At 61.6% G+C, this 57,671-nt stretch carries 44 protein-coding genes (2 of these 44 only partly in view); 24 read left to right on the top strand and 20 right to left on the bottom strand.

Going from position 1 to position 57,671, the window contains the following annotated elements:
* A protein-coding gene (locus ACIGHL_RS02820; protein WP_128119254.1) for an NAD-glutamate dehydrogenase crosses the window boundary here: on the bottom strand, positions 1–4,388 show its 5' portion. It extends 460 nt beyond the left edge of the window; the window shows 4,388 of its 4,848 coding nt (coding positions 1–4,388); its start codon is at positions 4,386–4,388; its stop codon lies off the left edge, out of view.
* Between the two features lie 321 nt (positions 4,389–4,709).
* On the opposite strand from ACIGHL_RS02820, the gene ACIGHL_RS02815 reads away from it, so the two are divergent.
* From ACIGHL_RS02815 to ACIGHL_RS02750, 14 genes are all read left to right on the top strand, one after another.
* On the top strand, positions 4,710–5,669 hold the full coding sequence (locus tag ACIGHL_RS02815) for an AAA family ATPase (RefSeq protein ID WP_046162160.1): 960 nt from the start codon (positions 4,710–4,712) through the stop codon (positions 5,667–5,669).
* Positions 5,669–6,640, top strand: a complete 972-nt coding sequence (locus tag ACIGHL_RS02810; RefSeq protein WP_128119253.1) for a DUF58 domain-containing protein — start codon at positions 5,669–5,671, stop codon at positions 6,638–6,640. Before ACIGHL_RS02815 ends, ACIGHL_RS02810 begins: the two co-directional genes overlap by 1 nt.
* Complete coding sequence (locus ACIGHL_RS02805; protein WP_128119252.1) at positions 6,637–7,137, top strand: DUF4381 domain-containing protein; 501 nt, start codon at positions 6,637–6,639, stop codon at positions 7,135–7,137. The genes ACIGHL_RS02810 and ACIGHL_RS02805 overlap by 4 nt, the downstream gene beginning before the upstream one ends.
* Positions 7,130–8,143, top strand: coding sequence for a VWA domain-containing protein (locus ACIGHL_RS02800; protein ID WP_128119251.1), 1,014 nt, complete (start codon positions 7,130–7,132; stop codon positions 8,141–8,143). Before ACIGHL_RS02805 ends, ACIGHL_RS02800 begins: the two co-directional genes overlap by 8 nt.
* Entirely contained in the window at positions 8,140–9,867 is a 1,728-nt protein-coding gene (locus ACIGHL_RS02795) for a VWA domain-containing protein (protein WP_128119250.1), read from the top strand. Before ACIGHL_RS02800 ends, ACIGHL_RS02795 begins: the two co-directional genes overlap by 4 nt.
* Positions 9,864–11,486, top strand: a complete 1,623-nt coding sequence (locus ACIGHL_RS02790) for a BatD family protein (protein ID WP_128119249.1) — start codon at positions 9,864–9,866, stop codon at positions 11,484–11,486. Before ACIGHL_RS02795 ends, ACIGHL_RS02790 begins: the two co-directional genes overlap by 4 nt.
* Positions 11,487–11,674: 188 nt before the next feature.
* Entirely contained in the window at positions 11,675–12,895 is a 1,221-nt protein-coding gene (locus ACIGHL_RS02785) for a CmpA/NrtA family ABC transporter substrate-binding protein (RefSeq protein ID WP_128119248.1), read from the top strand.
* 14 nt (positions 12,896–12,909) lie between these two features.
* Positions 12,910–13,488, top strand: a complete 579-nt coding sequence (locus ACIGHL_RS02780; RefSeq protein ID WP_128119247.1) for an ANTAR domain-containing response regulator — start codon at positions 12,910–12,912, stop codon at positions 13,486–13,488.
* Between the two features lie 582 nt (positions 13,489–14,070).
* On the top strand, positions 14,071–15,444 hold the full coding sequence (locus ACIGHL_RS02775) for a CmpA/NrtA family ABC transporter substrate-binding protein (protein ID WP_128119246.1): 1,374 nt from the start codon (positions 14,071–14,073) through the stop codon (positions 15,442–15,444).
* 52 nt (positions 15,445–15,496) lie between these two features.
* Positions 15,497–16,486, top strand: a complete 990-nt coding sequence (locus tag ACIGHL_RS02770) for an ABC transporter permease (protein WP_128119245.1) — start codon at positions 15,497–15,499, stop codon at positions 16,484–16,486.
* 9 nt (positions 16,487–16,495) lie between these two features.
* A complete protein-coding gene (locus ACIGHL_RS02765; protein ID WP_128119244.1) occupies positions 16,496–17,290 on the top strand; it encodes an ABC transporter ATP-binding protein in 795 nt (264 codons plus the stop codon).
* Positions 17,291–17,420: 130 nt separating this feature from the next.
* Complete coding sequence (locus ACIGHL_RS02760) at positions 17,421–18,542, top strand: methyl-accepting chemotaxis protein (protein WP_216706779.1); 1,122 nt, start codon at positions 17,421–17,423, stop codon at positions 18,540–18,542.
* Between the two features lie 2 nt (positions 18,543–18,544).
* Positions 18,545–19,240, top strand: coding sequence for a hypothetical protein (locus ACIGHL_RS02755; protein WP_064482533.1), 696 nt, complete (start codon positions 18,545–18,547; stop codon positions 19,238–19,240).
* 130 nt (positions 19,241–19,370) lie between these two features.
* Complete coding sequence (locus ACIGHL_RS02750) at positions 19,371–19,814, top strand: thioesterase family protein (protein WP_128119241.1); 444 nt, start codon at positions 19,371–19,373, stop codon at positions 19,812–19,814.
* On the opposite strand, the gene ACIGHL_RS02745 is transcribed toward ACIGHL_RS02750, so the two are convergent.
* Positions 19,807–20,754, bottom strand: a complete 948-nt coding sequence (locus tag ACIGHL_RS02745) for a 1-phosphofructokinase family hexose kinase (protein ID WP_128119240.1) — start codon at positions 20,752–20,754, stop codon at positions 19,807–19,809. The genes ACIGHL_RS02750 and ACIGHL_RS02745 overlap by 8 nt on opposite strands.
* A 344-nt stretch (positions 20,755–21,098) precedes the next feature.
* On the opposite strand from ACIGHL_RS02745, the gene ACIGHL_RS02740 reads away from it, so the two are divergent.
* Positions 21,099–22,310, top strand: coding sequence for a nitrate/nitrite transporter (locus tag ACIGHL_RS02740; RefSeq protein WP_128119239.1), 1,212 nt, complete (start codon positions 21,099–21,101; stop codon positions 22,308–22,310).
* 118 nt (positions 22,311–22,428) lie between these two features.
* The gene (locus ACIGHL_RS02735) at positions 22,429–24,102 is read left to right on the top strand and encodes a bifunctional protein-serine/threonine kinase/phosphatase (protein WP_128119238.1); all 1,674 of its coding nucleotides are present in this window, start codon (positions 22,429–22,431) and stop codon (positions 24,100–24,102) included.
* A 15-nt stretch (positions 24,103–24,117) separates the two neighbouring features.
* On the opposite strand, the gene ACIGHL_RS02730 is transcribed toward ACIGHL_RS02735, so the two are convergent.
* Positions 24,118–24,438, bottom strand: coding sequence for a hypothetical protein (locus tag ACIGHL_RS02730; RefSeq protein WP_045426181.1), 321 nt, complete (start codon positions 24,436–24,438; stop codon positions 24,118–24,120).
* Between the two features lie 730 nt (positions 24,439–25,168).
* Here ACIGHL_RS02730 and nirB point away from each other — a divergent pair.
* From nirB to cobA, 4 genes are all read left to right on the top strand, one after another.
* The gene (gene nirB, locus ACIGHL_RS02725) at positions 25,169–27,619 is read left to right on the top strand and encodes a nitrite reductase large subunit NirB (protein WP_128119237.1); all 2,451 of its coding nucleotides are present in this window, start codon (positions 25,169–25,171) and stop codon (positions 27,617–27,619) included.
* A gap of 54 nt (positions 27,620–27,673) precedes the next feature.
* Positions 27,674–27,997: a nitrite reductase small subunit NirD gene (nirD, locus tag ACIGHL_RS02720; RefSeq protein WP_128119236.1), complete on the top strand. Its 324-nt coding sequence runs from the start codon at positions 27,674–27,676 to the stop codon at positions 27,995–27,997.
* 203 nt (positions 27,998–28,200) lie between these two features.
* Complete coding sequence (locus ACIGHL_RS02715; protein ID WP_216706778.1) at positions 28,201–30,897, top strand: nitrate reductase; 2,697 nt, start codon at positions 28,201–28,203, stop codon at positions 30,895–30,897.
* Positions 30,898–30,972: 75 nt separating this feature from the next.
* A complete protein-coding gene (gene cobA, locus ACIGHL_RS02710; RefSeq protein WP_128119235.1) occupies positions 30,973–31,710 on the top strand; it encodes a uroporphyrinogen-III C-methyltransferase in 738 nt (245 codons plus the stop codon).
* Positions 31,711–32,467: 757 nt separating this feature from the next.
* Here cobA and ACIGHL_RS02705 read toward each other — a convergent pair.
* From ACIGHL_RS02705 to ACIGHL_RS02670, 8 genes are all read right to left on the bottom strand, one after another.
* Positions 32,468–34,822 (bottom strand): efflux RND transporter permease subunit, encoded by a 2,355-nt coding sequence (locus ACIGHL_RS02705; protein ID WP_128119234.1) that lies wholly within the window; start codon positions 34,820–34,822, stop codon positions 32,468–32,470.
* Between the two features lie 12 nt (positions 34,823–34,834).
* Positions 34,835–35,926, bottom strand: coding sequence for a YCF48-related protein (locus ACIGHL_RS02700; protein WP_128119233.1), 1,092 nt, complete (start codon positions 35,924–35,926; stop codon positions 34,835–34,837).
* Positions 35,927–36,208: 282 nt separating this feature from the next.
* A complete protein-coding gene (gene pepN / locus ACIGHL_RS02695; protein WP_128119232.1) occupies positions 36,209–38,866 on the bottom strand; it encodes an aminopeptidase N in 2,658 nt (885 codons plus the stop codon).
* 257 nt (positions 38,867–39,123) lie between these two features.
* Positions 39,124–39,957 carry a DUF2797 domain-containing protein gene (locus ACIGHL_RS02690; RefSeq protein WP_128119231.1) on the bottom strand — a complete coding sequence of 278 codons (834 nt, stop codon included), beginning with the start codon at positions 39,955–39,957 and terminating at the stop codon, positions 39,124–39,126.
* On the bottom strand, positions 39,957–40,232 hold the full coding sequence (locus ACIGHL_RS02685; protein ID WP_045426161.1) for a YeaC family protein: 276 nt from the start codon (positions 40,230–40,232) through the stop codon (positions 39,957–39,959). The genes ACIGHL_RS02690 and ACIGHL_RS02685 overlap by 1 nt, the downstream gene beginning before the upstream one ends.
* A gap of 71 nt (positions 40,233–40,303) precedes the next feature.
* A complete protein-coding gene (locus tag ACIGHL_RS02680) occupies positions 40,304–41,179 on the bottom strand; it encodes a rhomboid family intramembrane serine protease (RefSeq protein WP_128119230.1) in 876 nt (291 codons plus the stop codon).
* The gene (locus ACIGHL_RS02675) at positions 41,180–42,139 is read right to left on the bottom strand and encodes a metallophosphoesterase (RefSeq protein ID WP_128119229.1); all 960 of its coding nucleotides are present in this window, start codon (positions 42,137–42,139) and stop codon (positions 41,180–41,182) included.
* Positions 42,139–43,026, bottom strand: coding sequence for an NAD(+) kinase (locus ACIGHL_RS02670; protein ID WP_045426155.1), 888 nt, complete (start codon positions 43,024–43,026; stop codon positions 42,139–42,141). Before ACIGHL_RS02670 ends, ACIGHL_RS02675 begins: the two co-directional genes overlap by 1 nt.
* A 210-nt stretch (positions 43,027–43,236) precedes the next feature.
* Between ACIGHL_RS02670 and ACIGHL_RS02665 the strand changes: the two genes are divergently transcribed.
* Positions 43,237–44,169: a DUF1853 family protein gene (locus tag ACIGHL_RS02665; protein WP_128119228.1), complete on the top strand. Its 933-nt coding sequence runs from the start codon at positions 43,237–43,239 to the stop codon at positions 44,167–44,169.
* A gap of 84 nt (positions 44,170–44,253) precedes the next feature.
* Positions 44,254–45,474, top strand: coding sequence for a chromate efflux transporter (chrA, locus tag ACIGHL_RS02660; protein ID WP_128119227.1), 1,221 nt, complete (start codon positions 44,254–44,256; stop codon positions 45,472–45,474).
* Positions 45,475–45,485: 11 nt separating this feature from the next.
* Here the strand turns inward: chrA and ACIGHL_RS02655 are convergent, their stop codons facing one another.
* The 5 genes from ACIGHL_RS02655 to ACIGHL_RS02635 form a co-directional block, all read right to left on the bottom strand.
* The gene (locus tag ACIGHL_RS02655) at positions 45,486–46,589 is read right to left on the bottom strand and encodes a cyclic nucleotide-binding domain-containing protein (RefSeq protein ID WP_128119226.1); all 1,104 of its coding nucleotides are present in this window, start codon (positions 46,587–46,589) and stop codon (positions 45,486–45,488) included.
* Positions 46,590–46,614: 25 nt separating this feature from the next.
* Positions 46,615–47,529: a 1-aminocyclopropane-1-carboxylate deaminase/D-cysteine desulfhydrase gene (locus ACIGHL_RS02650; RefSeq protein ID WP_241508991.1), complete on the bottom strand. Its 915-nt coding sequence runs from the start codon at positions 47,527–47,529 to the stop codon at positions 46,615–46,617.
* Positions 47,530–47,572: 43 nt separating this feature from the next.
* Entirely contained in the window at positions 47,573–48,934 is a 1,362-nt protein-coding gene (locus tag ACIGHL_RS02645; RefSeq protein ID WP_128119224.1) for a chromosome partitioning protein ParA, read from the bottom strand.
* Positions 48,935–49,121: 187 nt separating this feature from the next.
* Positions 49,122–49,502: a nuclear transport factor 2 family protein gene (locus ACIGHL_RS02640; RefSeq protein ID WP_128119299.1), complete on the bottom strand. Its 381-nt coding sequence runs from the start codon at positions 49,500–49,502 to the stop codon at positions 49,122–49,124.
* Between the two features lie 108 nt (positions 49,503–49,610).
* On the bottom strand, positions 49,611–51,641 hold the full coding sequence (locus tag ACIGHL_RS02635; RefSeq protein ID WP_128119223.1) for an NADPH-dependent 2,4-dienoyl-CoA reductase: 2,031 nt from the start codon (positions 51,639–51,641) through the stop codon (positions 49,611–49,613).
* A gap of 217 nt (positions 51,642–51,858) precedes the next feature.
* Here ACIGHL_RS02635 and ACIGHL_RS02630 point away from each other — a divergent pair, with 217 nt between their 5' ends.
* Both ACIGHL_RS02630 and ACIGHL_RS02625 read left to right on the top strand, forming a co-directional pair.
* Positions 51,859–52,869 carry a carbon-nitrogen hydrolase family protein gene (locus ACIGHL_RS02630; RefSeq protein ID WP_128119222.1) on the top strand — a complete coding sequence of 337 codons (1,011 nt, stop codon included), beginning with the start codon at positions 51,859–51,861 and terminating at the stop codon, positions 52,867–52,869.
* Positions 52,866–53,903 carry an AraC family transcriptional regulator gene (locus tag ACIGHL_RS02625; protein WP_216706777.1) on the top strand — a complete coding sequence of 346 codons (1,038 nt, stop codon included), beginning with the start codon at positions 52,866–52,868 and terminating at the stop codon, positions 53,901–53,903. The genes ACIGHL_RS02630 and ACIGHL_RS02625 overlap by 4 nt, the downstream gene beginning before the upstream one ends.
* Before the next feature lie 278 nt (positions 53,904–54,181).
* Here ACIGHL_RS02625 and ACIGHL_RS02620 read toward each other — a convergent pair whose 3' ends face one another.
* The 4 genes from ACIGHL_RS02620 to ACIGHL_RS02605 all read right to left on the bottom strand — a co-directional run.
* Positions 54,182–54,340 (bottom strand): DUF2474 domain-containing protein, encoded by a 159-nt coding sequence (locus ACIGHL_RS02620; RefSeq protein ID WP_045426130.1) that lies wholly within the window; start codon positions 54,338–54,340, stop codon positions 54,182–54,184.
* 23 nt (positions 54,341–54,363) lie between these two features.
* Complete coding sequence (cydB, locus tag ACIGHL_RS02615; RefSeq protein WP_128119221.1) at positions 54,364–55,371, bottom strand: cytochrome d ubiquinol oxidase subunit II; 1,008 nt, start codon at positions 55,369–55,371, stop codon at positions 54,364–54,366.
* A 3-nt stretch (positions 55,372–55,374) separates the two neighbouring features.
* The gene (locus ACIGHL_RS02610) at positions 55,375–56,814 is read right to left on the bottom strand and encodes a cytochrome ubiquinol oxidase subunit I (protein WP_045426124.1); all 1,440 of its coding nucleotides are present in this window, start codon (positions 56,812–56,814) and stop codon (positions 55,375–55,377) included.
* A 260-nt stretch (positions 56,815–57,074) separates the two neighbouring features.
* Positions 57,075–57,671, bottom strand: partial view of a methyl-accepting chemotaxis protein gene (locus ACIGHL_RS02605; protein ID WP_499143849.1) — the 3' portion only. The gene runs 60 nt beyond the window's last position; the window shows 597 of its 657 coding nt (coding positions 61–657); the start codon falls outside the window, past its right edge; it ends in the stop codon at positions 57,075–57,077.

The following is a 57,671-nucleotide window of genomic DNA, read 5'->3' as shown; positions in this document are numbered from 1 at the left end:
TCGGTGTACCGCTCGTAACGCGCCTGCCAGAGCTCGCGTGTTCCGCCCTGCAACAGCGCATCGAGCTTCAACCCGAGCGCCGCGACCCGCGGCCCGAAGTGCCCAACGTCACGTGCAGCGTCCAGCTCGCTTCGACGGTTGCGCAGGAACCAGCGGGTCGCTCGCCGCCCCAGCCGCATCAGTTCATCCATGAGGTTGAGCTGCAATTCGGACGGGACCTTGTAATCGAGCGCTTCGATCTGGCGGAACCAATGGGGTAGATGGAAGATGTCCCGCACAATTACATAAGCACCCGCAACGTTGGCGGCACTCAGGCCAGTCGCCTCTCTGAGCCGCTGAACGAAGGTGATCCCCATGTTATTGATCAGGTCGTTGGCGATCTGCGTGCTGACAATCTCGCGCTTGAGACGGTGTTGCAGCATCGCCGGGCGATACTGCTCGGCTAGCAGCTGCGGGAATGCGCTTTCCATCTCCCGAGCAAGATAGGCATCGTCCGGCACGCGAGACTGCAGAAGCGCCTCCTTCAGTTCGATCTTGCTGTATGAAATCAGCACCGACAGCTCAGGTCGCGTCAATCCCTTGCCCAGGTTTGCGCGCTCGGCCAGCACCTCGTCGCTCGGCAAAAACTCAAGCGCGCGATCCAGCAAACCGTCAGCTTCAAGGGAACTGATCAGTCGCTTGTATTCACTGCCGCTCTCATGGGCGCGACGTTCGGCCTGCGATAGTGCCTGGGTCTGCTTGTAGTTGTCGTGCAGCACCAGTTCGGCCACGGCGTCGGTCATCTCGAACAGCAACTGGTCGCGCTGCTTGCCGGTCATGTCTCCAGCACTGACGATCTCGTTGAGGAGAATCTTGATATTGACCTCGTGGTCGGAGCAGTTCACCCCACCGGCATTGTCAATGAAGTCCGTATTTGCCGCGCCGCCCTGCAAGCAGTACTCGACGCGCCCCAACTGGGTGATGCCCAGGTTGCCGCCTTCGCCGATGACCTTGGCACGCAGCTCGTTCCCGTTGACCCGCAAGATGTCGTTGGCCTTGTCCCCAACGTCTGCATGGGTCTCCGCGGTGCTCTTCACATAGGTGCCAATGCCGCCGTTCCATAGCAAATCGACCGGCGCCTTGAGCAATGCGTGGATCAGTTCGGCCGGGGTCAGCTGATCCGCCTCGATCTCGAACCGCGCCTTCATCTGTGGCGTGATCGCGATGCGCTTGGCTGAACGGGGAAACACGCCACCGCCAGCGGAAATCAATGAAGAATCGTAATCGGTCCAGGATGAGCGCGGCATATCGAACAGGCGCTGCCGCTCGACAAAGCTGCGCGCAGCGTCCGGGTCGGGATCGATGAAGATATGTAGATGGTTGAAAGCGGCTACCAGCTGCAAGGTGTCGGACATCAGCAAGCCGTTGCCGAACACATCGCCAGCCATGTCTCCAATGCCAATCACGCTGACGTTGTCGCGCTGGACATCGATGCCCCGCTCGCGGAAGTGCCGCTGCACCGAGACCCAGGCGCCCTTAGCGGTGATGCCCATCTTTTTATGGTCGTAGCCAGCAGAACCACCCGATGCGAAGGCGTCGCCCAACCAGAAGTCGTACTCCGCAGCGATGCCATTGGCAATGTCGGAAAAGGTTGCGGTGCCCTTGTCAGCGGCAACCACTAGGTAAGGATCATCCTCGTCGTAGCGCAGTACGTTGACAGGCAGTACGACGATGCCTTCTTTGAGGTTATCGGTGATGTCCAGCAGGCCGCTGATAAAGATTCGATAGCAAGCGATGCCCTCGGCCAGCACCTCATCGCGCGAGCCGTTGGTAGGCAGACGACGTGGCACGAAACCACCCTTGGCGCCCCCCGGCACGATGATGGCGTTCTTCACCTGCTGCGCCTTAACCAGTCCTAGCACCTCGGTGCGGTAGTCCTCTTCCCGATCGGACCAGCGCAAGCCGCCTCGCGCGACTTTGCCGCCTCGCAGGTGTACGCCTTCCACACGTGGTGAATAGACGAATATTTCGAATTTCGGCGCCGGGCGCGGCATCTCTGGAATCGACCGCGAGTCTAGCTTGAAGCTGAAATAGCTCTTCGGTTTGCCGCTGGCATCGGCCTGATAGAAGTTGGTTCGCAGCGTTGCCTTGATCAGCGCCAGATAGCGCCGCAGGATGCGGTCCTCGTTGAGCACCGCCACATCATCCAAAGCCGTGATGATGGCCTGCTCCAGCCGCGCCTGTTTATCAGCGAGGTCCTCTTCGCCGAGTTTGCGCGCCAGGTAGAACCGCATCTTGAACAGCCGCACCAGTTCGCGTGCGATGTCGGTGTGGTTGAGCAAAGCGCTGGCGATATAGCCCAGATCGAAGCCCATGCGAATCTGCTTGAGGTACCGGCCGTAGGCGCGCAACAGCGCGACTTCGCGCCAGGTGAGCCCTGCGGTCAGTACCAGCCTGTTGAACGCGTCATTTTCCGCCTGGCCGTTATTGATGGCAATAAACGCGTCCTGCAGCGGCTCGTTGATCTCCATCAGATCGATCTCGAGCCCTTCTGCATAGGTGAACGCGAAATCGTGGATCCAGTATTCACGGCCATCTTTGCGCCGTAGATGGAAGGGAAACTCACCCAGAACTCGTAGCCCCAGGTTCTCCAGGATCGGCAACATGTCGGACAACGGCAGCGGTGTATCCAGGTGATAGAGCTTGCAGTGCAGGCGGTTTTCCATCGCCGTGATCGGCTGATAGAAGCTCATCACCAACGGCCGTTGCCCGCTGAGGCTAAGCACGTGCTGCATATCAACAGCCGCCGATTGCGGCGCGAAACGCTCCCGATATCCAGCCGGGAAGCCTTTAGGGAAGTCGGCGAGAATGCCGGTACCCTGGGCTTCGCCAAAACGCTCGATGACCACGTTCGAGTAGTCGTCTTGCCAGGTTCGGCAGGCCTGAACCACCTCGTTTTCCAACTGGACCGGATCGAACTGCACCTGCTTGTTCGGATCCAGACGCAGCAGGAACTGCACGCGGATCAAAACGGACTCGGAGAAGTAGGTGGAAAATTCACAGCCGCTGGCTTCCAGGCGGTCCACCAGCACCTGCTGGATACGCAGGCGCGTCTCGGTCGAATAACTGTCGCGGGGGACATAGGCCAGGCAGTAGCAGAAGCGCCCATACGGATCGATGCGCAGGAACAGGCGCAGCTTGTTGCGCTCCTGAATTTGCACAATGGCGATAGCGGTGCTGAACAGCTGATCGAGCGTCATCTGGAACAACTCGTCGCGCGGCAGCACTTCCAATACCTGAGTCAGCTCCTTGGCCAGATGCGCCGAATCATCGAATTGCGACCGCTCGATCACCTCCGCTACCTTGCTCCGAATATAAGGGATTCGCCGCACGCTCTGTGTGTAGACCGAGGACGTGAACAGCCCGAGGAAGCGGCACTCACGGGTAACCCGCCCTTGCTCGTCGAACTCACGAATGGAGACGAAATCCGGATAAGCCGGCCGGTGCACCCGGCTCGGAGTAGCCGCCTTGGCGAATGACAGCAGCAGCGGCTCGCGCAGATAGGCCAAGGCCGGCGGCATGATCAGTTGATCATCTGCTTCAAGGCCTGTGCGTAGATGGCGCGACAGACCTAGCAGCGACGCCTCGTCATATATAATGCGGCCGCCCTCGCCCTGGTCGACAACCGTGAACTCTTCGTATCCGAGGAAGGTGAAATGATCGTCAGCCAGCCAGCGCATGAATTCCATGCTTTCAGCCAGTTGCGCATCATCAGCCGTTTGCAGCATCGCCAGGCGGGAATGGTGCTCTTCGGCCTTCGCCTTCATCGCCGGAAAATCGGTGACGGCCAGGCGTACTTCAGCTAGCACGCCATGCAGCGACTGCTCCAATTCATGCAGAGCCGCAGCACTGGCGCAGCGATCGATTTCGACGAAGATCAGCGACTCAGCTTCGCTGTCTTCACCTGAGTTGCCCTTTGGCAGTAATTCGACCAGGCTGCCGTCTCCGTCACGGCGGACCTGCAGCACACTGTTCTGCAGGGTGTGAATGGCATAACCACGACGGGTCAGTTCCATGCGCACCGAGTCGACCAGAAATGGCATATCCGGGTGCAGCACCTCGACCACGCTGTGGGTCGACTGCCAACCGTGCTTTTCATAATCGGGGTTGAATACCTGAACGACAGGGCTGCTCGGGTCGAAGCGCTCCAGCAGACGCCAACTGGCCAGCGTCGAGCCAACCAGGTCGGTCATGCGCCGCTGAGTCAGCTCGGGCAATGCGACGATTCCGAAAAACTGTTCGGCGAAGAGCCCCACTTGTGGCAGGAGTTTCTCGTCGACATGCTGTGCCAGGGCCACTTTCAGTTGTTGCTGAAAATCGGCTTTGCTGGCAGCTGTAAAGAACGCCATTTTTTCGCTCCATTCTGGCTTGGAATTCGACTTGGGCAGTCGCGGGACCTGACCGGCAACGCAACCTGTAAGTTCAACGTTAGTTCAGCGGACCGGGAATGCACCCCACGCTGGTCTCCTTTGTCTGGCGACGCCAGCGACCCAGCAGTCACATTTAATTCAGGCGCATGACGAACAATGCGCGGCGCCGGCCAGTACAGACCATCGGCTGATCTGGCGTGACGAACTTGCCGAGCCGCGCATAGCCGGCCCCTCGGTAATGAATTAAAGTCGTGCCGGTCGAGCGCCCGCCCCGACACGCCCCTGCAGAAGAGCCAAGCGATGGATCACCGTGAAGCCATAGTCGCATTGCGACACTTTCTTTCAACTCAGATCCTTGGTCAGGAACGGCTAATCGAGCGTCTGCTGATCGCCTTGCTGGCTGATGGCCATATGCTCGTCGAAGGCGCCCCAGGACTGGCTAAAACGCGGGCGATCAAAGAGCTTGCAGGTGGCCTCGAAGCGGAATTCCATCGCATCCAGTTCACGCCCGATCTGCTCCCTGCCGACATCACCGGTACCGAGATCTACCGGCCGGAAACCGGCAGTTTCGTATTCCAGCAGGGCCCCATCTTTCACAACCTGGTGCTGGCGGACGAAATCAACCGAGCGCCTGCGAAGGTCCAGTCGGCGCTGCTCGAAGCCATGGCCGAGCGGCAGGTCAGCGTCGGCCGCAGCACCTACGACCTGTCGCCACTCTTTCTGGTCATGGCCACTCAGAACCCCATCGAACAGGAAGGCACCTATCCTCTGCCCGAAGCGCAGCTGGACCGCTTCCTGCTCCACGTTAAGTTGGGCTTTCCCGACGCTTCGGTGGAACGACGCATCCTCCAACAGGCGCGCGGTGAAGCAATCAATGGCGAAACCGCGCCCGAGCATCGAGTTTCTCAGCAGGCAATTTTTGCCGCACGCAAGGAAATCCTTGGCCTGTACATGGCCGACGCGGTGGAGGAATACCTGGTACAGCTGGTCATGGCGACGCGCACCCCCGCTAAGTTCGACGCAGAGCTGGCAGGCTGGATTGCTTACGGCTCCAGCCCGCGCGGCTCGATCTCGCTGGATCGCTGTGCCCGCGCCCATGCCTGGCTGGCTGGCCGGGACTTTGTCAGCCCTGAAGACATTCAGGCCGTGCTGTTCGATGTGTTGCGCCATCGCTTGATCCTTTCGTTCGAAGCGGAAGCCGCCGGTATCGATCAGGATCGCGTCCTGCAGCGCATCCTCGACGTGGTCGCGGTGGCCTGATGCAACCCTCGCGGTCCGCCGACGACAGGTCGCCGCCTACGAAGCCCGACGATGGGATCCGGGTGAGCCTTGCCGAGCTGATCGACATGCGTCATCGCGTCCGTGAAGTGCCCTTGTTTACCAGCCCGCATCGGCGCAGCCAGTTGGTCGGCTTGCACCACTCGAAGCTGCGCGGGCGTGGGGTGGATTTCGATCAGGTGCGCATCTACCAGGCCGGTGATGATGTCCGCACCATTGACTGGCGAGTCACTGCGCGCACGCAGGAGCCGCATACCAAGCTGTTTCATGAAGAACGCGAACGACCCATCTATTTGCTCGTAGAACAAAGTCCACGGCTGTTCTTCGGTAGCGAGCGGGCCTTCAAATCAGTGGTGGTTGCCCAGGCCGCCAGCCTGGTGGGTTGGGCCGCGCTAAGTCACAACGACCGCGTCGGCGGTCTCGTCTTCGGGCGCGGCGAACAGCAAGAAATCAAACCCCGGCGCAGCAAGCAGAGCCTGCTGCAACTGTTGGACCGCCTGGCCCGCGCCAATGCCAGTCTAGAAGCCGACCAGCCCGATGACCCCGAGGCCTTTGGCCTGGCCCTCAGGCGTGCACGCGAAGTGCTACGTCCGGGTAGCCTGGCGGTCATCATCTGCGACGAACGCGCCCTGAGCGATGCCGCGGAACAGCAGATGACCCTGCTTGCGCGGCATGTCGACCTGCTGCTGATCCCGGTCTGTGACCCACTCGATCGTGCACTACCGGCAGCCGGACTGTTGCGTTTTGCGCAGTTCGGCGCACGGCTGGAGCTGGACACCCATGACGCCGCGCTGCGACACACCTACCGACTGCAAGGCGAAGCGCGCAGCGCACGCTGGAAACGTCTGGCTGACCGTTTACGCCTGCCGTTAATGCCGCTGAATACCACGCGTGAACTAGTGGAACAGATGCGCGAGCACCTCATCGGGCAGCATAAAGGCGCGCCCCGATGAACGCTCTTGAGCTTGAACCCCTCATTACCCCAGCGGCTGTAAGCTGGTGGCCGCTGGCGGCCGGCTGGTGGTTCCTCGCCGCCCTGCTGCTCAGCGTTGTTCTTCTGCTGAAATTCCGACCCTGGAAGCGACTCCAGCGCGGGAAGCGAGGCGATTTGAGCCAACACGAACAACCCCTTGACCCGCAGCGCCAGACCGCACTGCTGGAACTTGCCCAGTTGGACAAGCCCTACAACGGCCAGCCGGCCAGCCACTGGCTGCAACAGCTCAATGCGTTGCTCAAACGCCTGTGTCGGATACGCTACCCGGACGATCACCCACATACGTTGAGCGGGCGTGCCTGGCTCGCATTTCTTGACAGTCGGTGTCCGGCGGCCGGATTGACTCGCTGGATGGTGTTGGTTGAAGGCACTTACCGCGCCGAGTGCCGGCTGGACGACAAGGCCATCCAAGGCCTAGAACAGTCCGTGCAGATCTGGATTCGCAAGCATGTTTGAGCTGGCCTGGCCGTGGGTCTGGCTCCTGTTGCCACTGCCCTGGCTGTTGCGCTGGCTTTTGCCAGTGTCCGAAAGTGGCGACGCGGCGCTGAAGGTTGGCTTTCTGGCCGAACTGGAAGCCATAGCCGGCCGCCGCGCCGCGATCGCCCTGCCCGGCTGGCGACAGCAGCTACCCTACCTGCTCATTTGGCTTCTGCTGGTATTCGCGGCTGCGCGGCCGCAATGGCTTGGCGAACCGCTGCCGCTTCCCACTAATGGTCGCGACCTATTGCTCGCGGTCGACGTGTCCGGGTCCATGGATTACCCGGACATGCAATGGCAAGGCGAAGAGGTCAGCCGGCTAGAACTGGTCAAACACCTGCTCGGTGACTTCATTGCCGAACGGCGCGGCGATCGCGTCGGGCTGATCCTATTCGGCAGTAAGGCCTACCTGCAGGCACCACTGACCTTCGACCGGCAAACGGTACGCACCTGGCTCGATGAGGCTGTGATCGGCATCGCCGGGAACAACACGGCCCTCGGCGACGCCATCGGCTTAGCCGTCAAGCGCCTGCGCGAAAGGCCAGCGAAAAGTCGCGTGTTGGTGCTGATTACCGACGGCGCAAATAACGGTGGCGAAGTCGAGCCCTTGCTCGCGGCTCGACTCGCCGCGGCGGCAGGCGTCAAGGTGCATATTATCGGCATCGGTGCAGAAGCGAGTGACAGCACGCTTAACCGCTTCGGTTTCAACCCCGGCGGCGATCTGGACGAAACGACCCTGCGCGCAATCGCACATGAAACCGGCGGCGAGTATTTCCGAGCGCGTACGCATGAAGAACTAGAAGCAGTCGGTACCACACTCGACCAACTCGAACCTGCAGCCCAACAGCCGGCTCAGGCACGCGTGGCCACTGCGCTTTATGCCTGGCCACTGGCGACCGCGCTGCTGTTCAGCTGGCTGCTGGTCGCGCGCAGCATCTGGCCGCTGTCGCTGCGTCAACTCGGCAGGCGGAGCACGCCATCATGAGCGAACTTCTGCCGCACTTGCTCAGACCGTTCTGGTTAATCCTTTTGCCACTACCGATATGGCTGTTGTGGCGGTTATGGCATCGACAGCGCCAGACAGGCCGCTGGCAGCGCCTGTTGCCCGAAGCCTTTCATAGCGTTCTGCTCACCCGCGGCAAGCTGCGTAACAGCAAGCTCCCTTGGCTTCTGCTTGGCTCCGCCTGGCTTTTAATCTGTCTGGCGCTATTGGGGCCAAGCTGGCAGCAGATCGAGCAGCCCAGCCTGTCACGCTCGGACCCGCTGGTGATCTTGCTGGAGACGACCCCGGCCATGCTGGCAACCGATGTGCGCCCAAGCCGGCTCGAGCAGGCCAAACGCAAGATCATCGATTTGCTCCAGACCCGTCAGGACGCGCAGACGGCGGTGGTGGTATTCGCCGGCAGCGCTCACACCTTGGTGCCGCTGTCCAACGACATGGCCACCACGCAAAACCTTCTGGATGCATTGAAACCCGACCTTATGCCCGAACCTGGTTACCGCGCTGATCTGGCGGTGATGCAAGGCATCGAACTGCTCCAGCAGGGCGCCAACGGCCGCGGCCGCCTGCTGCTGATCGGCAGCAGCCTGAGCGCGCCAGAACGCACAGCAATTGAGCAACTGCTCGAAGACAGCGATCAGTCGCTGCTCCTGCTCGGCATCGGAACCGAACAGGGCGCTCCGATTCCCCGTGAGGACGGCAGTTTCCTCAAAGATGATAAAGGCGCCATCATCATTCCTCGGCTGGACGACACTGCCATGCGGCGTTTTGCCAGCCGTATCGGTGGACGCTATCAGCAGGCTCGAGTCGATGATGCGGACCTGCGCAACCTCGGTTTGCTCGAACGCAACGGCAAGCTCGTGGCGCAAGACGAGACCACCCGTCTCGACAGCTGGCATGACCAAGGCTACTGGCTGCTATTGCCCCTGTTGTTGCTTGCCGCCTGTGCCGGGCGCCGGGGTTGGCTTTTCTGCTTGCCACTCTTCCTGTTCGTCCCGCAACCCGCCAGCGCTCTAAGCTTCGACGACCTCTGGCTACGCCCCGATCAGCAGGGCATGCGCCTGCTGGAGTCTTCTCGCCCAGACGAAGCCGCAAAACGCTTCAAGAATCACCAGTGGCAGGGCTATGCGCGCTACCAGGCCGGAGACTTTGCCGGCGCCGCCGAACAATTCAGCCAGGGCGACTCCGCAGACGACCACTACAACCGCGGCAATGCCTTGGCACGCAATGATGAGCTGAAAGCCGCCATCGAGGCTTATGAGCAAGCCTTGGAACTGGACCCCGGCCTGGACGTTGCGCGACGTAATAAAGCCGCAGTCGAAGCGGCCCTGCGCCAGCAACAGACTCAGGAAGAAGCCAATCCCGACGAGCCGACACCGCAAGAACGGACACCTGAAACCACGCAGCACAAGCAGGCGCGCGGAAGCAAAGGGCCAGCCGCATCGTCCGCTTCGACGGATCAAGCCACGACGCAGGCCCCGCCAAGCCAAGCGGGCGAGGTTTCGAGCGAAACACAGAACGAGGCCCCTCCCGAGTCCAACTCAGAAGCGACCGACCAGCCGATCGCACAGGCACAGGACGTGCCCGTCGATCCCGAGCAGGATCAGGCAATGAACCAGTGGCTGCGCAAGATTCCGGACGACCCCGGCGAGCTGCTAAGGCGCAAGTTTCTTTATGAACAACGCAAACGGCAGGAATTGAATCGATGATGCGCTGGCTGACATTGGTGTTTCTGCTGCTGCTGGGCCTGCAGACGAACGCCGCGACCTTGCTCGCTCGGGTCGACCGCACCGAATTGAGCTTGGACGAAACGGTCGAACTAACCCTGGAAACGGCCGATGGCACCGCCTTTGGCAAGCCGGACTTGCAGCCACTCGACGGCCTTTTCAAGGTGTCTGGTACTCGCCAGAGCAACCAGCTTGCCGGCGCCAATGGCGAGGCGAAGGCGATAACCCAATGGCAGGTCACGCTCCAGCCACAGCAGACCGGTTATGTCGTCATTCCCCCTCTGCAACTCGGCGATGCCCGCAGCGAACCCATCACCTTGCATGTCACCGAGCCCAGTGCGGGCGATAGCGATCTTCTTGCGCCGATTTTCATCGACGCCAGCCTCGATCAGGAAGTGGCCTATGTGCAGGCACAGGTGCTGCTGACCCTGCGTATCTACCATTCCGTATCGCTTTACGACGACAGCACCTTGTCCCCGTTGCAAATGAGCGACGCGCTGGTGGAGCGACTGGGCGAACCACGCACCTATGAAAAAGACATCAATGGGGTTCGCCACGGCGTGATCGAAATCCGCTACGCGCTGTTTCCGCAGAAGAGCGGCGAGCTGACGATCCCCGCACAGCTGTTCAGCGCCACCACGGTCGCACCGGCGACCGGTGATCAGTACGGCTCCAGGTTCGGGCGTTCGACTCAGGTGAAATCTCCCACCATTCCGTTGACGGTCAAAGCCAAGCCAGCTGAATATCCCGCCGACGTCCCCTGGCTGCCTGCCCGGAGCCTGACGCTGGTCGAAGCCTGGAGTCCGGAACCGGCGGACGCTCAACTGGGTGAAGCCCTGACCCGCAGCCTTTTGCTGAAAGCGGACGGACTGACCAGTAGCCAGCTGCCACCCATCGGCTCGACCGAGGTTCCAGGGCTGCGCAGCTACCCCGACCAGCCGACCCTGAACAACGAAATCACCACCAACGGCGTCAGCGGCAGTCGCGAGCAGCGCGAAGCCTTGGTCGCGACGCGCACCGGTGATTTCCAGCTCCCACCCGTTGAAGTGGTCTGGTGGAACACCCTTGACGATCGCCTGGAGCGCAGCACTTTGCCTGGGCGGAACCTGCTGGTCGCCGACAACCCGAACCTTCAACAGCCCACCATTGACACGCCAGACGTGCCTGAACAGCGTGAAGCGCGTCGGCTGTGGCCTTGGCAGCTGAGCAGCGCCTTGCTGGCGCTGACCACCCTGCTCGGTTTTGGCCTGTGGCTGCATGCGCGTAGCCAACCTGCGGTGATCCGCACCGTGCAGACCGGTCCGACCCCGCGCAGCCTGCTCGATGACCTGAAACGGGCCTGCCTGGCCAATGACACCCAGGCTACCCGCCATGCACTTGATGCCTGGGCGCGTCAGCAGCCCGAGACGTTGGCCGATATGGCGGCGCGCTTCGAGCCGCTGTCCGACGCACTCGATGGGCTAAACGGTGCACTGTACAGCGAGACCGGTCAACGCTGGCAGGGCGAAGCCTTGTGGCAGGCCATTCAGAGCCTGCCGGCAAGACAGGCTGGCGATGCAGAGCGGGAAGCCAGCGCACTGCCGCCGTTGTATCCGCGCTGAATTGCGGGATCCCGGTTCCGGGGTGACGACCAGTCCATTCGCCACTGCCGCTGTTCGTGCTCCGACTAGATAGACGCGTCGTGTCCTGCGCTTGGCATGTGGCTTGCTAAACCTGAGTCAGTTATCCCGGCTCGCACCGAACCCCTTCCGGACGGTGTGCGCTTCGCATGGCAAAGGTTCCCCTCAGCATGACCGATCCCACCCCTTCGCTCCGCCCTGACGCCAAAGCCTGGGTCGCCGGCAGCGACGCGCCAGAAAAGCATGTCGTGAACCTTGGTTTCATGGCGTTGACCGATGCTGCATCACTGATCGTCGCCGCCACCCAGGGCTTTGCCCAGCCCTACGGCCTCACGCTCAACCTGCAACGGCAGAGTTCCTGGTCCAGCGTGCGAGACAAACTCGTTGAAGGCGAACTGGATGCCGCTCATGGGCTTTACGGGCTGATCTACGCCGTGCATTTGGGCATCGGAGGCGGTGCACCGAAGGACATGGCCGTGCTGATGGGGCTGGCGCAAAACGGTCAGAGCATCAGCCTCTCCCGCGAGCTGAAGGCCGCCGGCGTGACCGATCCCGATGCGCTCGGCAAATGCGTGCGCCAGAGTGGTGCAAAACTAACCCTCGCGCAGACATTTCCAACCGGTACTCATGCACTCTGGCTCTACTACTGGCTGGCCGCCTACGGCATTCACCCGTTGGCCGACGTGCGCACGCTGGTGGTGCCGCCGTCCTTGATGGTGGCCCATTTACGGGCGCGTCGCATCGATGGCTTCTGCGCCGGCGAGCCCTGGGGCGCGCAGGCCATTGAAGAAGACATGGGCTTCACCATCGCGACCAGCCAATCGATCTGGCCGGACCATCCGGAAAAAGTGCTCGGCTGCACGCGCGAATTCGTCGATCAGTACCCCAATACCGCCCGTGCGCTGGTCATGGCCATCCTCGAGGCCAGCCGTTTCATAGACGAGAGCCAGGAAAACCGCCGCAGCACCGCACAACTGATCGCTGGTAGCGACTATGTCGATGCGCCCGTTGCGGCCATCGAGCCGCGCTTTCTCGGTCAATATGAAGACGGCCTCGGCCATGCCTGGCTGGACAAGCACCCGCTGCGCTTCTTTGGCAACGGCGAAGTGAACATGCCCTACCACTCCGACGGCCTCTGGTTCATGACTCAGCTACGCCGTTGGGGCCTGCTGCGCGAAGATCCGGATTACCTCGCCGTGGCGCAAAGCGTGCAGCAGACCAGCCTCTACCGTGACGCGGCGACTGCCTTGAACATCCCTGTGCCCGACTCACCCATGCGCAACGCCATTCTCATGGACGGCAGTCGCTGGGATGGCAGCGATCCGGCGGGTTACGCACGCAGCTTTGCGTTGCATGCACTGGCCGACACCGCACCGCACCCCAAGCCTTGAAAAGGGAGACTGTCATGCTTCGCGTTCTCCTGATCGACGATACCCCACGCAAGGTCGGACGCTTGCGCAGCGCTCTGATCGAAGCCGGTTTCGAGGTGGTAGAGGAATCCGGTCTGACCATCGACCTGCCCGAACGGGTCGAGGCGATTCGCCCGGATGTGGTGCTGATTGACACCGACTCCCCCGGCCGCGACGTAATGGAACAAGTGGTGATGGTCAGCCGTGACCAGCCGCGCCCCATCGTCATGTTCACCGACGACAACAACCCCAACGCCATGCGCCAAGCCATTCGCGCCGGCGTCAGCGCCTATATCGTTGAAGGCATCCAGGCCCAGCGGCTGAAACCGATCCTCGACGTGGCCATGGCCCGCTTCGAAAGTGACCAGGCGATCCGTGCGCAACTGCACGCGCGCGACCAGCAACTGGTTGAACGCAAGCGCATCGAACTCGCCAAGGGCATGCTGATGAAGATGCGCAGCTGCAACGAGGAAGAGGCCTACACCCTGATGCGCCGCCAGGCCATGAGCCGCCAGCAAAAGCTGATTCAGGTGGCTGAACAGATCATTGCGATGAACGACCTGCTGGGGCAGTAACCTGCAGCGGCGTTTCGGCCCTCTAGCGTTAGCCTAGCCAAATGGCCGAATGCATTCGGCCGTGCAAGACCATGCCGGGTGTCAGGTAAGGGTCCAGTGCTGAAACCTGCACGATGGCGTCCCTCGTAGCGGATCTGTTCGCTTCTCAAACCACGCGGTTCTGGGCCGAACCGTACTGCCCTCGCCCCCGCAACAACGCCTAGACAGCCAAGCCCACTTTCCGCCTCATGAGCAGCACGCCTGCGCTCCGTTCAAACGAACCAAAACGGAGCCAAGGGGTGCGCTGGCTGCACGTCTATCGCGCCGAACCGAGTTGCAGCGTGCCGAGACGGCGGCAACCCACCCATGACCGGCTCGATCCGCAAGCCATTGTATTGATTTAGCTTTTTTATTTTTAGTCGCTGCAAATCCCGGCATTGCGCGAATTGGCAAGCCCCTTGCAATCCCTCCAGTACCACGTCTTCGGGTCGCCAACGGCGGTGATCGGGACGAATTGACAAAGGCGTCAACGGTGCTCGCTCTGCTCATGCAGAGGGTGCGTCCGTTACGCCTTTTTTTCGTTTCGCGATTGAGGGAAGAATCATGCACAAGACTCGCCGTACGTTGCTGAAAACGCTGGTTGCCAGCCTCGGATGCTCTGCCCTGCTGCAATTGGTACCGATGACCGCCTGGGCTGCCGAACCGGAGAAAGAAGAGCTGAAGCTTGGCTTCATCAAGCTCACTGACATGGCGCCCCTGGCCATCGCCTACGAAAAGGGCTTTTTCGAAGATGAAGGCCTCTATGTCACGCTCGAAGCTCAAGCCAACTGGAAGGTGCTGCTGGACCGCGTGATCGATGGCGAGCTGGACGGCGCGCACATGCTCTCCGGCCAGCCGATCGGCGCCACCATCGGCTTTGGCACCAAGGCCGACATCATTACGGCCTTCACCATGGACCTCAATGGCAATGCCATCACGATGTCTAACGCCGTCTGGGAGCAGATGAAACCCAACGTGCCCATGGTCGATGGCAAACCGCAGCACCCAATCAAGGCCGACGCGTTGAAGCCGGTGATCGAGCAGCTCAACGCCAGTGGCAAGTCGTTCAACCTGGGCATGGTCTTCCCGGTCTCCACGCACAACTACGAGCTGCGCTACTGGCTCGCCGCTGGCGGCATTCATCCCGGCTACTACGCACCGAACAAGGGCGACATCAGCGGCCAGATCGATGCCCAGGCATTGCTCTCGGTCACTCCGCCGCCACAGATGCCATCGACCATGGAAGCCGGCACCATCCATGGCTACAGCGTTGGCGAGCCGTGGAACCAGCAGGCGGTGTTCAAGGGTATCGGCGTGCCGGTAGTGGCCGACTACGCGATCCGCAAGAACATGTCGGAGAAGGTCTTCGGCGTCTCCAAGGCCTGGGCCGAAGCCAACCCGGAAACTCACAAACGGCTGGTCAAGGCGCTGATCCGCGCCGGCAAGTGGCTTGATGAAAACAACAACGCCAACCGCCAGGAAGCGGTGGAGATCCTCTCACGCCCCGAATATGTGGGTGCCGATGCCAAGGTCATCGCCAATTCCATGACCGGCACCTTCGAGTTCGAGAAGGGCGACAAGCGCGAGGTACCGGACTTCAACGTCTTCTTCCGCTATCACGCCACCTACCCCTACTACTCCGACGCCATCTGGTACCTGACGCAGATGCGCCGCTGGGGCCAGATCGCCGAAGCCAAGCCGGACAGCTGGTACCTGGAGACCGCCAAGCAGGTTTATCGCCCCGACATCTACCGCGAAGCCGCCGCCGCGCTGATCGAAGACGGCCTGCTCACTGCGGACGACTTTCCCGCAGCCGATGAAGATGGCGTCCGCGAGCCGCTGGCCGACACCATTGATGGCATCACCTACGACGGACACACGCCCAACGCCTATCTCGAACAGTTCGCGATCGGCCTGAAAGGCGATACCACCCTCTGATCCCGCCACCAGGGAGCCGTTGCGGCTCCCGATACCCGGAGAGGACACGTCGATGAGCAATCCAGCCGTCGCAAAAAACATCAAGCAAACGCTCGAGGCCGGCCGCCAGGCCCGGCTCAAGCGCTGGCTGCCGCAGGTAATCATGCCGCTGGTGGGCATTCTGGCTTTCCTGCTGTTCTGGCAGCTGGTGGCATCGAATATCCAGACTAGCCTCGGCCAGTTTCCAGGGCCCAGCCAAGTAGCCGAGCAGTTCAACGGGCTGGTCGATGCGCATCTTCAATCGCGGGAGAAAGCCGACGCGTTCTACCTGCGCCAAGAGGAACGCAACGCCGCGAAACTGGCGAAGAACCCGGACGCCGAGGTGAAGATTCGCCCTTACACCGGCAAGCCGACTTTCTTCGAGCAGATCTTCACCAGCCTCTACACGGTGATGACCGGCTTCGCGATCGCCTCGCTGATCGCCGTGCCGCTGGGCATTGTCTGCGGGCTGAGCAAGACGGTGTACAGCGCGATGAACCCGCTGATCCAGATCTTCAAACCGGTGTCGCCGCTGGCCTGGCTGCCTCTGGTGACCATGGTGGTCAGCGCCGTCTATGTCAGTGACGACCCGCTGATGGCGAAGTCCTTCGTCACCTCGGCCATCACCGTCGCGCTGTGCTGCCTGTGGCCCACGGTGATCAACACCACGGTGGGCGTCGCCAACCTCGATAAGGATCTGCAGAACGTCAGCCGTGTGCTGCGTCTGTCACCACTTAGTCACGTGCGTCGCATCGTCCTGCCCGCTGCCATTCCGATGATCTTCACCGGCCTGCGCCTGTCGCTGGCAACCGGTTGGATGGTGCTGATTGCCGCGGAAATGCTGGCGCAGAACCCCGGCCTCGGAAAATTCATCTGGGACGAGTTCCAGAACGGCAGTTCCAACTCCCTCGGCCGGATCATGGTCGCGGTGATCGTCATCGGCCTGATCGGCTTCGCCCTGGATCGCATCATGCTGATGCTCCAGCGCCGCGTGAGCTGGGACAAGAACGCAGACCTGCGCTGAGGAATCCACATGAACCCTACCCATCTCGAACTCACCGGCGTCGGTATCAGCTTCCCCACCGACAAAGGCCTCTACTGCGCCCTGCAGAACGTCAATTTGCGCATCGCCAAGGGCGAATTTGTTTCGCTGATCGGCCACTCCGGCTGCGGCAAGTCGACGGTGCTGAATATCGTCGCTGGCCTCTATCAGGCCACCACCGGCGGCGTGATCCTCGACGGCCGAGAGGTCAACGAGCCCGGCCCGGAGCGCGCCGTGGTGTTCCAGAACCACAGCTTGCTGCCCTGGCTTTCCTGCTATGAGAACGTCGAACTGGCGGTGCGCCAGGTCTTCAAGGGCCAGAAGAGCAGACGTGAAATGCGCGACTGGATCGAGCACAACCTCGAACTGGTGCACATGACCCACGCCCGTGACAAGCGCCCCAGCGAGATCTCCGGCGGCATGAAGCAGCGCATCGGCATCGCCCGCGCGCTGGCCATGCAACCCAAGGTGCTGCTGATGGACGAGCCCTTCGGCGCGCTCGACGCACTGACTCGCGCGCATCTGCAGGACTCGCTGATGGAGATCCATGCCGACCTCGGCAACACGGTAATCATGATCACCCATGACGTCGACGAGGCCGTGCTGCTCTCCGATCGTATCGTGATGATGACCAATGGCCCCTCGGCCACCATCGGCGACGTTCTGCGCGTTGATCTCCCGCATCCACGCGACCGCATGACGTTGGCACACGACGCTCAGTACCACGCTTACCGTGCGCAAGTCCTCGAGTTCCTCTACCAACGCCAGCAGCGGCCCGCGGCATGACCGCCACGCGGCTCAGTTTTGCCTTGCATGACGCGCCGCGCCAGCACTTTTCGGATCAACGAGGTTGCTCGCGAAGCGTATCCAGTTCGAGCTCGCACAGCCTTCAGCAAATCAAACCGGAATCAACGACATGGACAGAGCATTGATCGGGACCAGCCAGACGACAGAAGCCTGCAAAGCCGAGCCAGGCACTGAGGTTAGCCAGCACCTGGACTGGCTGCTGCTTGCGGCCTGGGCGGGCGCCTGTCTCGCAGCCCTCTGGCAGCAGCCGCTGCTGTCGCTGATGCTCGGTTGCCTTGCCGGAGGCATGCAGCTCGGCCAGCAGCGCAAACGGCGCGCAAGCCAGCGTCATAGCGACCACCTGTTGAGGCTGCTTGGCCGGCAACAGCACCTCAGCGAGCCGCGCGAGCATCTGGTCGCTGCTTTCAGTGCCCAGTCGCTGCGCAGCGAACGTCTGCGCAGCGAGGTGCAATTCGCCAGCGATGCCCTGGAGCGCATGGCCGGTGCAGCCGAGCACACCAGCATCGACCAGGGTCAGCGCGTCCAGGCAATCACTGACGCCAGCAAAGCGCTGAGCGACAACCTCGCGCGTGTCGACACGCTGGGTCAGCAAGCCATGCAGGCCTTTGCCGAAACCCATCGTGACAGCCAGGCCGGTCGCGACCGCGCTCTGACTGTCAGCCATTCGATGAGCGATGTCCGCGAAAGCATGCAACGCACCGCCGATGCGGTCGGCCAGCTGCTTCAGGACACCGCCGCGGTGGGCAAAGCCGCGTTAAGCATCCAGAACGTCGCCAAACAAACCCAGCTGCTCGCCTTGAATGCCTCGATCGAAGCCGCGCGCGCCGGCGAGCATGGCCGCGGCTTTGCAGTCGTCGCTGACGAGGTTCGTCAGTTGGCGCTGACCAGCGACCGCGCCGCCCAGGACATCACCCGTGTGGTTGCGACAACAGGCGCTGCGGTCCGCCGTGTGGAGGTCGAGGTCGTTCAGCATCAGCAGTTGCTCGAGCAAAGCGGCCAGCAGAGCAGCGCGTTGGCGACCGAACTCGACCAGTTGGCGCGACGCAGTCAGCAGAGCCTCGCCGAACTCGACCATTTGCATGCGGCCCTTGATGAACAGCGCAACAGCAATCACCTGCTTCGCGTCCAGCTTGAGCACGTCGAAACAGGCGTCGATCAGCAGCGCGCCCAGGCCGAAGAACTGCACAGCCTGACCCTCTATCTCACCCGCCTCAGCCGTACGGAAGCCTGACCATGGAAGTATCAATTGCCCTGACCCTGGCTGCCTGCCTGGTCCTGCTTGGCAACCATCTGAGCCGCGTCGCGGCCGAGCGGCATCGCAAGCGAATCAGCACCACCGACGTCCAGGCGCTGCAGCAGGCGCTGGAAGTTCTACAGTTCGTCCAGAAGCATCGCGGCCTCGGTGGTCAACGGGATGCCTCGGCAGCAACGCAGCGCCTGGAAGTGGCTGGCCGGCTCGACCGGCTCTGGCAGGAATGGAATGGCGACGAAAACCGCCCCGCGATGCGCGCGCTGTGGCAGCAGGTTCGCCAGAACCCGGCCGACTTCGAGCCGCACTGCATCCTCATCGAACAGGTGCTCGAGAGCATTCACGTACTGGAGCTGCGCCTGGCCTACCAGGGCAATCCACAGGTCACCGGCCTATGCGAAGCCTGCCGCGCACTGGAAGACCTTGGCCGGTTGCGCGGCCTCGCGGTGCGTGCGGCCAATTTCGACACCTGCCCGCTGGATATGCAGATCCAAATGCGCTACCTGTGCCAGCGACTGGCCGACCCGATTGGCGGCAAGACGCTGAGCAGCCTCATCGAACACCTGGAGCAGAACCTGATCAATGCGCCGCGCATCAGCCTCGCGCCGGCCGAATGCTACGCGTTGATCACGCCGATTATTGATGAGCGCCTGCAGGGTATTCGCCATAGCATCGCCTAAGAGTCCTGACAGCAAAGGGCGCAGCCACTTGAGACGATTGTCGGACTTGGGCCTGGTCGGCGGACGCGTACAATCCGCGTCCCGCACGTTGCGCTGAAACGGCGCCACGCATCCAGCCCACGAGAGCACCATGGCCCGCCTGACTCTGCAGTTTCCAGAAGACCAGTTCTGTTTCACCACCCAACTGACGGTACGCATCACCGATATCAACGCCGGCAACCACCTGGCGAACGACTCGATGATCTCGATGATTTCAGAGGCCCGCGCGCGCTTCCTGTTTGCCTACGGCATCGCCGAGACCAGCAAGGATGGTGGTGGAATTATCGTCACCGACCTGGCCACCACCTACAAAGCCGAAGCCCATGCACGGGATGCCTTGTTGTTCGAGGTCGGCGTCATGGATTTCAACAAGTACGGCGGCGACATCACCTTCCGTATCACCCGGCCGGCCGATGGCACCCTGATTGCCATGGCCAAATCCGGCTTCGTTTTTTACGACTATTCGCAAAGCCGTGTCGTCGCCATGCCTGACGCATTTGCCGCGAAATTCCCGCGGGTCAACCGGATCAATTAGCCCAACATTCGCCATCGCCGAGCTGCAGCAGTCGCTGCACATCCTCGTGATGGCAGAGCTCGGTACCGGGGCGCATCACGGTTGCGCTCCCGGCGGCGATACCGAAGCGCACAGCCTCATTAATGCAGCGCCCTTCGGCCAGCGCCAGCACAATGGCACCGAGCATACTGTCGCCGGCGCCCACCGCACTGACGACTGGGACCTGTGGCGAGCGCAGCCGGTGTAGCTGCTCGCCATAGGCCATCAGCGCCCCTTCCGCGCCCAGCGAGAGCACAATTATTTGCGCACAACCGTTCGCCATCAGGCCGCGTAGCGCTTGCTCCTGTTCCACTTCGCTCGCGATCGGGCGCCCAACCAGAGTCGACAGCTCGTTGAGGCTCGGTTTCAGAAGGTATGCACCGCCCCGGCGTGCAGCGTAGGCCAGGGGCTCGCCGGACAGATCGACGACCAGGCTGGCACCGATACGTCGCGTCAGTCTGAGCAGATCGTCGTAGAACGTAAGCGCCACACCCGGCGGAAAGCTTCCGCTCAGCACCAGATACCTCGGCGCTGGATCCAGCGAGGCCAATGCGTCGAGGCAGCGGGTCAGCTCATCTGCGGACAAGCAAGGGCCAGGCAGCACGAAACGGTACTGCAGCCCAGTCTCGAACTCGTCCACCGTGAAACTTTCACGCGTGTCGCCAACGATCGGAACGGGGCGGTGCGCCAGGCCGAGCTGATCCAGCGCACGCGTGAGCAGATCACCGAACGGACCGCCTGCGGGATAGATGGCCACGGCGTCGCCCCCAAGTGTATCGACCACCCGCGCGACGTTGATCCCTCCGCCGCCCGGGTCATGGCGCGGCAGCGAGCAGCGCAACTTCTCGGTGCTGGTCACCCGCGCAGTGCTGACGGACAGATCCATTGCCGGGTTCAGGGTCAGGGTGGCAATAACGGGCATCGATCACTCCTCGAAGCTTGGCAGGCCAAGCCTAGCAGCCGCCGTGAGGGTCAATACCATCACCAAGGCAATGCCCCGAAATGGCCCTCATCGCACAACGGTTGTGCAGCCGACGCCGCCCGGTTGTCCGTGCCCAGCGTCACTGCTGCGTAAAAACGCGGTCTCCAGCAGACTGGCATGCTAGGTGCTTGGTTCTCGGCACGGTAGGCCAACGGCGGTCTCCACGTTAAGACAAAGGCGTCGCAACATTCCTGCTCCGGCAGGCGTGCTGCGGCGCCTTTTTGTTTTCGCCTCGAAGCTGGGGCGGCCTCTTTTGCACTAGATGAATGCCTGGAGCCTACCCAATGAATACCAGTTTCTGGAAAGCCGGCCACACCCCGACACTATTCTCCGCCTTTCTCTACTTCGACTTGAGTTTCATGGTCTGGTACGTGCTCGGCCCCATGGGCGTGCAGATCGCCGCCGACCTGGGGCTGACTACGCAACAGCGTGCCTTCATGGTCGCCACCCCCATTCTCTCCGGCGCCGTGCTCAGACTGGTGCTGGGCATGCTGGCCGATCGCACCTCGCCGAAGACCGCCGGGTTGTTCGGCCAGGTCGTGGTGATCGCCGCCTTGTTCATTGCCTGGCTGCATGGCATTCACAGCTATGAGCAAGCGCTGCTGCTCGGCCTTTTCCTCGGCATGGCCGGCGCTTCGTTCGCCGTGGCGCTACCCCTGGCCTCGCAGTGGTATCCGCCGCAGCATCAGGGCAAGGCCATGGGGATTGCCGGTGCAGGCAACTCCGGCACGGTGCTCGCGGCGCTGTTCGCACCGGTACTGGCCACGATGTTCGGCTGGAGCAACGTGTTCGGTCTGGCACTGATTCCGCTAGTACTGACGCTGATCATCTTTGCCACGCTCGCCAAGAATGCGCCGAACCGCCCTGCGCCGAAATCCTTCGCCGATTACATGAAAGCGCTGGGCGATCGCGACAGCTGGTGGTTCATGTTTTTCTACAGCGTGACCTTCGGCGGCTTCCTTGGCCTGGCCAGCACCCTCCCCGGCTACTTTCACGACCAGTACGCCTTCGACCCGGTCAAGGCCGGTTATTACACGGCCGCCTGCGTATTCGCCGGCAGCCTGCTGCGCCCATTGGGCGGTGCACTGGCGGACCGCATCGGCGGTATTCGCTCGCTGCTGGTGATGTACACCGTTGCCGCTATCTGCCTGTTCGTGGTCGGCTTCAACCTGCCAAGCTCGACGGCAGCGCTGGCGCTATTCGTTGTCGCCATGCTCAGCCTGGGTGCCGGCAACGGCGCGGTGTTCCAACTGGTGCCGCAGCGCTTCAACAAGGAAATTGGCGTAATGACCGGACTGGTCGGCATGGCCGGTGGCATCGGTGGGTTCCTGCTCACCGCCGGGCTCGGTGCAGTCAAACAGGCCACCGGTGACTATCAGATGGGTCTGTGGCTGTTCGCCAGCCTGGGTGCACTGGCCTGGTTCGGGCTCTATGGTGTGAAGCGTCGCTGGAGAACCACCTGGGGCTCCGCCGCGATGACCGCTGCGCGGGTGTAAAAGCGGCGGCAAGCTCAGACGCAGCTGGCTGCACCGGCCACACTGGACGCTTTTACTTGCCGCTTGCCGCTTGCCGCTTGCAGCTTGCCCTTGCCGCTTACCCCTTGGAGCTCGTTTGATGCCTTTGCAGCTGTCCTTCGGCGAAGCCTCTGCCACCGGCCCGCGCGACGAAAATCAGGACGCGCTGCGGATCGTCACGCCAACGCCGGAGCTCGCCGCGAGCAAGGGTGCGCTGTTCGCGATTGCTGACGGCGTCAGCCAGTGCGCTGATGGCGGCCTTGCCGCTCGGGCCACCTTGCAGGCATTGGCCACCGATTACTACGCCACGCCGGAGACCTGGACTGTCGCGCAGTCCCTTGACCGGCTGCTGGTCGCCCACAATCGCTGGCTGCAGGCCAACGGTGGTGGGCAACCGCTACTGACGACATTGACCGCACTGGTGCTCCGCGGCCGTCGCTTCACCCTCGCCCATGTCGGCGACTGTCGCGCCTATCGCTGGCTCGATGGCGAGCTGCAGCGGCTCAGTGAAGACCACGTATGGGAACAGCCGAACATGCAGCACGTGCTCAAGCGTGCCATGGGCCTGGACCAGCATCTGGTGGTGGACTACCTCGACGGCGAGCTGCGCCTCGGCGAATCCTTTTTGCTGCTGAGTGATGGTGTCTGGGCCAGCATTACCGAAGGCGATATCCGGAATGTGCTCAGCGCCGAACCTGATCTGAACCGCGCGGCTAGGGCGCTGGTCCATCTAGCCCACCAGACCGGCAGCCAGGACAACGCCAGCGCCCTGCTGCTGCGGGTCGATGAACTGCCGGAAGCGGCACTAGCCGATTCGCTCGCGCAGCTGCTGGACTGGCCGTTGCCGCCCAAGCTACGCCCCGGCCAGATGTTCGAAGGCTGGACGGTCCAATCACTGCTGGCCGAGTCGCGTCAGTCGTTGATCTACCGAGTGATTGATCAGCAGGGTCAGCCCTGGTTGCTGAAAACGCTGCCGGCCAGCCGCGACGATGAACCCGAAGCCGGGCCAGCCCTGCTGCAGGAAGAGTGGTTTCTGCGCCGCGTCGCCGGCCGTGCCTTTCCCGAAGTCCACGGACTGCCGCAGCGCCAGCACCTGTATTACGTGCAGCGTGAATACCGTGGCCAGACCCTCGGCCAGCAATTCAGTCAGCAGGGCCCGATGGCACTGACCGATTGGCTGCAGATGGCCCCATGTCTGGTCCGCGCATTGGGCATGCTGCACCGGCGCAACATCCTGCACCGCGATATCAAGCCCGAGAATCTGCATCTGGATGACAACGGCGAGTTGCGCCTGCTGGATTTCGGCCTCGCCTATTGCCCAGGTCTGTCCCGAGACCTGCCGCATCATCTTCCGGGCACACCAAGCTATATCGCGCCCGAGGCCTTTAGCGGCGAAGCGCCGAGTCGGGAGCAGGACCTCTATGCGGCAGGCGTCACCCTCTACTTCCTGCTGACCGGCCGTTTTCCCTACGGCGAAGTCGAGGCATTCCAGCGGCCCCGTTTCGGCAGCCCTGTGCCAGCAAACCGGTATCGCCCTGATCTGCCCCAGTGGCTGGATGACACGCTCAGGCGCGCCGTCGCGGTTGACCCCTCGCAGCGCTTCGAAACCGCAGAAGAATGGCTGCTAACCTTGGAACAGGGGGAGCGGTTGGCCAGCAACACGGCAACGCTACCGCTGCTGGAACGCGAACCGCTGAAGGTCTGGCGTGGGCTGGCCCTGATTTCGCTGCTGCTGAATCTGGTGCTGGTGGTCTGGTTGGCGAAAGGCAGCTAACTAATCACCTTGCGATCAGACCGACACGCGCCGGACGATCAAACCTTGCCGGGCCACACGCGTCAGTTGCCGCACGCAGTCTTCGAGACGTTCAGCGCTCGGCGCCTGGATCACGGCCATATCGAAACTGTTCGATGCAAAGTGCGCCAGCGACTCATCGACCCCGGTGAACTGAACCTGAAAGGCACGCGGCCTGCCCCAGCGCTTCGGCCAGCCGTCGAGATAACGTAACAGCGAAGGTTGATGGCTACCGCCAAGGAGGATTTTCGGGTTGCTGCGGACCAGCCCACTGGTGATAGGGGCCAAACGTAGAGGGGCGCGTTGCAGTGCATTCATTGGGAGAAGTCCCGCCTCGAAAATTCCGCTGGGCAGCGGTGGGAGGCGACACCGAACCAGCGCTTTAGCGGTATTTCGAAGCCTTGGCTCCAGGCGCCCCGCAAGTAGCTGACTAAATCGGCGCATGGGCGAAACAATAGAAAAGCGGGCCGGTGGCTGTCAACGGTCATTTCGCCATGCAGGCCGCGGACCCGTTCGTGATGGTGGGCTGAAGCCCACCCTACGGGTCTCAACCACCAAGAGCCGTCACGACACACGGCCTCAATGCGTAGGGTGGGCTTCAGCCCACCAAAAAGACTCGCAGCAGTCCACCGACGCACCAGTACTGCGCAGCTTGCTATATAGGGGTGCAGCTGCAAGTCGCTTCGGCCCGGTTGCGCAGGCTTGGCGAAACGATAAGACAGCGCAGCATTACATGTGCCTGTACCGGTTCGCTCCGTGCCAGGCGCCCGTCAGTGCTGGGCTGCGCGACGAAGACGTTGCGCAGGGCGACATGCGCGCTACGGCTGAACGCGGCCAGCCGCTGAACCGCGATCAGGTTGGCACAGCCTCTGCATTGTCAGGCTTACATCAAGCCGGACCTTCAACGTGGAGGGTCAGGCTCCGAATACGGAAAACAAGGACAAAGGCGTCCTCACTGGGAGATCAGTGGGGCGCCTTTTTCGTTGTTGGATATTTCAACGGCATGGCCCGACAGCATTCAGCGCGCCGGCCCGGCACGGAGAACAGCATGAAGAAACTCAAGCTGGTGATGATTGGCAATGGCATGGCCGGGGTTCGCACCCTTGAAGAGTTGCTCAAGCTCGCCCCTGAGCTCTACGACATCACGGTGTTCGGTGCCGAACCCCACCCGAACTACAATCGCATCCTGCTTTCCCCCGTGCTGGCCGGTGAGCAGACCTTCGAGGAGATCGTGCTCAACGACCTCAGCTGGTACGCCGAAAACAACATTCGTCTGATGCTCAACCGCAAGGTGGTCGAGATCGACCGCGCCAAGCGCCGCGTGATCGCCGAAGACGGCAGCGAGGCCGAGTACGACCGCCTGCTGATCGCCACCGGCTCGAACCCCTTCATCTTGCCGATCCCGGGCAACCAGCTCGACGGCGTGATCGGCTACCGCGACATTGCTGACACCCAGAAGATGATGGACACCGCCAAGACCCACAAACACGCCGTGGTCATTGGCGGTGGCTTGCTCGGACTGGAAGCGGCCAATGGCCTGAAGCTGCGCGGCATGGAGGTCACCGTAGTGCATATCGGCGAGTGGCCGATGGAGCGTCAGCTCGACAAGACAGCCGGCACCCTGCTGCAGCAGGCGCTCGAAGCACGCGGGCTCAACTTCAAGATGCAGAAGCAGACCGCCGAGCTGATCGGCAACGATGAGGGCCGCGTACGAGCCGTGCGTTTCGCCGATGACGAAGTGATCGACGCGGATCTGGTGGTGATGGCCGCTGGCATCCGTCCCAACAGCGAACTCGCTGAAAAGTCTGGAATTCCCTGCAACCGCGGCATTCTGGTCAATGACACCCTGCAAACCTACGACCCGCGTGTCTATGCAGTTGGTGAATGCGCCAGTCATCGCGGCACCGCCTACGGCCTGGTGGCGCCGCTGTTCGAGCAGGCCAAGGTCTGCGCCAACCACCTGGCGATGCTGGGCTTCTCCCGCTACCTGGGCTCGGTGACGTCGACCAAGCTGAAGGTCACCGGCATCGACCTGTTCTCCGCAGGCGATTTCCTCGGCGGCGAAGGCACCGAAACCATCACCCTCTCCGACCCCATCGGCGGCGTGTACAAGAAGCTGGTGATCAAGGACAACATCCTTGTCGGCGCCTGCCTGTACGGCGACACCGCCGATGGCGGCTGGTACTTCCGTCAGGTGCGCGAGGGCCATAACGTCAGTGAGATCCGCGATCACCTGATGTTCGGCGAAGGTGCCATCGGCGACACCGGTCACCAAGGCCAGAACAAGGCCATGGCGATGCCCGACAGCATGGAAGTCTGCGGTTGCAACGGCGTGTGCAAAGGCACCATCGTCAAGGCGATACAGGAGCACGGGCTGTTCTCCGTCGACGATGTGAAAAAGCACACCAAGGCCGCCAGTTCCTGCGGCTCCTGCGCTGGGCTGGTGGAACAGATCCTGATGAGCACCGTCGGCGGCGCCGCGGATGTGAAGCCGAAAAGCGAAAAAGCTATCTGCGGCTGCAGTGACCTGAACCACGGCCAAGTGCGCAAGGCCATTGTCGACGAACACCTGATCAGCATCCCGGCGGTGATGAGCTATCTGAACTGGCGCACGCCCAACGGCTGTGCCACCTGCCGCCCGGCCCTGAACTATTACCTGATTTCTTCATGGCCCGGCGAAGCCAAGGACGATCCACAGTCGCGCTTCATCAACGAGCGCGCTCACGCCAATATCCAGAAGGACGGAACCTATTCAGTCGTCCCGCGGATGTTCGGCGGCGTGACCAATGCCGCCGAGCTACGCCGCATCGCTGACGTCGCTGACAAGTACCAGGTGCCGATGGTGAAGGTCACCGGCGGCCAGCGCATCGACCTGCTGGGCATCAAGAAGGATGATCTGCCGAACGTCTGGAAGGACCTGGACATGCCCGACGGCCACGCCTACGGCAAATCCATTCGGACCGTGAAGACCTGCGTCGGCAAGGAGTTCTGCCGTTTCGGCACTCAGAATTCGACCGGGCTGGGCATCGATCTGGAGAAGGCACTGTTCGGCATGTACTCGCCGCACAAGGTCAAGCTGGCCGTCTCCGCCTGCCCGCGCAACTGCGCCGAATCGGGCATCAAGGACGTCGGCATCATCGGCGTCGATTCCGGCTGGGAGCTGTACGTCGGTGGCAACGGCGGCATCAAGACCGAGGCCGGCGAGTTTTTCGTCAAGGTCAAGACCGCCGAGGAAGTCGCCGAATACAGCTTCGCCTTTCTCCAGCTCTACCGCGAGGAAGGCTTCTACCTCGAACGCACCGTGCACTACATGCAGCGCGTCGGCTTGGAATACATCAAGAAAATAGTTCTGGAAGACGAAGCCCGGCGCAAGGCGCTGGCCCAGCGACTGATGTTCTCGCTGAGTTTCGAGGGCGATGGCTGGAAGAAGGCCATCGCCGAGCAATCGCTGAAGAAAGAATACGAAACCATCCAGTTGGCCCAGATCGAGCCCGCGTGACGATTCGCCGCTACCGGAAAGCTGCTTGATCAACCGAATTGCGAGGAAACAACGATGAAATGGTTCGACATCTGCTCCCTGGATGAGATCAACCCACTTGGCGCACGCATTGTCGCCGGGCCGAAGGGTGACATCGCGGTCTTCCGCACCGCCGACGATCAGGTGTTCGCACTGGACGACCGCTGCCCGCACAAGGGCGGCCCGCTGTCCCAGGGCATCGTCTTCGGCAAGCAAGTCGCCTGCCCGCTGCACAACTGGCAGATCAACCTCGATAGCGGCGAAGCCGTGGCGCCGGATGTGGGCTGCGCGCATAGCCACGAAGCACGGGTCGAAAACGGTCGTGTGCTGCTCTCCCTGAATAGCCAAAAAGGTGACTAAAGCGGAGCGCCGCCCGGCCCACCCTACCCGACCGCAGGCGGCCCACATCGTAGGGTGGGCTTCAGCCCACCATATGAACTGGCCCGAACACCGCAGGGTTTCCCCGAAGGACGCGAGCTCGGGCAACGATGTACCGCTGTACCAATAAATAACGGTGGGCTAAAGCCCACCCTACGAAGCCACCCTTCCTAGGAACCGACGCCATGCGCCAGACAACCGCTTCAACCTGTTGCTACTGCGGCGTGGGGTGCGGCGTGCTGATCGAGCACGACGGCGAGCGCATCCTCGATGTCACCGGCGACCCGAACCATCCCGCCAACTTCGGCAAGCTGTGCAGCAAGGGCGCGACCCTGCACCTGACCGGTGACCTAGATGCCCGCGCGCACTATCCCGAACTGCGGCTGGGCAAGGGTCTGGCCCGCGCACGCACCGATTGGGACAGCGCCCTGGACCACGCCGCCAACGTATTCGCAGAGACCATCGCCGAACATGGCCCGGACAGCGTCGCCTTCTACATCTCCGGCCAGTTGCTGACCGAGGACTATTACGCCTTCAACAAGCTCGCCCGCGCGCTGGTCGGCACCAACAACATCGATTCGAACTCGCGGCTGTGCATGTCATCCGCCGTAGTCGGCTACAAGCGCAGCCTCGGCGCCGACGCACCGCCGTGCAGCTACGAGGACATCGAGCAGAGCGATTGCCTGCTGATCGTCGGCAGCAACATGGCCTACGCCCATCCGGTGCTGTTCCGGCGTCTCGAAGCAGCCAAAGCCAAGCGCCCGGAGATGAAGGTCATCGTCGTCGATCCACGGCGTACCGACACCTGCGACCTGGCGGACCTGCACCTGGCGATTCTGCCGGGGACCGACGTTGCGCTGTTTCACGGCATCTTGCACATCCTGCTCTGGGAAGGTTGGATCGACCGCGACTTCATCGACGCTCATACCAATGGCTTCGATGAGCTGAAAAGCATGGTGCGCGACTACAATCCGGCCATGGTGGCGGACCTCTGCGGCATCGGTGTTGACGAACTGCAGACCACTGCCGGCCTTATCGGCACGTCGAAGCGCTTCCTCTCGCTCTGGTGCATGGGCGTCAACCAATCCACTGCCGGCAGCGCCAAAAACAGCGCGCTGATCAACCTGCACCTGGCCACCGGCCAGATCGGCAAGCCCGGCGCCGGCCCCTTCTCCCTGACCGGTCAGCCTAATGCCATGGGTGGCCGCGAAACCGGCAGTCTGTCCAATCTGCTACCTGGGCATCGCGAGGCCGGTAACGCGTCGCATCGCGCTGAAGTAGCGGAATACTGGGGCGTTCCTGCGTTGCCCGAAGCGCCAGGCCTATCAGCGATCGAACTGTTCGACGCCGTGCGCAGCGGCAAGGTCAAGGCATTGTGGATCGCCTGTACCAACCCGGCGCAATCCATGCCGGACCAGCAGAAAGTTCACGAGGCTTTGGTGGCCTGCCCTTTCGTGGTGGTGCAGGAAGCCTTTTTCACCACCGAGACCTGTCGCTACGCCGACCTCCTGCTGCCCGCCGCCAGCTGGGGGGAGAAGGAAGGCACGGTGACCAACTCCGAGCGCCGCGTCAGCCATGTGCGCGCCGCTATCGATGCGCCAGGCGAGGCGCGTGCCGACTGGGCGATCACCTGCGACTTCGCGCGTCGGTTGGAAACGCTGATGCGCCCCAGCCAGGCCAGCCTGTTCGCGTTCGATGCGCCGTCGGCGATATTCGAGGAATACAAGCTCCTCACGGCGGGCCGCGACCTTGACCTGTCCGGGCTAAGCCATGAATTGATCGATCGGCTCGGGCCGCAGCAGTGGCCCTTCCCGACCGGCAGCACGCATGGCACCACGCGCCTTTATGGCGACGGGGTCTTTCCTACCGACAACGGCCGCGCACGCTTTCTCGCAGAGCAGTACCAGGCGCCGAAAGAGAAACGCGAGGCACGCTTCCCGCTCACGCTGAACACCGGCCGCCTGCGCGATCACTGGCACGGAATGAGCCGCACCGGCACCGCCGCGCGGCTGTTTGGCCACGTCGAGGAAGCGCTACTGAGCATGAGTGGCGACGACATGCGCCGTCGCCGTCTGCTCGACGGCCAGCTGGTCAAGGTCCGTAGCCGCCGCGGCGAGCTGCTGATACCGGTACACAAGGACGACAGCCTGCGACCCGGCCAGGCCTTCATGCCGATGCATTGGGGCGACCGCTTCCTCAAGGGGATGGGCGTGAATGTACTGACGCTGCCCGACTTCGATCCCGCCTCCAAACAGCCGGAGCTCAAGCACGCCGGGGTGGAAGTGGAGAAGGTGGAGCTGCCCTGGCAATTCTTCGCCCTGGTAGAAGGCGGTGTGCAGAAGCGCTTCGAAAAATTGCGGCCCTTATTCGAAGGATTCGCCTATGCGAGCTTCAGCCTGACCGGGCGAGACCGTTCGGCGCTGGTCATCCGCGCAGCCTGTAACGAAGCCCCGGATGCGACGCAGCTGGCGCAGATCGAACAGCTGCTGGGGTTGGATGAAGGCCCGGTGGTGGCTTACCACGACCCACGACGTGCTGTTGGCAAGCGGGTGCGTATCGAGGATGGTCGCATCGTCGCCCTCAGCCTGTCCGGCGAAACCGCCGCACGCGACTGGCTGAAACAGCTCTGGCACGACGGCACGGCCAATCAGGCGCTGCGCCGCTGGCTGCTGGCACCACTGAGCACCCCGCCGGGTGGAGGCGTTCGTGCGGCCAAGACGCTGTGCAACTGCATGAACGTTGGCGAGGACGCGATCTGTGCGGGCATAGACCGCGGCCTCGACCTCAATGGTTTGAAGCGGGAGCTGGGTTGCGGCACCAGCTGCGGGTCCTGTGTGCCGGAAATCAAGCGGTTGCTGGTGAAGCAGCCAGCGGTGGCCTGAACGGCTCCACCAATAGACAGCTGGCGATGCTTGGCGTGTCGCCGACACCATTACAGCAGCATGAGAGGTAGAGACATGAGCGCAAAAGTCTGGCTGGTTGGCGCAGGTCCGGGGGACCCGGAACTGCTGACGCTCAAGGCCGTGCGCGCCATGGGCGAGGCACAGGTGGTGCTGATCGATGATCTGGTCAACCCTGCGGTACTCGAGCATTGCCCGAACGCACGGGTAATCCCGGTGGGCAAGCGCGGCGGCTGTCGCTCGACGCCACAGGCGTTCATCCATCGGCTGATGCTGCGCTACGCACGCCAGGGCAAATGCGTGGTGCGCCTCAAAGGTGGCGACCCTTGCATCTTCGGCCGTGGTGGCGAGGAAGCCGAATGGCTGGCGGAGCGCGGCATCGAGGTCGAGCTGGTCAATGGCATCACCGCAGGCCTGGCCGGCGCCACCCAATGCGGTATCTCACTCACCCAACGCGGCGTAGCGCGCGGCGTCACCCTGGTCACCGCACATACCCTGGACGGCAGCAGCCCCGAGTGGCATGCCTTGGCTAAAACAGGCACCACCCTGGTCGTCTACATGGGCGTGAGCAGCTTGCAGCAGGTACAGGCCGGCCTCATGGAAGGCGGCCTGCCTGCCAGCACTCCGGTGGCGATGATTGAAAACGCCTCGCTGCCGCAACAGCGCGAATGCCGCTCCGATCTTGGCGACATGTGCACCGACGCCGCTCGGTTCCAACTCAAAAGCCCGGCGATTCTGGTGATTGGCGAAGTGGCAGCGAAAGCCGTTACGCAAGTGCTGAGCCAGATTGCGTGATAGGTAGGAGCTGATACGTTAGCCCAGATGGTCGACGCTGACATTCAGTACGTAGGGGTTCATATCACACGAACAGTCCTACCGGGGAGCGTGGGCTGAAGCGGAGCGCCGCCCGGCCCACCCTACCCTGAGGTTCGAGCAGCGAGTGCCCGCAGGCGTGACCCAAAGGTAGGGTGGGCTTCAGCCCACCAGACAGCCCACAGTGGTAGAGCGATGAGATGGCAGGACTCCGCGTCTCCCGGCGCAGATACTCAAAACCCCGCTTTGCGGGGTTTTAGGTTTGAGGTTCGAGCAGCGAGTGCCCGCAGGCGTGACCCAAAGGTAGGGTGGGCTTCAGCCCACCAAAAAGCCCACGGTGGTAGAGCGATGAGATGGCAGGACTCCGCGTCTCCGGCGCAAGATACTCAAAACCCCGCTTTGCGGGGTTTTAGGTTTGAGGTTCGAGCAGCGAGTGCCCGCAGGCGTGACCCAAAGGTAGGGTGGGCTTTAGCCCACCAGAAAGCCCACAGTGGTAGAGCGATGAGACGGCAGGACTCCGCGTCTCCCGGCGCAAGATACTCAAAACCCCGCTTTGCGGGGTTTTAGGTTTGAGGTTCGAGCAGCGAGTGCCCGCAGGCGTGACCAAAAGGTAGGGTGGGCTTTAGCCCACCAGAAAGTCCACAGTGGTAGAGCGATGAGATGGCAGGACTCCGCGTCTCCCGGCGCAAGATACTCAAAACCCCGCTTTGCGGGGTTTTGAGTCTAGTGCTTGGCTGTGTCACGCTTTCTGCCGCAGCTTCTCCGGCTTGATCAGGAAGCGCGCCAGTGCAGGCAGCAGCCAGATCGCGCCAACCATGTTCCAGAGGAACATGAAGGTCAGCATCAGGCCCATGTCCGCCTGGAACTTGATCGCCGAGAACACCCAAGTGAACACGCCGATCGCCAGGCAGATACCGGTGAAGATGACCGCCTTGCCCGTCGATTTCAGCGTTTCGTAATAGGCATCCTGCAGCGTCATACCTTGGCGCAGGTAGGATTCCAAACGGCTGTAGATATAGATGCCGTAGTCCACACCAATACCCACCCCGAGTGCGATCACCGGCAACGTGGCGACTTTTACGCCAATCCCCATGAAGGCCATCAGTGCATTGCCGAGAATGGAGGTCAGCACCAGCGGCAGAACGATACACAGAGTCGCCGCGACGGAGCGGAAGGTCAGCAGGCACATGAAACTCACCGCGGCGTAGACCGCAATCAGCATGGTGGTTTCGGAGGCGGCGATGACTTCGTTGGTCGCTGCTTCGATACCGGCGTTGCCCGCAGCCAGGACGAACTCCAAACCTTCGCGGTTGTTTTCCTCGGCGAATTCACGCGCCGCGGACACCACATGCTCAAGCGTCTCGGCTTTGTGGTCATTGAGGAACACCAGCACCGGCGCCAGAGAGCAATCGCTGTTGTACATGCCTTCGGCACGAGCAATGGAGCTGTTCAGTACGAACTGGTTACGCGACAGCGTTTCCCACTTCAGGCTGCCCTCGTTCATGCCCTTGATGCTTTGCCGCGCCACGGTGACCATCGAAACGGCCGACTGCACGCCTTCGGTGTTTTCCATTTTCCACATCAGCTCGTCCATGGCGGCGAGCGTGTCGTAGTGGGCACAGCCCTCGGGCGCCGTTTTCACCATCACCACCAGCACGTCCGAACTGGTCGAGTAGTTGCTGATGACGAAATCGTTGTCGAGGTTGTAGCGCGAATCCGGGTGCAGTTCCGGTGCGCCCTGGTCAAGGTCGCCGATCTTCAGGTTCTGTCCGTACCAGAGTCCGCCACCCACGGCGAGCAGCGCGATGACAATGGATATCGGCGCGACGACCGGGTTGGCAAAGTTGGACAGCAGGCGCCAGAACGGATGGTTACGCGCGGCCTCATCTCGAGCCTGCTTGACTGCGCGCTGGCTGATGCCCATGTAGGAAATCGCCACCGGCAACAGGATCAGGTTGGTCAGGATGATGACCGCCACACCCAGCGAAGCACCGATCGCCAGTTCGCGGATCACACCGATGTCGATCAGTAGCAGCGTCACGAAGCCAACGGCATCGGAGGCCAGCGCCACCATGCCGGGGATGAACAGTTGACGGAATGCCATCCGTGCGGCCGCAAGCGGATCGTCGGTTTCGCCGGAAGCCATGGCGATGCCGTTGATCTTCTGCACGCCGTGGGAAATACCGATGGCGAATACCAGGAACGGGACCAGCATCGAGTAAGGATCGAGCCCGAAACCCAGCGTGTGCAGCAGACCGAGCTGCCAGGCAACGGCGATAAGCGTGGTCACGACGACCGCGATGGTGCTCTTGAAGCAACGGGTGAACCACAGCAGCAGCGCCAGGGTGATGCCGATGGCAACAAAGAAGAACAGCGCAACGCCGACCAGACCGTCAATCAGATCACCGACTTTCTTGGCGAAACCGATGATGTGAATCTCCACATTCGGATTCTGCGCCTCGTACTTGTCGCGAATCTTCTCTTCCAGCTCGTGAGAAAATTGCTGGTAGTCGAGCTTGATCTGCTTGCCGCGGTCTTCCGGATCCGAGTAGGACTCCATCAGCGGCACGTCGATGATGCTAGACCTGAAGTCGTTGGCAACCAGACGACCGACCTGCCCGGACTTGAGAATGTTGCTGCGAAGGTCATCGAGGCTTTCCGGCGACCCGTCATAGGTCTGCGGAATGACCTCACCACCGGCAAAGCCTTGCTCCGTCACCTCGGTCCAGCGAACGCTGGGGCTCCAAAGCGACTTCATGTTGGAGCGATCGACACCCTGGATATAGAAGACTTCGTCATGGATCTGACGCAGCGTTTCCATGTAGTCCTTGGAGAAAATGTCACCATCCTTGGCTGCCACGGAAATCCGCACCGTGTTGCCCAGGTTGGCCAGATCGTCGCGATGCTGGAGCATGTTCTGAATGTAGGGATGCCCCAGCGGGATCATCTTTTCGAAGCTGGTCGAAGGACGAACCTGGGCGGCCTGATAGAACAGGAACACGCTGATCAACAAGCAGACGAGGATCACTGCCGGTCGATTGTTGAATATCAGGCGCTCGAGAAAAGACGCCGGCTTCTGCTGATGCTTGGTCATGTTGGCTCCGGCTTATTGTTGTTGTACGGGCAGGTTGGCGCCGGTCGGCGAAACGATCCGGACGCCGCTCTGCCCGACGAGGACCAGATTGCCATCCGGGTTGCCGACGACGCCTGACAAGGAGCGTCGGTCAGGGCGGCTGAACAGCTTGAAGCTTTGTCCGTCGTCCTCGCTGCTGAGCACGGTGCCGCCATGGCCGACCACGATGATGCGTCCATCGGCCAGCCGGTTGCCATCAGCCAGCCCCGATTCGACGGCATCACCGTCATCCAGCAGCTCGATCACCTGCCAGCTGTCGCCGAAATCAGTTGAGCGGAACAGATTGCCACGCAGGCCAAACGCGACGACGACGCCCGGTTCGCCGCCGCCAACAACGCCGAAGAACGAGCCCTGATAGGGCGACTCGACGCGCTCCCAGGTTTCGCCCATGTCAGCGGAGCGGAACATGCCACCCATCTCGCCGACGATGAACAGGCCGGACCCGGGAATCTCGGCAATGGCGTTGAGGTGGGAACCGTCCTCGTTATCGAGGCGATCAGCTACGTCTTCCCAGTTTTCCCCGCCATCGGTGGTTTCCAACAGGACGCCGTAAGCGCCGGTGGCAAAACCGTGCTGCGCATTCTCGAACCAGACGTCGAGCAGCGGCACTTCGCCTTCGCGGTTTTCGTACTGCTGCGTCCAGGTCTGGCCGCCGTCCGTCGTGCCCAGGATCAGCGCGTCATGCCCCACCGCCCAGCCGTGCTTGTCATCAGCAAAATACACCGCCGTAAGCAGCTGCCGGGTGGGCACCTTGGCCTGGGTCCAGCTGGCGCCACCGTCGTCGGAGTAAAGGATGTGACCGCGATCACCGGCTGCAACCAGACGTTTGCCAGCATGGGCAATATCGAGAAGCAAGCTGGTTGCGGCTTTCTGCGATTCGATCGCATAGCGAACGCCTGGCTCGGCAGGGCTTTGGGCCTGAGCAGGCGCGGCTAGAAATAAAATGGAGAGAACACTGCAGAGCGAGAGCGTTCTTGCCAGCGGCGATTGACTACTAAACATCGGCGTGCGGGAAGTTTTTTTCGCGCGGCCAACCGGTGTGCGCCACATGACGGGCTCACTCATACATACCCCCTTTATTTTTATTAGGTAGGGCCTGCGTATGGAGACAGGCGAGGCCATGCTATAGGGCTTTCGAAAGCGGCGGCAATTGCCTGGACGTTATGTTTTGTTAAGCATGGCTCAATGATGTTGCGTGATAGGTGGGCCTTATGGCATGGCGCTTTGCGTCCTTCACGTCACGCATCGGAAGGGGGTGTCTGACCAGGCCTTCTCTGTCTTCTGAAAGCGAAAATCCCGCAGCAAGTGCGGGATTTCGTCTGTCACTATCTAGCGTCGCAGGCCTGATCAGGCAAGGCTCTTGCTCACCACCTCGTACACATCGCTGGACAGCTCGCCGGACGCCAGAATCCGCTCCAGCTCGGTCTTCATCAGCGCCTGACGACTAGTGTCGTACTTGCGCCAGCGGGTCAACGGCGCCAGCAGTCGCGATGCGATCTGCGGGTTGAGCTTGTTGAGCACAATGACCTGGTCGGCCAGGAAGCGATAACCAGCGCCATCAGCACGGTGGAAGTTCACCAGATTCTGGTTGGCGAAGGCGCCGATCAAGGCGCGAACCTTGTTCGGATTCTTCAGCGTGAACGCCGGGTGCTGCATCAGATGCTGAATGCGCTCCAGACCACCCGGCTGGGTGTTACCAGCCTGCACGCTGAACCACTGATCCATGACCAGCGGGTTGTCCTTGAAGTGCTCGGCAAACGAGGCCAGCGCGTTGTCACGCTCGGCTTCGAAGCCTGAGTTGACCAGCACGGCGAGAGCGGTCAGACGCTCGGTCATGTTGTCCGCCTCCTCGAACTGCTCGACGCAGGCGGCGACCACTTCGGGCTTTCCACTGAGCATCAGGTAAGACAAAGCGATGTTCTGCAGGGCACGACGAGCGAAGTGGCCCGCTTCGGCAACATAGGGCGTCTGCCGCGACACCTCGCGGTTGGCCTGGTAACGCTTCCAGAACAGCTCGAACAATGCGGTGGCGATGCTCTGGCGAGCGAAGTCACGCGCGGCGTGAATGGCATCGACATCGGCGATCTCGCTGATCTCGGTCAGGTAGGCCTCGCTCGGCAGCGACAGCATTTCCGCGACCATCGCCTGATCGAGGCATTCGTCCTCCAACTGGCTGCGCAGCGCTGCGACGAGGCGTTGATCGAGCTGCAGCGCTTCGCCGCGCTGATGCTGCCCGACCATTTCCTGCAGCACTTGCACCGACAACTGCTGGCCGGCCTCCCAGCGGTTGAAACCGTCGGAATCATGCTGCATCAGGAACATCAGCTGATCACGGCTGTAGGGGAAGTCCAGCTTCACCGGAGCGGAGAAACCACGCAGCAGCGAAGGCAATGGTTGCTCGGGCACGTCGAGAAAGGTGAAGGTCTGCTCGGGCTGGTCGACGGCCAGCACGCGGGTGGTACCGACCGGTGCGTCTTCATCTTGCAGGCGCAGCGCAATTTCGTTGCCCTGCCCATCCAGCAGGCCCAGCGAAACTGGGATGACGAAAGCCAGCTTCTCGCTTTGCCCCGGCGTTGGCGGGCAGCTTTGGCGGAATGTCAGGCTGTAGGTTTTTGCGGCGGCGTCGTACTGCTCACTGACGGCCAGCCGCGGCGTGCCCGCCTGGCTGTACCAGCGTTTGAACTGCGTCAGGTCGGCACCATTGGCATCTTCCATCGCCTTGACGAAATCGTCGACGGTCACGGCCTGGCCGTCATGCCGTTCGAAGTAGAGGTCGCTGCCCTTGCGGAAGCCCTCCTCACCCAGCAGCGTCTGGATCATGCGCACCACTTCAGCGCCCTTCTCATAAACGGTCAGGGTGTAGAAGTTGGAAATCTCTATAAAGGATTCCGGGCGCACCGAGTGGGCCATCGGGCCGGCATCCTCGGCGAACTGGTGAGTACGCAGGTAGGACACATCCTCGACGCGCTTGACGGTCGGCGAGTTCATGTCAGCGGAGAACTGCGAATCGCGGAAAACGGTGAAGCCTTCCTTGAGCGAAAGCTGGAACCAATCACGGCAGGTCACGCGGTTACCGGACCAGTTATGGAAGTATTCATGGGCGACGATCGCCTCGACGCGCTGGTGTGCAGCATCGGTGGCCGTTTCAGCGCGCGCCAGCACAGCGCTGGAGTTGAAGATGTTGAGCCCCTTGTTTTCCATGGCGCCCATGTTGAAGTCGTTGACCGCGACGATCATGAAGATGTCCAGGTCGTACTCGCGACCGTAGGCCTCTTCGTCCCACGTCATCGATTTCTTCAGGCTGTCCATGGCGTGCTGGCATTTGTCGATGTTTTCCGGCTCGACGTAAATGCGCAGCGCCACGTCGCGACCGCTCATGGTGGTGAAGCTGTCCTCGACGCACCAGAGGTCCCCCGCCACCAGCGCGAACAGGTAGGCGGGCTTCATGAACGGATCTTCCCAGGTCGCCCAGTGGCGGCCATCGCCCTCTTCGCCGCTGGCGAGCGGGTTGCCGTTGGACAGCAGGATCGGATAGGCATGCTTCTCAGCGCTGACCGTGGTGGTGAATTTGCTCATCACATCCGGACGATCAAGGTAGTAGGTGATCTTGCGGAAGCCCTCGGCCTCGCATTGGGTACAGAACATGCCGCCGGACTTGTAGAGGCCTTCGAGCGCGGTATTGCTTTCCGGGTGGATCACCACGGTACTGTCCAGCGTGAAGCTGGCGGCATCGGGTTGCAGGGTCAGGCTTTCCTCGGCGATCTGGTAGTCACCGAGGCCCAGCTGGCGGTCGTTCAACGCAAGGGAGATCAGTTCGAGGTCCTGGCCGTCCAGCTGTAAAGGCGGCAAACCGGCACCAGCGTCTGGATTTCTCCGCATGACCAGCTGGGCATGCACCAGGGTGCGGTCTTCGTACAGCTCGAAGGTCAGGTGGGTTTCATCGATCAAGTAGTCCGGAACTTGATAATCCTTTAGATGAATGACTTTCGGTTGTTCGGTGCGCATGGAAACCTCGTCGGCTGAGCTTCAAGCGGCAAGCTTCAAGCTGTAATGGGGAAATGGACTGCCCGCCCGGTGGCCGGGCGGAGGATGACTTCGAGCTTAGCGTCTGTCGCGGCTGACTTGTAGGGTGGAAAACGGCTTAGGCTTTTCGACGCGTTTGTTCCAGGCCGTGCATCCTTGAGCCTGGTGTTGGCAGCCAGCGCTTATCGGTGGACAAGGCCGCGCCGTTGTCCACCCTACCCCCGCTACCCGCCTCGCATTCAGGCTGTGCTGCTGGCTGCGATCTGATACGAGGTGAACTTGCGGATATTGATAACCCCCGTATCAAGGATCAAATATTGACCCTTGATACCGCGCAGGGTGCCTTCGACGACCGGCGTCTTTTCCAGATCCAGGCTGACGATCTTGGTCGGGTAGGCCTCGACCGGATAGCGGATCTCAAGCACCTCGGCATCGGCCACTGGCTGGATCGCTTGCAACCCGTAGCGCTGCTGTAGTTCTCGCAACCCCTCGGCGCAGGCATCGAAAATCCGTTCGCGCATTTCGATAAGGTCAATGGGCTCGGCATCGCCCTTGAGCAGCGCGCGCCAGTTGGTGCGATCAGCGACCTGACTGCGCAACAGGTCTTCGACCATGCCGGACTGCTGGCGAGTCGCGACACGCATGATCGGCAGTGCCTGACTGGCACCTTGATCGAGCCAGCGGGTCGGTAACTGGGTAGCACGGGTGATGCCGACCTTGATGCCAGACGAGTTGGCCAGATAAACCACGTGGTCGGTCATGCAGAAGTCCATGCCCCACTGCGGATCGCGGCAAGTGCCGAAGTCGTGGTGGCATTTTTCTGGACTCATGATGCAGATATCGCACTGCGGCAGCTTCTTGAAGCAGGGGTAGCAATAGCCCTGGCTGAAGCTCTTGTTCGTCTTGCGACCACAATGGCTGCAATGGATAGCGCCCAGGTATTCCAGCCGAACCGTCTTGCCGATAAGCGGATTGACCGGCACCAGCGTGTCGTTCAGGCGGAAGGAATACTGGGCCTGATCACCCAGCTGAATCGACATCTTGCTCAGCGCGCCGCGTCCCAGCTCAAGCATCAGTGACGCGTTCCCGAAGCGGGTGAAAATAGGCTGGTGTCGATAGGCGCCTTGTTCTTGCTCTTGGAGGCGCACTCCTGGCCGCCCATATAGCCAGTGCGCTCCTCTTCCGGCAGGTTCTTCATCTCCCAGGCGATCATCGCACCGAGGCAGGTCTCTTTCTGCTCGGGCGTCAGCTTGCGCCCGTCGCTCCACTTGCCCAGCTCGACGGCGGTTTTGAGGTTTTCGTAGATTTCGGGGGTGATGTTTTCGATGGCTTCGATAAAGGACGACATGGCCGGCTCCCAGGGAATCAAGCGCGCATTCTACCGAGCAGCGCAGCTTTAGGGAAAAACCGATCAGCCTTTCAGCCGCCCATGCGCACCGCTCTGCGACGGGACAGCAGCCCGCCGAGAACGCCGGTCAAACAGCCGGCAACCAGACCGCCAACATGGGCCGCGTTGGCGATCGCCAATGCGCCGAAGCTCACCACTTCGATCACGCCCGTCAGGCAGACCACCAGCCAGACCAGCATCAGCACCACAACGCCGGGCGGCAGCCGATAGGCCTCATCGGGAGAGAGCTTTTGGAATAGCCAGCAATGCCCGAGCAGCCCGTACAGAACGCCAGATAATCCCCCGAATATCCCGGGGCCACCGTAGGTGTATTGAGCCACATTGGAAACGACGCCGAACACCAGCGTCAGGCCAAGCAACATCAGCGCGCCTTGTCGATATTCGATGCGCCGCCCAAGCTCCCAGTACCACATCGAGTTCATGGCCAGGTGCAAGAAGCCGAAATGCACGAAGATTGGCGTTACCAGCCGCCACCACTCCCCTGCTGCGAGGGTTTGTTCGAGAGTCGCAAAGTAGGCGTACTCACCGTCGATGCGGAAGTCACCAAAGCTGAACCAGCGAATGGTCTCGAAGTTCTCGCCAAGCATGGTGATGGCGGCTGCGATCATCGTCAGCAGCAATACCGCTGCAGTCAGCGGACTGCGGCGAAGGCTGGCGACAAAACCGCCGCCGCGCCGTGGCGGTTGTTCGGCCACCACGGCGCCGTCACCCTGGGGATAGCGCTGGTAGAGCTCGCGGACCTGCTCGGCTGTCTCTGCCGGCACCCGCAACACCTGCTCGCCCGACTCCTCGGAGACGCGGCAAGGCACCTGCAAACGCTGCAACAAGGCGATGAAACCGCTTAGGTCCTCTGACAATGGCAGGCGCAACGCCTCGATGATGGCCATCTATCGCTCCACGTCCACCCAGACGAACTTCGCCGGGTCGAGTCTGGTTTCCTCATCAAGCCGATAGGCGACGAGCTTGCCGTATTTCACCGCGCTGTAATCGAGACAGGCGAGGTTAGGTCGGATCGGCGCGGGTGTTCCGCTACGCCAGTAGTGCCCGACGAACAATAGCGGGTCATCCGGGCCATAGAGAAACAGTTTGCTCTTCTGGCTATCGCTGAGTGGCACCCGTGCGGCCTTTTCCGGCAGGCCGTCGGGCTGGAAGACGATGTCGCCGTAGGTCTGGGGATTTTCTTCCCAGAATTTCGTCCGGAAGAAGCTGCGGGTGAAGCCCTCCGCGCTGGTCAGCGTCAGCCCTTCAGGCAGCGGCATGTCGGTGCCGCGCAGCAGGCGATCCAGTGCCTTGGCAGCGAAGCCTTGGGCGAACGCCGCGTCCCGCAAGAATGCGGGATCAACGCATCCATTGACCAACCGCTCGCGCAGCTGACTGATCACCGCATTGTCCCAGCAGGCATGAACGACACGAAAACGCTCGTTCTCAAGGTACAGCGGCAACGTCATGAACCATTCGAGGAAGTCGGTCCATTCTTGCGGATAGGGCTCGAACTGCTGAAAGGTATGCTGCAACAGCATGGCGTACCGCGGCGTGTGTTCGCGAACGAAGGCCTGGCCGCTCTCGGAAGGCGCCGGGGTGTACCAACCCAGTGCGTTGAACTCGTGATTGCCCATGATGCAATGCGCCTGCCCCGCGTCGACCATTGCATGGACCAAGTGCAGCGCTTCGCGAATTCGTGGGCCGCGATCAATGATGTCGCCAAGAAAGATCACCTGCCGACGAGGATGCCGCCACACGTCGCCGTGCCGGCTATAGCCCAGCTGTTCAAGCAGACGAGCCACTGTGTGGGCGCAACCATGCACGTCCCCAATCAGGTCGTAGCTGCGCTCCGGGTCGACAAGCACTATTCCCCTCCACCGAGGCGACTACCCCAGCCAAGCTTGGTACGGCAGACCTCGTAATAGTTATGGTCAAGCGGGTGGATCAGGTGAAGCTTCTGCGGTTTCTTGCGCACCGTGACGGTATCGCCTGGCGCGCAGGTGAAGTGGTTCTGGCCATCACAGGAGACCTGCGGGTAGATCTGCATGTTCGGCGAGACGACGATTTTCAGTTCGCTGTTGCCATCCACCACGATGGGTCGGCTGGACAAGGTGTGCGGATACATCGGAACAACCACGATTGCATCCAGTCGGGGGTGCATGATCGGCCCGCCAGCGGAAAGCGCGTACGCAGTTGAGCCCGTGGGGGTGGCAATGATCAGCCCATCGGCCTTCTGACTGCAGACGAACTGACCATCGATATACAGCTCGAATTCGATCATCCGGGTCGACTTTCCAGGATGCAGCACCACGTCGTTGAGCGCGTCGCCTTCGCCAATGGACTCCTCGAAGCGCCGCACCTGGGCCTCAAGCAGGAAGCGATTCTCCAGCGTGTATTGCCCGCTTAGCACCTCGGCGACCTTCTCTTCCAACTCGTCCGGGCGAATGTCGGTCAGGAACCCGAGGCTGCCCCGGTTGATCCCCAGCACCGGCACCCGATGCTTGGCCAGCGCTCGCGCCGCGCCTAGCAGGCTGCCGTCACCGCCCACTACGATCACCAGATCGCAGGAGTCGCCGAGGCGCTGCCGCGAGGAGGTCTGCATGCCATGACCAGGCAGCACCTCGGCGATGTTTTCTTCGAGAATCACGTGCAGGTGGCGCTCCACGAGGAATCTCTTCAACCGGCGGATGGTATCCAGCACCTGGGAGCTGCCCAGGCGACCGATGATGCCGATATTGCGGAACTGGTCCATTGAAGCTCCCTGTAGGCGAGACGGGTGAAAGCGGTTGCGGGACAGGAGAAACACCAATCGGCCGATACGTATCTGGCATCAGTTTGGTGTCGCGCAGGCACGTTCGAGTTCAACAAACTGGTCGGCTCGGACTCCCCGTTGCAGTGCGGCCGGCGGATTATGGGCGAAAGCTGGAAGTGGCAGCAAACCAACCTCGGCTATGCTGCTTGCATGAACCTTCCCTATCTTGGCGATTTGCTCCCTAGCCTGATGCACCCGGCCGTGCGGGATCTCGCTTGGGCGCTGCTCTCACCACCGTTGCTGAGCGAGGCCCCGGCGCAACAACGACACCCTTTAGCGGCCAGCCGCTGGGCTGAGCACCCTGAAGAACTGACCGACTGGCTACGCCTGCTCGACACGCAGCCGGGGATTCTCGAGGCCTGGCTCGCGCAACGCAGCATCAGGCGGTTGGGACTTTATTACGAGCGCCTCTGGCAATTCGCGCTGTGTCAGGTGCCCGATGTCGATCTGCTGGTGGCGAACCTGCCGATTCACCATGACGGCAATACCCTGGGCGAGATTGACCTGCTCCTGCGTGACCGGGAAGGTGTCCATCATCTGGAACTGGCCGTCAAGTTCTACCTCGGACTGGGCGACGACAGCGCGCGGCACGATCGCTGGCTGGGTCCCGGCAGCCACGACCGACTCGACATCAAGCTGCGGCGCCTCTGTGACCACCAATTGAGGCTGCCCTCGATGCCCGCCGCGCAACTATTGCTCAGCGAGCTGACTAGCGCCCCGATCAACAGCGCGCTGTGGCTAGGCGGCTATCTGTTCCAGCCGCTAGCAAACTCCTGCTCCCCGCCTGCCGGCGCCAGTCCCCAGCACCTAGGCGGGCGCTGGCTGCGTCACCACGATTGGCCGGCATTCGCTGAAAGCGACCACGAAACAGTCTGGCAACCCTTGCCTCGCCATGCTTGGTTGGCCCCCGCTCGCGTGCCGTGGAGCGCCGTCTGGCAGCGTCCCGATTTTGATCGGTGGGTCATCGACGTCGAGGGCCAACGTCAGGCGAAAATGCTGGTGCGCCTGGAGGAGCACGCAGATGGACACTGGCTCGAACAGGAGCGTCTGTTCCTGGTCCCAAGCACCTGGCCGGCCCGCTGAACTGCACCTGACGTGAAAACGTCATCTGCATCCGGCAGACTTGTGCGGCAACAGCACCTTCTTCCACCGTCAGGGTCAGCCTCGATGAATCCGGACCATGTCCATTCAATCGCACCGGAACAATCGAGTCCGTGGACAATTTTCCTGCTATTCCTGCGCCTCGGGCTGACGTCATTTGGCGGTCCGGTGGCTCACTTGAGCTATTTTCGTGAAGAGTTCGTTCACCGCCGGCGCTGGCTTGACGAGCAGGGCTATGCAGATCTGGTAGCCCTCTGTCAGTTTCTGCCCGGCCCGGCGAGCAGCCAGGTCGGAATTGCCATCGGCCTGCTAAGGGGCGGCTATCGCGGTTCGCTGGCGGCCTGGACAGGATTCACGCTGCCTTCAGCAGTCGCCTTGGCGTTGTTCGCGCTGGGCATCGGCCAATGGGGCGATGGTTTGCCCGAGGGGCTTCTCCACGGCCTTAAGATCGTCGCGGTCGCCGTAGTCGCTCAGGCGGTATGGGGAATGGCGCGTAACCTATGCACCGATGGCCCGCGAATCGCGATCGCGCTGCTGGCTGCGTGCGCTGTTCTGCTGTTGGCCAGTGCCTGGGCGCAACTGGTCGTCATCGCAATCTCCGGCCTGGCTGGACTGGTGTTGTTTCGCCCTGCTGCCATGTCCAACCTCACCCCGTTCAGGCCTCGCGTGGGGCAAACAACCGGCGCCTTGACGTTGCTGCTGTTCTTTGCCTTGCTGCTTGTGCTGCCTGCATTAGCTGCCGCCTCGTCCAACCAGCTACTGGAAATGTTCGACAGCTTCTATCGCGCCGGCGCGTTGGTATTCGGTGGCGGCCATGTGGTGCTACCGCTACTGGAAGCAGAAGTCGTGCCCAACGGCTGGGTCAGCAATGACATTTTTATGGCCGGCTACGGCGCAGCCCAAGCAGTACCAGGGCCGCTATTCACGTTTTCTGCCTTTCTTGGGGCCTCGATTCACGGCGGCAGTAGCAGCCTGATCAACGCCGCGCTGTGCCTGATCGCCGTGTTCATACCATCGTTTCTGCTGGTGTTCGGCGCCATGCCGTTCTGGGACCGGTTGCGTGCCAATCGGCGCATGCAAGCAGCGCTGGGCGGGGTGAATGCTGCGGTCGTCGGGCTGTTGCTGGCAGCGCTATACGATCCGGTCTGGACCAGCGCGATTTTTGGCCCAGGCGATTTTGTCCTGGCGGCCATTGCCTTAGCGGCGCTGATGGTGTGGAAGTTGCCGCCCTGGCTGGTGGTGCTGGCTGGCGGCATCACCGGCTGTTTGCTCGCCATGCTGAGCTAGTTCACGTCGGTTCAGCCGCTGCGTTCGGTACGCCCGCCGGAACGCGCCAGATAACCGTGACCCCGCTCACAGAGCAATGTTGCATAATCCTCAGCCGACAGCCCGTCGAGGCCGCCTTGCAGCGGATAAGCGCTGAAGCCCAGCTGCGTCAGCAGGAACACCGCGCTGGCGCTGCGTTTGCCGCTGTCGCAGTAGCAAACATACAGCCGATCCTGCTTCAACAATCGCGCCTTAAGCCGCAATAGATGCAGCGGCATCGTCAGCGCTTGCGGAGCATGTCCCTGCTCATACTCCTCCAACAACCGGACATCCAGCCATTGGGCGCCCTGCTCGATCAGCGCATTCGCCTGTTCCAGGCTGAGCTCATCGACTACCGGCGCCTTCAACAGCGAAACGAAGTTCTCGCGTGCCAACTTCAGCACACAAGCATCCTCGATCAGCGTAACGGTAGCATTGCGCGGCCCGTCGGTAAGCAGGGCCTCTTCACCGAAGCAGGCCCCGACTTCCAGCTCCGCTACCACTTGCCCGGCGCTGCCAAGGCCGATCATGACCTCGGCGCGGCCGCTCTTGAGGAAGTAGCAACAATCGCCGGCCTCACCTTCGCGTAACAGCACCTGGCCGGCTGGCATATCGATGGCCTCAAGTCTGCCGAGCATGTCGCGTATGTTTGCAGGCGGCACTTTGGCGAACAGCGGATTCTCCAGCAATGTTTCAAGCCAGTCGGTCAACTCGCCTGCCGTCGCCAGCTCCAGCAGCAGATCGGCATTGGCATGCTGCCAGGACACTAGGCGATCGAGCTGCTCACTGTCGATGCACAGCACGCTGACATCATCCAGCGCGCAGGCTCTGCTCAGCCGGGCGCCGGAAACCAACATATGCCAACTTTCAGACGAACCGGCAACCAATCGCCGCTCGCCTTCCGGCGTCTGCAGCGAAAGGACGCCGCTGAGCAGGAAATAGCTCAAACCCGATGGCGTCTGCTTATCGCACAGCACTTCGCCTGCTGCCAGGGCGCGCGGCACCAATTGATGGCGAATCTCTTGCAGATACCGAGGCGACAGTGTGTTGAGCGGAATCAGGCGGTGGAGAAGATCGGGAGGCAGCAGCTTATTCATCCATGAGTTCCAAAGGGGCGGGAGGTCAGCGCAGCAGCCCGTCCAGCTGCGCCTGGGCAGCTCTCCGGCCCTGCAGACCGCCGGTATGCACGAAGATGAGCCGCGTGCCGCAGGCAAAATAACCGCCCCGCACGTAAAGGCGCAATGCCATCATCGCCTTAGCCGTGTAAACAGGCTCCAGAGGAACGCCTGAAACCGCTTCAGTCTCCAGCAGAAACCGAGCCAGCGGCTCGTCGAATCGACCGAAGCCTCCACGGCTGGCGTCGACCAGCTGATACCCGGAGTCAGCAGTGCCGGCGTCTCGCAACAGCCGGCTGACTTCGTCTGCAACGCCGTGCGAAGGCGGGCCTGCCAGCGCTCCGTGGACCATCCTTCTGCGCCGCTGCGCCTCGCCGATCACTAACCCAGCCAAGGTGGTACCCGTACCCGCGGCAAGCCACCAGCCCTCGTAATCATCCCAGCTGATGGCGGCCAGGCGCGTTTGCACGTGGTCGACCAGCGGGGTGCAACCCCGTGCTCCAGCAAGCCCGCCGCCGCCTTCGGGTACGCAGTAGTAACCGGGGAACCGCTCCTGCCAGGAATTGAAGAAATCCGCCCGGTGCCGTTCGCGATAGCCGCCATAACCTAGCCAATGCAGCTGCATGCCGAAGCGCTGCAAATCTTCGACAGTCGCTGTCTGCTGCGGATTGCCGCGCAGTAGCCCGACGCTGGCTAGCCCGTAACGCTTGGCCGCTGCGGCTAGCGCATGCAGATGGTTGGAGTGAGGGCCGCCAAGGCTGATTAACCCTGAGGCGCCGCTGGCTTGTGCCGCAGTTAGGTGATGAGCGAGCTTGAACCATTTGTTCCCGGACAGCTCTGGATCGACCAGATCCAGCCGCAGCACGGCAACCTGAACATCGGCCTCGCGTAGCCAGGGCAGATCAAGCCGCTGCAGCGGCACTGAGGCCAGGCTGGGAATAGATGCAGAAATGATAGAGACCCTGTCAGCTACCGGTACGCAGTCGATCCTGAGACCGGTGCCTGGCGCAACAATTGGACTCGCCGATCACGAAGTGTGCAGGCGAGTCGACTTTATCCAAGGGCATGTTGCAGCGTTCTCCAGTCGAGAGGCTGGCCACACAGGTAGGTTGCTGATAATGCTGAACCCACTTGCCGTACTGCTCCTCGGAGACCGCACATTTAGCGGCGGCGTACGCTAGCGGATTCGCCTGATAGCGCACCATATCCTGAAGCGCGATCGTCAGGTGTCCGGCGCCGGGATGATAAGCCATGAACACCACGCCGATCCGTGAAAGCCTTTCGAGCACTCGGTCCCCCGTCTGCTCGGCTAGCACGCCCACCTGCTTCTGTAACGCTTCGATCTCTTCCTGCAGCTGCGCATCCAGCTCGTTGCGATAAGCCAGCTCGACGTCCCGAATAGCAATCTGCTCCTTGTATTCAGCAACCGCTGCGGCGACCTGGACCTGCAGCTCGGTGTTGAAGCGCGCCCGTGCAGCGTCAGCTTCGTCACGACTGTTCTGCTCAACCGCGCGCAGCTGCTGGCTCATCTCTTCGCGGGTCTTCTGGAAGCCCTCGGCCTGCTCTGCGAGCTGGGCGCGAAGGTTCACTGCCTGCTGCTCATGCTCAAGCAGCTGCCCACGCAATCGGGTGATTTCACTTTGCAGCGTTGCCTGCTGTTGAGCGGCCAGATCCCGCAATTTAGCGAGGTCGGCCTCGCGCATTTGTTCCAGGCTGGCAATGCGCAAACGCTGCTGCTTGATCAACTGCGCAGCCTTGACCCGCTGTTCCTTTTCGAGCTGCTCGGCGCGGCGAGTGGCAGCCTGCTTGGCCGCATCCGGCGCGTACCAAGTGTCTTCAGCCACCATTTGCAGACGCTCGGTGGGCACGGTCTGTGGTGCCTCTTCTTCCACCAGCAGTCCCAGCTGGTTGCGCTTGATGCGATCACGCAACATGACGAAGTGGTTCTTGCCGGGCGTCAGGTCCGGGTCCCACAAGTGCATCTGGTGCCAGGACACCGGGCACTGGCTGCGACAGGCCAGGCGGATCGGCCCAGCGCCGAGATCCGGCCCGCGCCCGGTGCGTTCGGCAAGGCTGCGCAGCGGGATATTCCAGCCACTGTCGGCTGATCCGTCCTCGTTGAAATCGAGATAGAAGAACACCGCCGCGCGAATCTGCAGCCGTGCATTGACCAGCACATATGCGACCCGCATCTGCTGATCGGCGAACTCCGGCATGCTCACCACCCCATCGAGCATGGCCTCGAATTCTGGGTAGAGCATTTCCTTGCAGACGCCGCCATCATTGAAGAACAGTACGGCTTCGACCGTCTGCGGTTTGATCTGCATGCTCGGTTCCTCAACAACTTGAACGGCCCGCGGGATATCCGCGCTGCAGGCGCTCGGCGCTCGCTAGCCCATGGTTGGGCCGAAGTGTAGGGGAAAAAGCAAAACCGGCAATGTGACTGGGTTGGCAGCGACTTCGGCGCCAGGATTGGCTATCGAAACGCCACCGGCAAACTGTGAACGGGTTGGACTAAGCCGGTCGGCCCTTCATTGCTGCAAGCTGAGGTGCGAGACGCCTGCCCATTTCCTCACCGAGCGCCTGCAGCCCGCTCATCGGCCGGATCATGACTTCGAAATCGGTAATCAGCCCAGTCTCATCGAAGCGAATCATGTCGATACCCTTGAGCTGACGATCACCGACGCGAGCGCTGAACTCCAACACGACGTCCGTGCCATCGGTGCCGGCCAGCTCGCGGTGATAGCCGAAGTCTTCGAATACTCTGACCACGGTATTGAGGATCAGATTGACCGCCGCAGCGCTCTCATAGGGAGTGAAGGCCATCGGCGAGCGAAACACCGCCTGCGGGTGCAGCAGCTCGGGTAACCGGCTGAGATCGCCAGCTGCAATCATCTGATGCCAACGCAGTAAGGTTGCGGCAGCGGCCGGTTGTAGCGGAAGAGATGTGCTCACGTCGTTGCTCCTTTACAAAAAGCCCCGCTTGAAAGCGGGGCTCCGGTATCAAACTTCAGCGGCTAGCCGCGAACCCTGATTAATGGCGCGCTTGGCATCGAGCTCTGCGGCAACGTCGGCCCCTCCGATCAGATGGACCTGGCGCCCAGCCGCCTCCAGTTCGGCTTGCAGCTCCCGCAATGGATCCTGGCCGGCGCAGACGATGACCGTATCGACTGCAAGCACCTGCGGCTCACCATCTGCCACACGGATATGCAGGCCCTTATCGTCGACCCCCAGATAATCGACGGCGCTGATCATCTGCACGTGCTTGTTCTTCAGCCCTGTGCGGTGAATCCAACCGGTCGTCTTGCCCAGGCCGTTGCCAACCTTGGACTTCTTGCGTTGCAGCAGATACACCTGCCGTGCCGGTGCGTGTGGCTCAGGCTGAACACCGGCCACTCCACCCCGAGCTTCCAGCGCGAGGTCGATACCCCACTCGCGCCAGAACGCCTCTCTGTCGAGACTGGTCGAGAGGCCGTTGTGAGTGATGAACTCCGACACATCGAAGCCGATCCCGCCGGCACCGATGACTGCTACGTGCTGCCCAACAGGCTTACGTTGCAGGATTGCGTCGATGTAGCTGATCACCATTGGATGATCGATACCTGGGATATCGGGCGTGCGCGGCGCAATCCCGGTTGCCAGGATGATCTCATCAAAACCGCCGGCTAGCAGATCAGCAGCGCTAACGCGCGTGTTCAGCCGGACGTCAACGCCAGTGCTCTGCAGCTTGGTCTCGAAGTAGCGTAGGGTTTCGAAGAACTCTTCCTTGCCCGGCACGAGCTTGGCGATATTGAACTGACCACCAATCTCATTGGCGGAATCGAACAGCGTTACCTGATGACCGCGCTCCGCCGCTACGGTAGAAGCGGCCAGGCCAGCCGGGCCGGCTCCCACCACGGCAATCTTCTTGACCGTGGTGGTGGGGATGTAATTCAGCTCTGTTTCGTAGCACGCGCGCGGATTGACCAGGCAGGTGGTCAGTTTGCCGCTGAAGGTGTGATCCAGGCAGGCCTGGTTGCAGCCGATACAGGTATTGATGGTGTCGCTGCGGTCCGCTGCCGCCTTGTTGACGAAATCTGGATCGGCAAGGAACGGACGAGCCATGGAGACCATGTCTGCATCACCTTCTGCCAAGACCTGCTCGGCGACTTCCGGCGTGTTGATGCGGTTCGTCGTTACCAGCGGGATGCCGACATGGCCGCGCAGTTTCGCCGTTACCTTGGTAAACGCCGCGCGTGGCACCTTGGTGGCGATAGTAGGAATGCGGGCCTCGTGCCAGCCAATGCCGGTATTGATCAAGGTGGCACCGGCCTGTTCTATGGCCTTGGCCAGCATCAGCACCTCGTCCCAGGTACTGCCGCCTTCCATTAGATCGAGCATCGACAGGCGATAGATGATGATGAACTCGCGGCCTACCGCTTCGCGTACCCGGCGGACGATTTCTACAGGCAGACGCATACGGTTTTGGTAGCTGCCACCCCAACGGTCGGTTCGGTGATTGGTATGAGACACCAGGAACTGGTTAATGAAGTAACCTTCCGACCCCATGATCTCGACGCCGTCATAGCCAGCCTTTTGAGCCAAACCTGCGCAATTGACGAAGTCACGGATCTGCTTCTCGATGCCCTCTTCGTCCAGCTCGCGTGGGGTAAAGGGGTTGATCGGCGCCTGGATGGCGCTCGGGCCCACCAGCTGAGGGCTGTAGGCATAACGCCCGGCGTGGAGAATCTGCATGCAGATCTTGCCACCTGCCTCGTGCACCGCCTGAGTGACCACCTTGTGCTCTTCGGCTTCCTCGAGGGTCGACAACTTAGCTGCTCCGGCGCGCACCGAACCTTCCTCGTTCGGCCCTACCCCACCCGTGACAATCAGACCCACGCCTCCACGTGCCCGTTCGGCGAAGAACGCGGCCATGCGCTCGAAACCATTGGGCATTTCTTCCAGCCCTGTATGCATCGAGCCCATCAGCGTGCGGTTGCGCAGCGTGGTAAACCCCAGGTCCAGCGGAGCCAGCAGATGCGGAAAAGCAGTCATGTTCGTTCCTCGATCAGGCGGCACAGCCAGTGCCAGAATTCGTCGGTCGGATCGCCGCGCCTCTGTCGGGCGCAGTCGCAGTGCCGTGACGATAAACAGCACCCGCCACGCGCTCAATGACCGAAAATCACAACTACATGACTCAAATGTGCAAAACGCTTGGCAAGCGGCTGTGCGATGCCTAGTCTCTGCGGAAACATATCCAGCTCTGTAGCCCATGCGCACCTATAGCAAGTTGCTCGGCCTCGCCGTGCTCGCCCTCGTGGCGCTCGTCATCTACCTCGACTGGACCCAAGACCGGGGCAGCGGCCCTCTGCTTTCTGACCTTCGGGTTCTTCCTATCGAGAGCCAGGGCCAGCCGGGTGAAACCGGCAACCTGCTCGGGATCGAAACCCGACTGATGCCGGCGGACTACCAGAGCCGCGAGCGGCTGCAATTGAAGTTCGCCACCTACCTGGACCAGGCGCAAGAAGCCGGACTGCTCAATCCCCGAACGGTTGTCGTGCTGCCAGAGCATGTCGGCACGGGCCTATTCGCCCTCGGCGAGAAGCCTGAAGTCCAGCAGGCCCGCACGCTGCGCGAGGCCGTGCAGTGGATGGCCCTGAGCAACCCTTGGGACTACTTGCGTGCGCTGCTCGGCAACGAAGGGGATGATCACCGTACCGAGGCCGTTCTAAAGATCAAGGCACGGAAGATGGCTGATGACTACCAGCTAATTTTCGGGGGCCTGGCGAAGGCCTACGGTGTGACACTCGTCGCCGGCTCGATCGTGCTGCCCGAACCCTATCTGGACGAGGGTCGACTACGGAGCGGTACCGGGCCGCTTCGGCAGGTCAGCCTCAGTTTCACACCGGACGGCGAGGTACTGGGGCCACTGCAGTACAAGCATAAACTGAGTCGTTATGAGCGCCGTTACAGCGAAGCGCTCGAAGGTCAAGCGCCATCGGTACTCCAGACGCCGGCTGGTCGGTTGATCGTTTTGCTCGGCTGCGATGCCTATGCACGGCATGTTGCCGACGAAGCGGAGCTAATTGCAGTACCGGGCGCACGTGACGAACCGCTGGCCACCTGCGGCGAGAACCTGGGCGTAACTGCAAAACTGGCGCGGATGGATGTGCATACGCTGGGGCTGCCCTGGAATCTCGTCGGTTCTCCTCGCAGGCCGACACGACACCATCACGGCGAACCGGTGCGTTTGCGCAACCAGTGGCTGCCGAATCGACCATGAACCATCAACGGGTCCGCCTTGGTGATCTCTCGGTTGGCTTCGTGCACAGCTTGGTCAGTGCCCTGCAGGAAAAGCAGATCGACCCCCAACCGCTGCTGGATGCGTATGGCCTCGATCATGCGCGGCTATCGGAGCCGCGAGCGCGGCTGTCGATTCCTCGCTACATGCGTCTGGGTCATGCAGCCATGCAGCTGGCGGGTGACCCAGGGCTAGGGCTTGAAATGGGGCGGCTGCGCAAGGCCGGCCACCTTGGCCTCGTCGGTGTGACCTCGACGCAAGCCCCTACGGTGCGCGAAGCCGCACGTGCACTGATTCGCTACGAGCCGCTTTATGCGTCCAATTACCGGGGCGCCTCAGGGTTCCACGAGGATGCATCTGGTGCCTGGCTCAGGTTCTATTCGATCAGCCCGTACAACAGCTACAACCGGTTCGTCGTGGACACCGTATTGGCCAGCTGGGTTACGCAACTTGGCGCGGTCGCGGGCCAGCCGTTGACCCCGGTTGCAGTGCAGATTGAATTTCAACGCCCCGATTACGCTGCACGCTACGAAGCGTTCTTCGCAAGACCGATCGAATTCGGCGCCGAGCACAATCAACTGCGACTGGATCAGGCGGCACTGGCGCTCCGCAATCCGGAGCACTGCCCGGGCACCTGGCGCCAGCTTCTCGAACTCTGCGAGGCGGAACTGGAGATTCGCACTCGAACCCGCAGCATCCGCGAGCGAGTGGCTCAGCTCCTCGGTCCGATGCTCAAGGGCCAGGAGCCCGATCTGCAGCAAGTTGCAGGACGATTGCAGTTACCGCCCTGGACGCTGCGTCGAAAGCTGGATGAAGAAGGCACCAGCTACCGCGCGATTCTCAACGACACCCGCCGCGATCTTGCCATGGCCTACATTCGGGACACCGAATCGGCGTTCGGCGAGATTGCCTGGTTACTCGGATTCTCTTCGGCGGAAGCCTTCCAGCGCGCATTCAAACGCTGGAGCGGCCAGACACCGGGAGAATATCGGCGCGCACAACGGCGCGCCGACTGATTCCGTCAAAGCTCGAAGGCGTCGTCAGCAGGCTCCGGCCCGTCTTGCTCAGATGCGTGCCACTCGAGAATTTCGTCTTGATAGTCGTCCATAGAAACGATCCTCTTTTTCGGTTTGCCCAGTTCTGCGTTTCAAAGTCCATGCCAGCGAAACTACCCTGCGCACATGACCGAAACATGAACCGCTTCACACGGCGGATGACCAATAAATAGCCCGAGCGGCCTGCTGCCACAACGCGCCATATCGCCGCAGGCCGCAGATAGGCTCTAGCGCGGCGGTTAGGGCGACGTCAGACCCGCCGCGGTCATCGCCTGGCGCAGCAGCCAGGCAACCACGCCCAGCGCGAGAACGCTCGCTGACCAGATCAAAACCAACCAGGTCATACGCTTCCACAGCGGTTTGGGCCTGGCTGCACCGCTTTCGTGCTTGTTTTGCATATATCGCTCCGTGACGGCCCGTTTCAGTGGTAGCCGTCCTCTGCACTGACCTTGCCGCGGAATACGTAGTAGCTCCACGCGGTGTACATCAGGATCAGCGGGATGATCAGCAGCGCCCCGACCAGAGTGAACCCCTGGCTCTGAGGCGGTGCGGCGGCATCCCAGATACTGATGGACGGCGGAATGATGTTCGGCCAGAGGCTGATTCCGAGTCCGCTGTAGCCCAGGAAAATCAGCGCCAGGGTGAACAGGAATGGCGAGTAGTGAGCGTAACGCTTGATCGATCGAAGCAGCCCGAACGTACATGCGAGCACCAGAATCGGCACCGGCAGGAACAGGATCAGGTTCGGCATACTGAACCAGCGCTCAGCGATATCCGGATGGGTCAGCGGTGTCCAGATACTGACGATCCCGGTTACGGCCAGCACGGCCCAGACCAGCGGAATGCCAATGTCATGCATGCGCTTTTGCAGATCGCCAGCGGTCTTCATGATCAGCCAGGTGCAGCCCAGCAGGGCATACGCCACGATCAGCGCCACGCCGCAGAACACCGAGAACGGCGTCAGCCAGTCCAGCGGACCACCGGCATAAGCTCGATCAGCCACGGGGAAGCCATGAATGAAGGCGCCAAGTGCGACACCCTGGAAGAAGGTCGCCGCCAGCGAGCCGCCAACAAAGGCCTTGTCCCACACATGCTGACGAGACGCGCTGGCCTTGAAGCGAAATTCGAACGCCACACCGCGGAAGATCAACCCCATCAACATGAAGATGATCGGCAAGTAGAGCGCCGAAAGCACGACCGAATAGGCGAGCGGGAACGCTGCGAACAGCCCTGCACCGCCCAGTACAAGCCATGTCTCGTTGCCGTCCCAAATTGGCGCCACGGTGTTCATCGCGACGTCCCGCTCGGAGGTATCAGACAGGAACGGAAATAGAATGCCGATACCCAGATCGAACCCATCCATCACCACGTACATCATGATGCCGAAGATGATGATGACGGCCCAGATCAGCGAAAGATCTATACCCATAAGTCAGTTCCTCTCGCCCAGTTTGTCGCCATGATCGTGCGGTATCGCCTCGTCTGCGGCGGACAGCGGCCGCATTGGCGTGCGCTTCTCCCCCGGCCCACCGGCGCCCTTCTCGTCTCCCTCGTTGATGATTGGCCCTTTGCCGATCAGACGCAGGACGTAGACGAACCCGATGCCGAACACCGCAAAGTAGATCAGGACGAACATCGCCAGGGTCAGACCAAGCTGCCCGGCGCCATGGTTGGATACTGCATCGGCGGTCCGCATGATCCCGTACACCACCCACGGCTGCCGCCCAACCTCGGTGGTAAACCAGCCGGCGAGAATTGCGATAATCCCCGACGGGCCCATCAGCAATGCGAGGCGCAAGAAGGGCTTGGAGTGGAACAGCCTGCCACCCCGACGCAGCCACAGACTCCAGAAGCCTGTGAAGATCATCAGTAGACCGAGCGCGACCATCACACGGAAGGTCCAGAACACAATGGTGGAATTGGGCCGGTCTTCTTTGGGGAAATCCTTCAGCGCCGGGATCTGCTCGGTCAGGCTGTGCTTGAGAATCAGGCTACCAAGGTACGGAATTTCGACCTTGTAGCGGGTTTCTTCGCGTTCCATATCCGGCCAGCCAAACAGCAACAACGGAGTAGGCTCACCTGACGAGTTGTCCCAATGACCTTCCATCGCGGCGATCTTCGCCGGTTGGTATTCAAGCGTGTTGAGCCCGTGAAAATCTCCGACCACGGCCTGAATCGGCGCAACGATCAGCGCCATCCACATTGCCATGGAAAGCATCTTTCGCACCGCCGGGTTGTCATTGCCGCGCAGCAGGTGCCAGGCGGCAGACGCGCCGACCATGAACGCAGTCGCGAGAAAAGCAGCAATCGCCATGTGCGTCAGACGGTACGGGAACGACGGGTTGAATACGATGGCAAACCAGTCCACTGGGATCACGATGCCATCGATGATCTCGTGCCCTTGCGGTGTGTGCATCCAGCTGTTCGAAGCCAGGATCCAGAACGTGGAGATCAGGGTGCCGACTGCCACCATCAGCGTCGAAAAGAAATGCAGCCCGGCGCCCACGCGATTCCAGCCAAACAGCATGACGCCGAGGAAACCGGCTTCAAGGAAGAAAGCTGTCAGCACCTCGTAAGCCAGCAATGGCCCCGTGACGCTTCCAGCGAATTCGGAATAGGCGCTCCAGTTCGTACCGAACTGGTAGGCCATGACGATCCCCGATACCACACCCATTCCAAAGTTGACGGCGAATATCTTGAGCCAGAAATGGTAGAGGTCTCGATAGACCTGGCGCTTGGTTTTCAGCCACAACCCTTCCAGCACTGCCAGGAAACTCGCCAACCCGATGGTGATCGCTGGAAAGATGATGTGGAAGGAAATCGTGAAAGCAAACTGGATCCGCGCAAGTTCAAGCGCTTCCAAACCGAACATTAACCACCCCTCGTCAGTACGCCATCAGCCCCTGGCTTGTTAGTCACAACACGCATTACTGACAGCATTTAACCGCAAGGGTGCGCCGGACACCCCGTTACAGGTTGACGCAGGTCAAGGTAAAACAGCCTAGAGTGTGGCCATGCCCCTCCGCTTTGTCCTTTTTTGTGGCTCAGCTGCGGCCATCAGCCGCGCCGGCAATACGCCTAACGCGTCCGAAGGTCACTTGCCGTGCACCAGCAAGGCTTAGGCCTCCTACATCAGCCCCGGAAGTAACCAACCTTTCGATTCAATTCCTGGGCGAGCGTCGTCAGGTCTCTGCTCGAAGCGGCAACCTGATTAGAGGCGGCCGAGCTGGCCACTGCGGAGTCATGAATGCGCGTCACGCTCTGGTTGACCTCCTCGGCCACCGCGCTCTGCTCCTCGGATGCCGTGGCGATCTGAGCATTCATTTCGTTGATCGAGCCAACCTCCTGGCGGATCTTCGACAGAGCGCCCTCCGCCTCGAGGGTCTGCTCGACCGTCTGCTGCGCCATTCGCTTGCTGGTTTGCATCACCTCAGCCGCCTTGCTTGCTCCCGCCTGCAACGACTCGATCATTTCGCTGATCTCGCTTGACGATTGCTGAGTCCGGTTCGCCAACGACCGCACCTCGTCCGCCACCACTGCAAAACCTCGACCATGCTCACCGGCGCGCGCGGCCTCGATGGCAGCATTAAGCGCCAGCAAATTGGTCTGCTCCGCAATGGCGGTAATGACCTGAAGAATCTTTTCGATGCTGCCGCTTTGCTTGGAAACCTGGCTAACCGTCTCGGTGGCTTGCTCGAGCACCTTGGCCAGATTGTGGATCGATATCGC

The sequence above is a fragment of the Pseudomonas sp. NPDC077451 genome (assembly GCF_044543345.1).
In the GTDB taxonomy this organism is placed as follows: Bacteria; Pseudomonadota; Gammaproteobacteria; order Pseudomonadales; family Pseudomonadaceae; genus Stutzerimonas.
This window is presented reverse-complemented; position numbering and strand designations above follow the sequence as displayed.

Excerpts from the sequence above, each read along its gene's own strand:
- ACIGHL_RS02815 (WP_046162160.1), top strand. The coding sequence starts at position 4,710 with ATGGATCACCGTGAAGCCATAGTCGCATTGCGACACTTTCTTTCAACT.
- ACIGHL_RS02810 (WP_128119253.1), top strand. The coding sequence starts at position 5,669 with ATGCAACCCTCGCGGTCCGCCGACGACAGGTCGCCGCCTACGAAGCCC.
- ACIGHL_RS02805 (WP_128119252.1), top strand. The coding sequence starts at position 6,637 with ATGAACGCTCTTGAGCTTGAACCCCTCATTACCCCAGCGGCTGTAAGC.
- ACIGHL_RS02800 (WP_128119251.1), top strand. The coding sequence starts at position 7,130 with ATGTTTGAGCTGGCCTGGCCGTGGGTCTGGCTCCTGTTGCCACTGCCC.
- ACIGHL_RS02795 (WP_128119250.1), top strand. The coding sequence starts at position 8,140 with ATGAGCGAACTTCTGCCGCACTTGCTCAGACCGTTCTGGTTAATCCTT.
- ACIGHL_RS02790 (WP_128119249.1), top strand. The coding sequence starts at position 9,864 with ATGATGCGCTGGCTGACATTGGTGTTTCTGCTGCTGCTGGGCCTGCAG.
- ACIGHL_RS02785 (WP_128119248.1), top strand. The coding sequence starts at position 11,675 with ATGACCGATCCCACCCCTTCGCTCCGCCCTGACGCCAAAGCCTGGGTC.
- ACIGHL_RS02780 (WP_128119247.1), top strand. The coding sequence starts at position 12,910 with ATGCTTCGCGTTCTCCTGATCGACGATACCCCACGCAAGGTCGGACGC.
- ACIGHL_RS02775 (WP_128119246.1), top strand. The coding sequence starts at position 14,071 with ATGCACAAGACTCGCCGTACGTTGCTGAAAACGCTGGTTGCCAGCCTC.
- ACIGHL_RS02770 (WP_128119245.1), top strand. The coding sequence starts at position 15,497 with ATGAGCAATCCAGCCGTCGCAAAAAACATCAAGCAAACGCTCGAGGCC.
- ACIGHL_RS02765 (WP_128119244.1), top strand. The coding sequence starts at position 16,496 with ATGAACCCTACCCATCTCGAACTCACCGGCGTCGGTATCAGCTTCCCC.
- ACIGHL_RS02760 (WP_216706779.1), top strand. The coding sequence starts at position 17,421 with ATGGACAGAGCATTGATCGGGACCAGCCAGACGACAGAAGCCTGCAAA.
- ACIGHL_RS02755 (WP_064482533.1), top strand. The coding sequence starts at position 18,545 with ATGGAAGTATCAATTGCCCTGACCCTGGCTGCCTGCCTGGTCCTGCTT.
- ACIGHL_RS02750 (WP_128119241.1), top strand. The coding sequence starts at position 19,371 with ATGGCCCGCCTGACTCTGCAGTTTCCAGAAGACCAGTTCTGTTTCACC.
- ACIGHL_RS02745 (WP_128119240.1), bottom strand. The coding sequence starts at position 20,754 with ATGCCCGTTATTGCCACCCTGACCCTGAACCCGGCAATGGATCTGTCC.
- ACIGHL_RS02740 (WP_128119239.1), top strand. The coding sequence starts at position 21,099 with ATGAATACCAGTTTCTGGAAAGCCGGCCACACCCCGACACTATTCTCC.
- ACIGHL_RS02735 (WP_128119238.1), top strand. The coding sequence starts at position 22,429 with ATGCCTTTGCAGCTGTCCTTCGGCGAAGCCTCTGCCACCGGCCCGCGC.
- ACIGHL_RS02730 (WP_045426181.1), bottom strand. The coding sequence starts at position 24,438 with ATGAATGCACTGCAACGCGCCCCTCTACGTTTGGCCCCTATCACCAGT.
- nirB (WP_128119237.1), top strand. The coding sequence starts at position 25,169 with ATGAAGAAACTCAAGCTGGTGATGATTGGCAATGGCATGGCCGGGGTT.
- nirD (WP_128119236.1), top strand. The coding sequence starts at position 27,674 with ATGAAATGGTTCGACATCTGCTCCCTGGATGAGATCAACCCACTTGGC.
- ACIGHL_RS02715 (WP_216706778.1), top strand. The coding sequence starts at position 28,201 with ATGCGCCAGACAACCGCTTCAACCTGTTGCTACTGCGGCGTGGGGTGC.
- cobA (WP_128119235.1), top strand. The coding sequence starts at position 30,973 with ATGAGCGCAAAAGTCTGGCTGGTTGGCGCAGGTCCGGGGGACCCGGAA.
- ACIGHL_RS02705 (WP_128119234.1), bottom strand. The coding sequence starts at position 34,822 with ATGACCAAGCATCAGCAGAAGCCGGCGTCTTTTCTCGAGCGCCTGATA.
- ACIGHL_RS02700 (WP_128119233.1), bottom strand. The coding sequence starts at position 35,926 with ATGAGTGAGCCCGTCATGTGGCGCACACCGGTTGGCCGCGCGAAAAAA.
- pepN (WP_128119232.1), bottom strand. The coding sequence starts at position 38,866 with ATGCGCACCGAACAACCGAAAGTCATTCATCTAAAGGATTATCAAGTT.
- ACIGHL_RS02690 (WP_128119231.1), bottom strand. The coding sequence starts at position 39,957 with ATGCTTGAGCTGGGACGCGGCGCGCTGAGCAAGATGTCGATTCAGCTG.
- ACIGHL_RS02685 (WP_045426161.1), bottom strand. The coding sequence starts at position 40,232 with ATGTCGTCCTTTATCGAAGCCATCGAAAACATCACCCCCGAAATCTAC.
- ACIGHL_RS02680 (WP_128119230.1), bottom strand. The coding sequence starts at position 41,179 with ATGGCCATCATCGAGGCGTTGCGCCTGCCATTGTCAGAGGACCTAAGC.
- ACIGHL_RS02670 (WP_045426155.1), bottom strand. The coding sequence starts at position 43,026 with ATGGACCAGTTCCGCAATATCGGCATCATCGGTCGCCTGGGCAGCTCC.
- ACIGHL_RS02665 (WP_128119228.1), top strand. The coding sequence starts at position 43,237 with ATGAACCTTCCCTATCTTGGCGATTTGCTCCCTAGCCTGATGCACCCG.
- chrA (WP_128119227.1), top strand. The coding sequence starts at position 44,254 with ATGAATCCGGACCATGTCCATTCAATCGCACCGGAACAATCGAGTCCG.
- ACIGHL_RS02655 (WP_128119226.1), bottom strand. The coding sequence starts at position 46,589 with ATGAATAAGCTGCTGCCTCCCGATCTTCTCCACCGCCTGATTCCGCTC.
- ACIGHL_RS02645 (WP_128119224.1), bottom strand. The coding sequence starts at position 48,934 with ATGCAGATCAAACCGCAGACGGTCGAAGCCGTACTGTTCTTCAATGAT.
- ACIGHL_RS02640 (WP_128119299.1), bottom strand. The coding sequence starts at position 49,502 with ATGATTGCAGCTGGCGATCTCAGCCGGTTACCCGAGCTGCTGCACCCG.
- ACIGHL_RS02635 (WP_128119223.1), bottom strand. The coding sequence starts at position 51,641 with ATGACTGCTTTTCCGCATCTGCTGGCTCCGCTGGACCTGGGGTTTACC.
- ACIGHL_RS02630 (WP_128119222.1), top strand. The coding sequence starts at position 51,859 with ATGCGCACCTATAGCAAGTTGCTCGGCCTCGCCGTGCTCGCCCTCGTG.
- ACIGHL_RS02625 (WP_216706777.1), top strand. The coding sequence starts at position 52,866 with ATGAACCATCAACGGGTCCGCCTTGGTGATCTCTCGGTTGGCTTCGTG.
- ACIGHL_RS02620 (WP_045426130.1), bottom strand. The coding sequence starts at position 54,340 with ATGCAAAACAAGCACGAAAGCGGTGCAGCCAGGCCCAAACCGCTGTGG.
- cydB (WP_128119221.1), bottom strand. The coding sequence starts at position 55,371 with ATGGGTATAGATCTTTCGCTGATCTGGGCCGTCATCATCATCTTCGGC.
- ACIGHL_RS02610 (WP_045426124.1), bottom strand. The coding sequence starts at position 56,814 with ATGTTCGGTTTGGAAGCGCTTGAACTTGCGCGGATCCAGTTTGCTTTC.